The sequence below is a fragment of the Pseudomonas syringae group sp. 247E2 genome (assembly GCF_032587795.1).
Lineage (GTDB): Bacteria > Pseudomonadota > Gammaproteobacteria > Pseudomonadales > Pseudomonadaceae > Aquipseudomonas > Aquipseudomonas amygdali.
This window is the reverse complement of the sequence record NZ_JAWHPK010000010.1, coordinates 226,259-276,497: the sequence shown is the minus strand read 5'-3', so window position 1 is coordinate 276,497 and position 50,239 is coordinate 226,259. Positions and strand designations below refer to the sequence as shown.

Below are 50,239 nucleotides of genomic sequence, written 5' to 3'. Positions count from 1 at the left end.
TGGTAGTGTGGGGTTTCCCCATGTGAGAGTAGGTCATCGTCAAGATTAAATTCCAGAAACCCTCATCGCTTACGCGTTGAGGGTTTTTGTTTGTCTGGGGTTCCACAAACCTCTGCATTCTGCTGAACTCATAACCATACCTTTCAGTATTGAAGTCAGAGACTCACCCTACAGCAGTTGAACGCCCCCATGCCTGCCAATCTGCTACCGGGGCGCAGATGGAAGCTGCTCAGCACTGGCAGGCTTCCGTCCGGCTGACGCTTCGCATCCCAACCAATATCCGAGACATCTTCAAAGTCAGCGTCGGTTACAGGCGTTTGCAGCGCCCACGAGTTGTGGGCCATATCCAGTCCTTCGCTGTTTACGGTCAACCGTCCCTTGTAGGCAATATTGTTGAGCAGGTGGCCGAGAGGGATCAGCGAGCCGTCTGGCGCGATACCCGCCATGTTGTAGTTTGCGCCATTGGAAAAAGCCGTGTTGTTGATGAAGTCCAGCGCCAAGGTATGGTGATTGGCGTAGAAACCGGCGGATTTGTTGTCGAAGGCAACTGAATTACGGACGATATGTTTCACGCCGTTGGGCACATACTTGCCACCGTATCCGCCCGCTTTGATCCCATTACCGTTGCCCGCTTCGAGTTTGGTGTGCGTGCCAGGCAGGTAACCTTGCTGCCATGCCCACGAATTTTCGATGGTTACCGGCGAGAAGGCATTGATCAGGTCAAAGCCGTCGTCGGAATTGGCCCAGGCTCTGCAACCGCGAAATACGTTACCTGGATGCCCCGCCTTGATGTGTGCGCCGAAGCCGTCAGCGCTCTGACCTGCGCCGTTTGAGGTGTAAGGATCGTAGTTGTGGTGCGAGTCGGTATTGAGTACCAGGTTATAACCGCCGTTCTGAATGAACAGGCCTGGCCCCATGTTGTGATGCAAGTTGAGTAGCTCGAAAGTGTTGTGGCTGCCGCTGTTCCAGATGCCCCAGGACTCGTGATTGAGATGGTTATCCGGCTGCTGCGGCACGCCCGTTACCTCCAGCCCCTTCAGGTGCAACCAGCTACCGGTAACGTTGAAGCCTTTGACGCGACAATCGTCTTTCATGGCCGAGAAATCAAACACCGGTGTTTCGCCCGGATAGGCCCAGTAACGTATAGGTTTGTTTTCGCTGCCGCTGTTGTTCAGGGTGATGGCATTGACGGTGTCTGTACGGGTAGCGCAGCTGTTGATGCCTGCTGTGTAGGTGTAGATTCCGCCGCGAAAATACACCGTGTCGCCGGCTTTTGCGGTTTTCTGTGCACGCATGATGGATTGCAATGGTGCGGCTTTTGTACCGGCAGCGTGATCATTGCCATTTGGGGCAACGTAATAGTCGGTTGCATGCGCTGTTGCAGCAACGGTCAGCAAGACCGTCAATAGTATGGTTTTCATGAGGTCACTCCAGGCCAGCCTCTCGCAATCCTATGCGTGTTTGCTGCACCCCATTGTGAATTCAATGAATAAAGAGTCTGTTTGTGCAAGGCCTGCACTATGGCCTCACTCAATTCAAAGACAATAAAAAAGGCCGCATTCTCATGCGGCCTTCTGACTACAGCTAACGACCCTTACGAAGCCAGTTCCGGAACCTCTGGTTTCACTTCATCGCGACGCTGAATGTATTTCCAGTCAGCCTCATCGATGTATATCCCGTTAGGCCCGCTGCCGCCTTCCAGGTCGATGGCAACGTGAGCCGAGACCTGTGGCTTCACACTTGCCAGAATCGGAACGAAGCCCAGTTGCAGGCTCGTTTCCAGCAGCGCAGCCTGGTTCTTCTCATCGATGTCTGCTGCTTCGTCCAGGTAATAAGGCAAGCGCACCCGACCAGCCTGATCCCGATCCATCAAGTGCAGCAACAGGTACATGTTGGTCAATGCCTTGATGGTCATCGTCGTGCCGTTGGACGCTGCGCCGTCGATATCGGTGTGGATAACCGGCTGACCATTGACCTTGGTGATCTCGAATGCCAGTTCGAACAAGTCCTTCAAGCCCAACTGGTTATGGTTGGCAGCCACAAGTCGCGCCAGATACTCCTTGGCCTCTTCGTTCTTGTTGTCCTGCTCGGCGCTCTGGCTCAGGTCGAAGACTGACAGTGTCTCGCCTTCTTCATATTGCCCGGCGCTGTGGATAATCTGATCGATGTGCTTGAGTGCTTCCTTGTTCGGCGCGAGCACGATACGGAAGCTTGCCAGGTTAGAGACTTGACGCTTGTTGATCTCGCGGTTGAACAGCGCCAGTTGATGCTCAAGGCTATCGTAGTCGCTACGAATATTGCGCAGGGTGCGGGCGATGTCAGTAACCGCAGCGCGACGAGCCTTGCCCAGCGTAAGTGCCTCATCGGTACGGTGTGCGTAGGCATTGATCAGCAGTTGCAGGCGACGCTCCATGTCGTCCTCGCTGTCGAATTTGGCCACGCCCTTGAGGCGAACCTGGGCATACAGCGCTTCGATCTGCCCATCGCTGCGCAACAGACCTTGCCAGCTGTCCTGATAGTCGTTGAGCAGCGGCAACAGGTTATCCATGGAGTCGTCGATCGGGTCCATGAACGGTGTGCCGAAAGGCAGGTCTGCTGGCAGTAACTGACGGCGACGTAGCGCGTCGTCCAGCGTGCGTTGCTTGGATTCCATATCGCCGATCTGACGTGCGATCAATTGCAGCTTGGCTGACAGTTGCTGCACGCGCTCGGTGAACGCGTCGCTGGAGCGTTTCAGTTCATCCTGAGCGGCTTCCATCTGCGCAAGTTCTTCCAGCTTGGTGGATTCCTCCGCGCTCAAGGTCTGGCAACGGCGGAAGTCTTCAAGTGCCTTTTGCGCATCCAGCACCTGCTGGTACAGCGCTTCGGTCTGGGTCTTGCTCGCCGAACGGTCGGCGGCCACAGCCTGCTGGGTTTTCAGTTGCTTGAGCTCTTTTTCCAGACGCTCTTTCTGATCGCGCAGCGCAGCACGATCGGCCAGCGCCTGCAGGGCAGGAGGCTCGATACTCGACAGGTTGATTGTCAGCCCGGGTACGGCGAATTGATCGCCCTTGAAGCCATCCAGAATGGTCTCCAGCGATTTGACCCACGCGTCGCCGTCGTCCAGCGCAATACCTTGCTCACCCAGTGGCAGGCTGAACAGCGCGCTGTTGAACAGGCGCATCAGGCGTTCTACGTCCGGCTGGGAGAACTCTTCACGCAGACGGGCGTAACTGTTGTTGTCCGCGTGGTCGAGCTGTTGCTTGACCGACTTGAGGCGTTTCTCCAGGTCGCGCAAACGCTCGTCCAGGTCTTCGGCGCTGAACTGCCGGGACTGGGCCAGCGCACCGGCCAGTTCATCGTGAGCATCCTTGGCTGCGAGCAGTTGCTGCTCCAGCACCTTGACGTCATCGACCAGCGCAAAACGATTCTTCAGCACCGACAGCTCGCCGACCCAGCGCTGGATACTGCTGATCTCGCGCTCCAGACGCATCAGTTCCTGAGTGCTGCTGCGCTGATCGTTCTGCATCTCATCCTGCTGAGCACGGTAATGCTCGGCCTGAGCGACCAGTTCTTCCTTGCGCGCGCCAGAGTAGTCCGACCAAGTGCCAAGCAGTGAATCAAGGATCGGCGACAGACGATGCAGTTTGCCGCGCAACAGATCACGCTGTTTGACCCCGGCAGCCAGTGCCTCGACCAGCGGGCCAGCCAGTACCAGCGAGTTGTAATCCTGTTCCATGCGCCGCACGTCGCGGAAAGCTTCTTCACAGGCGGCGATGTAGTCGACGCTGCCCGAACGCAGGCTGTGCTCGAACGCATCGAGAAACAGCTGCTTGAGTTTGGCTGCCGTGATTTCACGCATGTGCAGCAGGTTGATGAACAGCGCGCGGAAAGTCTTCAGGCTCTGCTCGCTGGTGGAGCGTAGCGGGATCAGGGTCAGGTCCAGCGGGATCGAGGTATGACCGCCGACCAGCAGGCGGCGCAACTCGTCCGGCTTGAGTTCGTAGGCTTTCAGGCCCTGGCTTTCCAGGTTGCTGAACAGCTCTTTCTGACGCAGGCAGGTGTCGTTCTTCTGGTAATGACCCAGGTCCAGCTCGCCGGCATAGGCAAAGAACTGGTGGCCGAAACCGCCACCCGGGCCGCGGCCTACCACGCCAATCACATGCGGGCCGTGGGGCAGGGAGACTTCCACCAGAATGTAACTGGTGTCGGTGGCAAAGTAGAAGCGCCGGGACTGCTCAAGGCTGTACTTGCCGAAGCTCATGTCCGACATGCGTGCCAGAATCGGGAATTGCAGGGCGTTGATCGAGGCGCTCTTGCCGAGGTTATTCGCGCCGTACACCGACAGCGGGTTTTCCAGCGGGAACAGGCCGAGGCTGTAACCGGCGGTGTTCAACAGGGCAAAGCGGCGGATGCCATAACGTTCCTGGCTCATGTGTCCATCTCCTGTTGTTGCTCATCGGCGATTGCCCGGGCAAGTGCCTCTTCCTCGGTTTCTTCACCGAATTCAGCCAGGTCCAGCGGGTCATCGGTTTCCAGCAGCTTCTCGTCGCTGTCGTCATCGATGAGCACAGGCGTTGGCAGTGGCAGGGCGCTATGCAGGCTGGCCGCCAGATCGCGGTCCTGTTGCACCGACAGGCATACATCGAGAAAACGGTGCATCGGCGGCAGGAAGCGGTAGATACCGACCTCTTCACTGGCAAAACCCAGTTGCGTCATGCGGCGCATGATCTTCTCTTCAAGCTCTTCCTGGGTCTGCACTTCCGCCTGAAGAAACAGGTCCCGGTACTTTTCCAGCATCGAAGGCAGTTCGTCACGGCCCAGACTGCCGCCATCCAGCACGGCCATCGGGTCACGGCCCTGATCGGCCAGATGCTCGACGAGGATGAAGGTGAACAGCGCCAGACGCTGAGCGGTCTTGTTGACCTGCGCGGCGGCCAGTTCAGGCACGAAATAGTAGAAACCGCGGGTGTCGCAGATCAGTTCGTAGCCCAATGCCTTGAACAGCGCGCGGTACTGGTCCTGGCAGTTGGAGAGTTGGGCATACAGCTCCGGGTCGCGGCGGCTGATGTGATAGCCCTTGAACAGCTCGCGAAAGATCGGCGCGAGCTGGGACATTTCGGATAGATCAAGATGCATGAACAGGGCTCTCGGAATGCTCTGGCTGCTCGTCTTTTGCGGCGAGCAGGGCAAAGGAGCGCAGGCTGACGCGGTGCTCCCGGGTGAAATATTCGCGACGCTCGAGGCGTTCACGGGCGAAGCGCTTGTCCCGCGACAGCCGCGAGAACCAGTACAACAGCTCGTCGGTTTCGCCGGTTGGTTCCTGCTCCAGCAACCAGACCATCAGGTCAGGCATCGGCAGGGCGCTTTCGCAGCGCTCGAGCATTTCCTTGACCGTACGTGGCGCGCGGGGTGGTTCGCCCTTGCGTGTACCACTGGCCTTGGGGAATTTCGCAGGCTTGGGTTCAAAGCGCGCCAAGGCATAGACGTAAGCCTCGACCTGGCTCGCGCTGCCCAGAAAGGTACTTTGCGGGCGGGTAAACAATGGCATGGCAGCCTGTGGCACTGCGTCCAGGCCCTTGCGCCGAATCGCCGACAAGGCCAGCGCCGCGCCACGAGTCACCGCATTATGGCGACGTGCCTCCTCGCGCAGCGGCAACAGCAGCTCGCGTGCATGGCGCAAGGTCAACTGAGCGCTGGTCTGCATCTCCAGAATGCGCGCATGGGTGCGCAGCAGCATGTCGTCGTCGACCAGATGACCTAGGCGTTGTTGCTCGGTCAACAGGCGCAGCAGCACATTCTCGACCTTGCGCACACCCTGTTCGAAAGCACCGTCGGCATTGACCAGTTGAATCATCGGCTCGACGTATTCGTCCCAGGTGGCCAGAACTTCTGCATACCGCTGGCGCAAAGGGATCTGCCGGTCGCTGGTCTTGGCCCGGTCGGCGACCGCGACCAGTGCCTGTTCGTCGTTGGCAAGCTTCTTGAGAACGTCGCGCACCCGCATGTCCAGCAGCCGCAGCTGCCTGGCCAGATCATTGGCATCGCGAATATCGAACGCGTCCTGAATGTAACCGGCCAGGCGCTCCAGATGGCGCAGATAAGCCTCGATTTCCAGGCACAGGCCCAGCCGGTGCTCGCGGCGCAGGTAGGACAGGAAGTCATGGATCTGTGCGTTGAGCTCAAAGCGGTTCGGACTTTTCGCGACGGGCACCAGAATGTCCAGACGAATCCACACGTCCAGCAGGTTGGTGATGTCTTGCGGGGTGCTGTCCTGCTGCTGAGCGCCCAATTGCAGGCGCAGCTCGCTCAGGCTCAACGTACCCTGGTCGAAGTGTTCGCATAAGGGCTCGAGTAGCGCCCAGTGCTCGGCAAGGGCGCGCAGGACGCGCTTGGGTTCGATCATCGTTAGGCCGACTGTTGACAAGTGAAAAGCGGCAATTGTACTGCATCAGTCGCCTGATATTTCACCTGCGGGCGATATGCTGCAGCGCAAAAAGGCGAACAACGCTAGAATTGCGCGCTTAACTTATCCACAGGTGGCTGACCCTTGCTCAACGAGTCCCGTCGCCGCGCTTATTTGACCGCCATGCAGGTGGTCAACTGGCTGCCGCGCACAGAACTGCCATTCGCCGCGCCCTCGCGTCCGGAGCTGCTTGCGCCGTTACCGCCGCCGGTCGAGGTGCAGAACATTGCGCCTGCTGCCGCGCCATCTGCGCACGCTGCGCCGGTCGAAGCTGCGAACGTTGTGCCGATCACCCGGCAGCCCGAGCGCCCGAAGGTCGAGGTGCCGCGTCCGTCACTGGCCAGCACGCGCACAGTTGCCCCGGTCGAAGAGGCCGCGCCTGCGCCGCCCAAGGCCGCGGTTGTGCCGCCACCGCGTTTTGCCCTGCAATTGCTGCGTGCCGGCCGTTGCATGCTGCTGGTAGAACTGACCACCGGCCAGCCGTTTCAGAGCCGCGATCCGTCCTACCTGCTGCTCAAGGACATGCTGCGCGCTGCCGGTCTGCCCGACAGCCCGCAGATTATCGGCGAACCGGTGCGCTGGCCGTTGCTGGTGCGCGGCCAGATGGATCAGGGCCCGGAAGCGGCGCGCGACTTCGTGCAAGGCTTTGTCGGTGCCCGGCTTGAGGACGAACCCTGTGCGTGCCTGTGGCTGATCGGTTTGCCGTCGATGAAGTTCGCCGGTGAAGCCGACGCCGAATCCTATAACCGCGAATTGCAGATCGAAGGTCTGGGTACTGCCTGGGCGTTGCCGGGTCTTGAATTAATGATGGACGAGCCTGAGCGCAAGGCCGATGTCTGGAAAGCCATGCGTCGGCTGATGACGCGCTGGAAATCGATCGATGAGTGATGCCGTAACCTTCCGCCCCATGACCGAAGCCGATATGGATGCGGTGCTGAAAATCGAATACGCAGCATTCAGCCATCCCTGGACACGCGGCATCTTTCTCGATGGCCTCAAGTCCTACGAGATCTGGCTGATGTTCGAAGGGGCGCAGCAGGTCGGGCACGGTGTGATTCAGGTCATCATCGATGAAGCGCATCTGCTCAATATCACCGTCAAACCTGAAAATCAGGGCCGTGGTCTTGGCTTGCTGCTGCTGGATCATCTGATGAAGCGTGCTTATCAGCTAAACGCTCGGGAATGCTTTCTGGAGCTGCGTGACAGTAATCGTCCAGCCTATCGTCTGTATGAAAACTACGGTTTCAACGAGATAGGCCGGCGTCGCGATTACTACCCGGCAGTCGGCGGCCGCGAAGACGCTGTGGTCATGGCCTGTACGCTTTTCGAATAGTGCTGGCTGTCAGCGCTGGGTATTGCCATCCAGCGGGTCGATGATTGCCAGTTCCTCCTCGTCCAGACCGTTGCCACCACCGATGTCATCTTCATCGACTATAGTCCGCTCCAGGTCGGCAGGATCGTCTTCGCCCTGCTCATTCGGTGAACGGGCACCGTCTTCGCGGATCAGGGTTTCCGGAGACAAATCGTCATCGGTCGAATGGTGATCGTCAGTCGAGGCACCGGTCAGGCCTGCCTCACGCACACGCTGATCCGGAATTTCATGTTGCAGTTCGTCTTCAGGAATAAGATCACCGATACGGGCACGATCTTCTTCGTCGAAGTCGAGTGTTTCCATGGAGCCCATACGGTCTTCGTTATCGTCGATGGGTTCCGGTTCGGCAGCACCGAACGGACGGCGTGAATCGTTCATGGGAAATCCTCATTTCAGGTGGTCGTAAAAAATGGACCGGCCATGACTTTGAAGATTCCTTTTTGTTGACCGACGAGCTTTGGTGAATTTTGTCAGTAGTGGCAAATAGGCGTGACTTGAAGGATTCGACTCCAGTCCAAGGCTGGGCATCATTATCGAGGCGTCAAAGCATGAACGAGCTACAAGACCTGATTGATAACAATGCACGCTGGGCCGATGCGATAAAGCAGGAAGACCCAGAGTTTTTCGCCAAGCTGGCCCGCCAGCAAACACCTGAGTTCCTGTGGATCGGTTGTTCGGATGCACGTGTCCCGGCCAACGAGATCGTCGGCATGCTGCCCGGCGATCTGTTCGTCCATCGCAACGTGGCCAACGTTGTGTTGCACACCGACCTCAACTGCCTGTCGGTGATCCAGTACGCAGTGGACGTGTTGAAGGTCAAACACATTCTGGTGACGGGCCACTATGGTTGCGGCGGTGTACGCGCGTCCATGCAGGACCGCCAGTTTGGCCTGATCGACGGCTGGCTGCGCACGATTCGTGATTTGTATTACGAAAACCGTGAAGTGCTGGCCAAGCTGCCCACCGAGGAAGAACGTGTCGACCGTCTGTGCGAGCTGAACGTGATTCAGCAAGTGGCCAACGTCGGTCACACCAGCATTGTGCAGAACGCCTGGCACCGTGGGCAGAGCCTGTCTGTGCATGGCTGCATCTACGGCATCAAGGACGGTCGCTGGAAGAGCCTCGACGTAACCATCAGCGGCTTCGAGCAGTTGCCGCCGCAGTACCGTCTGCGTCCGCAGGACTGACAGCCGCCCTCAGGCTGCAGCATCGCCAGCCAGTCCGTTTTTGCGACGGCTGGTTGGCGACAGGCAGGTCATCACAGCACGAAGCGCTGCACCATCAGATTCAGATCAGCCGCCAGCATCGACAGCGAATTGCTCGCCACGGTGGTCTGCTGCGCGCCTGACGCTGTCTGGCTCGACAGGTCGCGGATACTGCTCAGGTTGCGGTCTACTTCAGTCGCGACCTGGGCTTGCTGTTCTGCTGCACTGGCAATCAGCAGGTTGCGGTCGTTAATGGTGGCCGTTGAATGGATGATCACGGTCAATGCTTCGCCAGTCGATGCAGCTTGCTCAAGCGTCAGGCTGGCTTGCGTTGCCGTGTGGCGCAACGAGCTGGCCGTTTGCTGAGTGCTTTGCTGCACACCGCTGATCAGCCCTTCGATTTCTGAGGTGGAGGCGCTGGTGCGTTGCGCCAGTGAACGAACCTCGTCAGCTACCACGGCAAATCCGCGCCCGGCTTCGCCCGCCCTGGCTGCCTCAATGGCGGCGTTCAAAGCCAGCAGGTTGGTCTGGTTGGCGATCGCGCGAATCACATCGAGGATGCTGCTGATGCTCTGCGTGCGCTCGGCCAGTCCTTCAGCCTGATGCGAGGAGTCCAGTACGTTTTCAGTCAGTTGCTTGATCGAAAGAATCGTCGCCGACAGTTTTTCCTGTCCTTGCGCTGCCGCCTGGGTCGACGCCTGTGATTCGGTCACGGTGCTGCTGGCGTTGCCTGCTACTTCGATGGCCGCCTGACTCATCTGGTTGACGGCGACTGCGGCCTGCTCTATTTCGTTGTTCTGCAATTGCAGATTGAGCGCACTGGCTTCGGCAATGGTGCCCATTTCCTGAACCGACTGCGACAGCTGCGTCGCCGCTGCGTAGATCTGATCAATCGTGCCGTGCAGGTTGGTGCGCATGCGCCCCAGGGTGATCAGCAACTGCGCGGTCTCGTCCTTGCCATCCGGTATCCGGTGCTCTGTCAGATCACCATCGGCGATGGTGCTGGCAATGTGCAAAGCCTGGCGGACCGGGTGAATGATGCTGACGCTCAGACGCCAGGCCAGCAGCAGGGTCAGAGCCAACACGACGGCGATGACGCTCAGCGCAATGATTCGTGCCTGCTCGTAGCGGGTGCCTGCTGACTCTACGGCGGCGGCAGCGCTCTGTTTGTTCAGCTCGCGCAGCAACTGCACCTGCATGTCCATCAGGTCGCCTTGCAGCGCGAGCATGGTATTGGCCAGCATTCGGGCCTCATCCAGCTTGTTCTGCTCGATCAGCGTGATCTGATTCTGCAAGCCGGGCATGAACGCCTTATAGGCATCCTGCAACGCGACGATAGAGTCATGCTCAGTGCCCGATTGAACACGCGCAAGGTATTCCGAGAAACCTTTCTCGACTTCGTTCTTGAGCTGTTCGACATTGATCTTGCTGTTGATGACCGCACCCGGATCGTCGGCATTGGCGATCAGCCGGGTGGTCTCGCTGCGCAGTTTGACCAGGCCGATGGCGATGGCATCGGCCATGGCGATACTGGGCAGCGCGCCGCTCTCGACAGCTTCGCCCTGATTGCGGATCTCCTGCATCTGCAGCAGGCAGAAAGCCCCCAGCGCGACCATCAGCAGGGAAGTGATGCCGAAACAGATCACCAGGCGCAGGGTAATCCTGAAGCGGCGCAATAGTGTTGGCGTTGTGGATTGCCGACGCAGGAAACGAGGCATAAATCTTTTCACGGCACACAACCCCTATAAACACGCAGACCTTCTCGGAGAGCCGTTTATAGGGCAGTTGTGTGATGTCTTTATGACATCTGATGTTTATATCGGAAACAGGTAACCCATCATGGTTGAGGCGCGCCGATTTCCTCCATCAGTTCATTCAGAAAACGCTTCAGCCGGTCGTGCCTGATCTTCGCCATCTGTGTCCCGGTGTCGGTTTGAAAGCTGTCGGCGAGGTGCAGCAGCTTGGTATGAAAATGGTCGGCGGCGAAGTTCCTGTCGTCATACGGGCGCTGGCTGGCATGCGGGTCGTTCGGTTCGTAAAGCTGTCTGCCCATCCGCCCTGATACGTAAAAGGTTCGAGCCACGCCGATCATGCCCAGAGAATCCAGACGGTCGGCGTCCTGCAGAATTCGGGCTTCCAGTGTCAGCGGGGTTATCGCCGCCGAGAAACTGTGCGCTTCGATAGCATGGGCAACCGCAGCGATACTTTCTTCGTCCCAGCCCATCTCGGTAAGCAATTCGCGGGCCCGTGCTGCCGCCAGTCGCGAAGCACTGGAGCGAAACGGTGAGTCTTTCTCGACCGAAACACAGTCGTGTAACAGCGTGGCGGCGATCAGTACGCGGGCATCGCCGCCTTCCCGGTCACGGATGGCGCAGACGTTTTTCCAGACGCGCAGCAAGTGCGAGACGTCGTGCGCGCCATCGATTTTCTCTGCATGAGTATGCGGGATCAGCAGGCTGGCCAGATCCTGAAACGGGGCGAAGCTGGCGGCGGTCATGCGATGGTCCTCAAGCGTCTGTGCGGGTATCAGCATTACAGACAATGCCGCCTGATAAAACCCTGTCACTGGTCAAGAATATGGCTGATCTGGCCTGCAAGCAGCCCCGCACCCCGGGCGTTGAGGTGGTTGAAATCCTTGTAGTACGAGTTCATATCGCCAATCAGGCATTGCTTGTCCTTACAAAAGGCTTCATCCAGGGTGATCAACCTGATCTGCTTCGCCTGGCTGGCGTGCAGGAACAGTTCGCGAGTGAAGCGTTGCAACAGAGCATGTTTTTCGACTGGCACCGACAATTCACTGACCCGCTGCAGTTTCTGCGCATCACTGTCCCAGGCATCACGGGCCAGGCGGTAGTAGAGGCTCTCGGGATTGATCAATTGCTGCGGCACCTGCGCGACGATGAATACCTCGGTGCCGATATCGCGGTAGGCCTTTATCGTGGTTTCAAATGCCTGCCTGAACACTGCTCGCGAGGTTTCCCGGTTTTTTTCCGGGTGGGTGCGGGAGGTCAGGAAATACTTGCTCATCTTCCGCTCGCCGTAATTGCCGTCGGTGTACAGCGTCCAGCGTGCCACCAGCACGACCTTTTTGATCTGCCGCTGCTTCACGTATTCAAACTCGCGATTGGCCAGCGCCTCGCATACCCCGGCAGGGTAGTTACCCTTGGCGATGTCCACGCCGAGCAAGGGCAGGCAACCGCCCAGACCTATGTGCGCGACGGTTCTGCCCAGATCCCGCGCGGCGGCGTCAAACGTCGATAACAGGGCCTCTGAGTGGCTGTCACCAAACAGAGCCATCTCCGGTACGACGTTGCTGTCGGCAAGACCAAACAGGCAAAAATCGACATTCCAGCCTTGGCTATCAAGGTTCCGGTCGCATTTTTCGCGTATCTGCGGGTCGACAAATGCCTGATGCATCGCCGGATCGACAGCGAAGCGCTGGCTAAAGCCGTTATTGAGATAGCCGACCAGCCCCAGCACGACAAATAGCGTGGAAGCAACGCCTGCCGAGGCGAAGAGCTGACGGCGGTTGAATGCACCGGCCTTGCGAAAGGGCTGCTCGACGAAGCGCCAGCTCAGCCAGGCCAGCAGCAGCGAGAGCAGGGTCAACGCCAGCATCAGCGGCAGGCCTGGCTCAATCAGGCTGCGCTGACGAGCGAAGGCAAAGACGGGCTGATGCCACAAATAGGCGCTGTAACTGATCATGCCGATCAGGACCGTTACCCGTGAACTCAGCGCGTTGCCGACCCAGGTCTGGCCATTGGCGAAGACAATGATCAATGCCGCACCCAGCACAGGCAGCAGCGCGTTGAGGCCAGGGAAGGGTGTACTGCTGTCGAAACAAACCACGGCATAACCAATCAGCAAAATCCCCAGCAGCGTCGCCGCCTGATCGAGATGGCTGGCGCTATCAACGCTACGCGGGCGCCAGACAAAGTAGAAGGCGATGAACGAGCCCGTCAGCAATTCCCAGGCGCGTGCAGGCAGCAGATAAAAAGCGTTACTGGCGTTATGACGCGCCCCCAGCTCCGCCAGCGCCAGGCTTGCCAGGGCAGCTGCGATCAGCAGCACAATCAGCCACTTGCGACCCATGCTCCAGGCCAGCATCAGTAGCGGTGGGAAAAACAGGTAGTACTGCTCCTCTACCGCGAGCGTCCAGGTGTGCAGCAAGGGTTTGAGTTCAGCGGTTGCGTCGAAATAGCCGCTTTCCAGCCAGAACAGTAGGTTGGAAGAGAAGGTCGGCACCGCCACCAGGCTTTTGGCGAAGTATTTCAGGTCAGACGGATCGAGCGTTAACCACGCGACAGGCAGGCAGACCAGCATCATCACGAACAGCGCCGGCAGAATGCGTCGGGCGCGCCGTTCGTAGAAATCGATCAGCGAGAATCTGCCGTTGAGCATCTGCGCAAGAATGATCGAGGTGATCAGATAGCCAGAGATCACAAAAAAGATGTCGACCCCCACGAATCCACCGCTGAATAACGGCAAACCCGCGTGATACAGGATGACCGGGATCACCGCGAGCGCGCGCAGGCCATCGATTTCGGGTCGATAGCCGAGCGCCGGGTTATGAGGAATGCCCATGAAGTGTGCTCGATACAGGAAGTGGTGAAAGGCGGCAAATGCGCGCTGCAATAGCTACCGCCAACGCAGGGCGCAGGCGTTGGGGATGAAGGATCAGAAGGGAATCGCAGGAGAGAGTGGTGTATTTTTTAGCTCAGGTATTCGCTCCTGTCCAATGGCTGAAGCCGGTTTATATCGACAGGTTTGCACCAGCGGATCAGCGTCTTCCAACCTGAAAGTGTAAAAGCCCTTTATAATTCATGGTTTTTACCCCTCGATGCGAGAACCATTGTGAGCTTACCGTCCTGCCCGAAATGCAATTCCGAATACACCTACGAAGACGGCAGCCTGCTGATCTGCCCGGAATGCGCCCATGAATGGTCTGCAGACGCTGCTGGCGTCGATGCAGCCGACGACGTGAAAGTCATCAAGGACTCCACGGGAAATGTGCTGCAGGACGGCGATACCATTACCGTGATCAAGGACCTGAAGGTCAAAGGCTCTTCGCTGGTGGTCAAGGTCGGTACCAAGGTCAAGAACATCCGTCTGGTCGATGGCGACCACGATATCGATTGCAAGATCGACGGCATCGGCGCGATGAAGCTGAAGTCCGAGTTCGTCCGCAAGGTTTGATTCTGTCGGGCAATGGCTTTAGCCTGAACGCCTCGCCGGTCCTTCGACTGGCGGGGCGTTCATGTTTCCGGGCGCGCCAGGGCTGTTTTTCCTGAACAGGTGAATACCGTGCCGACGACTACCCCCGCCCCGTATCTGAAACCCGATGAATGTGTCGTGCTGTTCGATGGCGTCTGCAAACTGTGCAATGGTGTGGTGAAGTTTCTGATTCGCCATGATCCGCACCAGCGTCTGCGCTTGGCCGCCGTACAGTCGGAGCAAGGGCAGGCATTGCTGAAGTGGGCCGGGCTGCCGCTCGACGATTTTCATACCATCGCAGTCATCGTTAACAATCGGGTGTTCGTACGCTCGGATGCATTTCTGCACATCATGGGGCTGCTGCCTGCGCCGTGGCCGCTGCTGAAAGTGCTGGGTATTTTTCCACGCTTTCTAAGGGACTGGGCCTACAACCGTATCGCGCTCAACCGATATCGCCTGTTCGGGCGCTATGATCACTGTCTGTTGCCGTCGCCCGAGAACCGCCAGCGCTTCCTTGACGGCTGACGACCGGCGGTCATTTGTAAAGTCTGTCATGACTGTACGGGTTGTGATCCACTCTGGCGGTCCGTAGAATTCGTGTCATCTGGCTTCACTCCCCATATCCACAATAATCCACTTTGCACACTGCGCCCGATTCAGAAGGTCGAGCGGAGCGTTTTTGCGTTGGTTTTTCAGTGGGGGCGAGCCGCGGTTCCATACAGGTGTCAGGCGTGCGTGTTCATGCGTGGCGATCGGCCTTCGGGTCGGAACATTTTCAGGGCGTTGCGATTCTTGATAACTTCACCTCCAAACGAGCAAGCAGGTAGCTGGCTTGGCGTATTCGCGCTGGCCTTGGCGGCCTTCATTTTCAATACCACCGAGTTCGTGCCGATCGGTCTGCTGAGTAACATCGGCCAGAGCTTCGAGATGACCCCGGCCCAGGTCGGGCTGATGCTTACGATCTATGCCTGGGTCGTGTCGCTGATGTCGTTGCCGATGATGCTGGCGACGCGCAACATCGAGCGCCGCAAGTTGCTGATGTTCGTGTTCGGCCTGTTTGTGGTCAGCCATGTACTCTCCGCAATCTCCCCCAGCTTCGCAATCCTGCTGGTGAGTCGGGTCGGTATCGCCTTTGCACATGCGGTGTTCTGGTCGGTCACGGCGTCGCTGGCCGTGCGCATCGCACCGCCCGGCAAGCAGGTTCAGGCGCTTGGCCTGCTGGCGACCGGTACGTCGCTGGCGATGGTGCTGGGTATTCCGCTGGGCCGCGTGCTGGGTGAGGCTCTGGGCTGGCGGACTACCTTTCTGGGCATCGCCGGCATCGCTGCGCTGGTAGTCTTCCTGTTGGCTCGCGCGCTGCCTTTGCTGCCCAGCCAGAACTCCGGCTCGTTGCGCAGCCTGCCGATCCTGTTCAAACGCCCACGGTTAATGGCGATCTACCTGCTGACCGCGATTGTGGTGACCGCTCATTTCACCGCCTACAGCTATATCGAGCCGTTCACCCAGACTGTGTCCCGACTCAGCGGCGAAATGACCACGATTCTGCTGCTGGTCTTTGGCGGTGCAGGAATCATGGGCTCGATCATCTTCAGCCTGTTCAGCGACCGCTTCCCTAACGGGCTATTGATCACCGCCATTGGCACGCTGACCGTTTGCCTGCTCATGCTATTGCCACTCTCCGGCGATGCGACAGCGCTCGGCACGCTGACCATTATCTGGGGCATGGCGATCATGTGCTTCGGGCTGACCTTGCAAGCGCGTGTACTCTCGCTGGCACCGGATGCGACCGATGTGGCAATGGCGCTGTTCTCGGGCATCTTCAATATCGGTATTGGTGGCGGTGCGCTGCTCGGCAGCGTGGTCAGCAGCCATCTCGGGGTTGCCAATGTCGGTATTGTCGGCGGCCTGCTGGCCTTGGGCGGGTTGGGGTTGTGCTGCTTTACGACGCATTACTTCGGCAAAATCCCGCCTGCTGCCGAGGTGCAGGCCGAGAGCAAATAGGGCGCGCATAAAAAAGCTCGCTGACCGCGCAATGCGATCAGCGAGCTTTTTGTTCAGGCCTCGGCGTCAGGCTTTAAGCCGTCCCAGCCACTCCAGCGACGTTCTCCAGACACAAATTCCGAGAAAATACGCCGACATCGCCAGCCACAGCCCCATGACCACAGGACCGTTGTGTGGGTGGTTGATGATCAGCAGCGCGCTGGACAACAACCACACGGTGGTGACTGCGATGTTGATCGGCATGAAACGACGCACACGAAACGGGTGCAGAAACTTCATGCGCGTCAGGGTCAGCAATGCCAAGGCGATGATGGTGATGAACGTCAGCCACGGCGCGGGCGACAGAATGTAAAGGCACAGGGCAACTACGTTCCATGCCGCGGGAAAGCCCTGAAAGTAGTTGTCCTTGCTTTTCATGTCGACGTTGCAGAAGCAGAACAGCGACGACACCAGAATCACCGATACGCTGAGCAGCAACGTGTAATCCGGCACTGGTATGTAGCGATAGATGAACAGTGCCGGAATGAACACGTAGGTCAGGTAGTCGATGACCAGGTCCAGCACCGAGCCATCGAAGTGCGGCAGTACCGAGGTGGTATTGACCTTGCGAGCCAGTGAGCCGTCTACGCCATCCACGATCAGGGCGGCGCCCAGCCACAGCAGGCATGCTTTGGGTTCGTTGTTGAACAAGGCAATGGTAGCCAGGAACGCAAGGACGACGCCGGTGGCGGTGAAGCCATGCGCGCCCCAGGCGTTGAGTCTGGCTATGCGTTGATTGGTTATCACGGGGGCGCTCTCCAGGAAATAATGCTTGCCAGGGTGTGCCGCAAACCTGACCGGTAGCAACTATCGACCCGGCAATTGCCGATAAGTTTAGCGGTGACTATCCCTTGTTTCCCGGTTACTTTCCAGAAAACCACGATCTGTGTCAGACCGCTCGTCTCTGGAATCTTGCGGTTCGACGAAACAGGTAGGCGCGTCACCGTTGGCATTGAGTTGGTTGATCAGGGTCGGCTGGCCCTGTTCATTGAACATTACCTGACCGACACCTGCCGAGTTCCATAAGCGTTCACCGGCCTTGCTGTGCTCGGGCGTGCGCGGAACAACCTTCATCAGGCGGCGCTTGGTGAACCAGTTAAGAGGTGAGCGGGGAGAGTATAACCAGCGATTCAGCCGATCAAAAGTGTCCAGCAGACGACGGGGGAATTCATTCTTGATGCCACTGCTGGTGATTTGCCAGATGTGAGGCCCGCCACTGCGCTGCCGGATCAGGATTTCGTAGACGAACGAGTAATGCACATCACCCGACAGGATCACGTAATTGCCCGGGGTTCTGGAATGGCGAAAGATGTTCAGAATGACGTTGGCTGCGCCACGATGCGCCATCCAGTTTTCCGCATCGACCAGCAACGGGTAGCCGCACCAACTGAAGACACGCTGTATCGCCTCAATCAACTTGACGCCGAACACGGGGGCAGGTGACACGATAATCGCCGATTTATGGTCGATCAGTTCCTGTTGCAGTTCACTGAGTGCTTCCCAGTCCAGCAGGCCGGACGGGTGATTGAAATTCGATTCGCTGCGCCAGCGCCGGGTGCGCGTATCCAGTACCACCAGCGCCGGGCTGGTCGGCAGAACGTAATGCCACTGTTGAAACTTCAGCAACTGATCGATCAGCGCGTCCTGGGCCGTGCTGTCCAGCCAGTTATCCTTGCGCACAGCCGCTGCACTCAATTCATGTACCTGCCGGACCAGGTCGTTGAGTGCGTCGGGATTGTTACCCCAGCCCTGGCAGAGCAGATAGGCGAGCAGGGCATTGCCGATGATGCGTTTCGAGAAGGGATGGCCGTACGCGGTTTCTTCCCAGTTTGCCGACAGGTTCCAGTCATCGGTGATGTCATGGTCGTCAAAAATCATCATGCACGGCAGGTGAGCCATCGCACGCGCCACGCCCTCAAGCCCCGCAGTGAAATCCTCGACCAGTTGCTGCTCTCTGGCATAACGCTCGACTTCGTCGGCTTCCAGATGCGGCTTGCCTGGCTCGATCAGGGTCCAGGGCGTGGGTGACCAGACCAGCAGGTACATCGCCACCACTTCCGCCAGAGTGACCAAATGGTTATCCGCAGTGCTGCTGGTAAATACCGGCTTGCTGGTGCCACCAAAGAACCGCTCACGCAGCGTGTCGTTGCTTTTCAGGGCGGGTAGCAGGTCGGCACGCTGGTAATAGCTGGCCGGGTGCGCATAAAGGCTGGTGCTGTCGTCGACAACAGCACCGTCGAGTTGCTCATCGAACAACCCCAGCCGTTCGATCAGCACATGAATGGCGCGCAGCATCGGCCCGGCGACATCGTCGGCGTAGATCTGATCGCCGCTCATCATCAACAGCGCAGGGCGTTGCAACGGGTCCTGGTTGTCGGCCAACAGGCGATCCACGCAGAGCAGACCCTCGGCCGCGCTGTGATGTGGCTTGCGACACGAGCCATGCAAGAGCTGATCAATGCTGCTGCGCACCACGAAATTCGGATAACGGGCACCGTCGTACAGCAGGTGCGGCGCCCACTCGGCGATACCGCCAGGTTGGCCATCTACCAAAAGGTCGTAATCGATCCTGGTGTCCAGGGGCAGTTCTGCCTCCAGTTGCAGGTCGATCAGGTGAATGAATGCGTGGCGACCTACCGCGACGATCTGGCATTGCTGATCGGTCAGTGAATGGTCGTTGAAGTCATCTGCTGCATTCTCAACGCCATGACGCAGACGCAGTATCAGCTTGAGCGGGCGCGAGCCCACCAGCCACAGTACCAGGCGGCCGGCTTCCTGGCGGCGTAACAGCGGGCCGACAAGAATGGATGGTAACGGACGTTTTTCGGCGGGCGAAGACGGCATCCTGATTCATGGCTCTGACTGATCGTAGGCGGGAAATACTAACGCAGTCAGTGCGGAAAGTTCTTGTTACACCGCTGGGCTGCGACCTTCAGCCTGTTTCAAAGCATTGCGCCGTTAGCCCTGAGCCCTTGGCGGTCAATCGGATGAATGTCACTTCAGTGGCGCTCGATGCTGCCGATAGACGCTTTATACAGAGCCTGAAACTGCCGGTCCTCGAGCACCGCAGCCCAGCCTCAGTCAGCTGTTAAAACTAGAGATTTCTCCATGAACTGGTTCTACAACGCCAAGCTTTCCACCAAGCTGTTTATCTCATTTGCACTCTGCGCGGTTATCACCCTCGCGGTGGGCATGGTTGCCAGCCGGGGGATCGGTGAGCTCGCCAGCAACCTGAAACTTGCGTTCTCCAACAACCTGGTGTCGGTGTCGAAAACCAACGAGGCCACCATCAATGTTGTCGAGCAGAATCGTGATTTGTATCGCTTGCTTTCGGTCACTGCCAGCAACGCGCCACAAAGCGTGAAGGATGAAGTTCTCGCCAGTATGAAAAACAATCGCGCAGAAGCAGAAAAAGCTTATGCGACCTATCGTGCAACACCGCTTGAAGATGACGAGCGCGCTGCAGGCGATAAGATGGACAAGGACTGGCCCGTCTATCAGACGCTGGTTGATCGTGCTGTGGCTGTTGTCCTTTCCGGAGACGTTGCAGCCGCGAGGGCGCTGATCGAAGGCGACGTTCGCAAGGCCTATCTGACCGTGGTGGACGAGTTGTACATCATGGTCGGCTCCAACAACCGTCAGATAGGTGAAGGTGCAATCGCCGCTGAAAAAACAGAATCAGCGGCCAATCTCAATCTGTATATGGGGATCGGCATTGCCTTCGTGGCCGCCTTCCTTTTGGCACTGTTTATCAGTCGTGTGATCAGTTCGCCCATTTCCTCTGCCCTTGTCAGTGCGCAGCGCATTGCCGGTGGCGATCTGACCCAGCCGATCGTCAGCACTCACCGGGATGAAGCAGGCCTGATGCTTACGGCGCTCAGTGATATGCAGAACAGCCTGAAGAGCACCATCGGACAGATCTCCAGCGCTGCCGACCAGCTTGCTTCGGCTGCTGAAGAACTCAATGCCGTTACCGAAGAAGGCAGCCGTGGCCTGACGCGACAGAACGACGAGATTCAATTGGCTGCCACGGCGGTCACCGAAATGACCGCTGCGGTCGAAGAAGTGGCGCGTAACGCCATGTCTACCTCTGACGCCTCAAAGCGGACCAGTACCGAAGCGGCTACCGGGCGTGATCAGGCGCGTGATGCGGTCAGTGCGATCAACAACGTCAGCGCCGAGATCAGCAGCTCCACCTCAATGGTTGAAGAGCTTGCCGGGCGGGTTCGTGAGATTGGTCAGGTGCTGGACGTGATCCGTGGTATCGCCGAACAGACCAACCTGCTGGCCCTCAACGCCGCCATCGAGGCTGCGCGCGCCGGTGAGCAGGGCCGCGGCTTTGCCGTGGTGGCCGACGAAGTACGTGCGCTTGCCGCTCGTACTCAGGCGTCCACAGGTGAAATCGAAACCATGATAGGCAGCGTGCAGGCCAGTGCCGATCAGGCTGTGCGGGCCATGGGTAACAGCCGTACCCTCGCCAGCAATACTCAATCCCTGGCTCAGGCCACCGGCCAGTCGCTGGAGCGCATTGCGCAGAGCATTGCCGAAATCAACGATCGCAACATGCTGATTGCTACCGCGTCCGAAGAGCAGTCCCACGTTGCGCGCGAGGTGGATCGCAATCTGATCAACATTCAGGACCTATCCACCCAGACCGCTGCTGGCGCTCACCAGACCAGCGCTTCAAGTCAGGAGCTGTCTCGTCTGGCGATTTCCTTCAACAATCTGGTAGGCAAGTTCAAGGTCTGACACAAGCGTCAGGACGCAGTTACCGGCAGGCGCTTCTGGAAAAAGAAGCGCTTGCTGCCGGGCGGATAGTCGTCAATCTGCCCGAACTCGGAGTAACCGTGGCGGCGATAGAAATCCGGAGCCTGGAAGTCGAAGGTATCCAGCCAAATCCCGACACAGCCCTTCTCGACGGCCAGATCCTCGGCCATCTGCATCAGGCGTGAGCCCATGCCCTGGCCCCGGGTTTGTTCCGGCACGACCAGCAACTCGATAAACAACCACTGATAAAAAATGCGCGCGTGCAGGCCGCCGAGAACTTCCCGGGTCTGATCATCGCGAATAAACATTGCCACCTTCTCGGCCTTACCGTCACCCGCCTGCTCGGCGTTAAAGCGCTTCAGGGGTTCCAGAATCGCCAGGCGATCTTCTTCTGTAGGGTTACTGTTGACGTCAATGTGAACGCTCATGCGCTGGCTCCTGGCCTTGGTTTGCGCGACGAGCTTAAAGCGGCCTGGATGTGGGGTAAAGCCAGGCCCTGCAAAGCGTCATTTCACGCAAAGCAAACACAGTTACGTCCGGCGCGCTTGGCGGCGTAGAGGGCATTGTCAGCAGCGCTGATCAGATGGTCGGCAGTGGTCTGCGGCGCGGTTGCACACGCGACCCCCAGGCTTACAGTAACGAACGCGCTTTCGCCCAGCACCGGGTGCGGCAACTTGAGCGCCGCGACAGCGGCCTGCAGGACGTCGGCCATTTCTCTGGCCTGTCCGGCATCGCCATTCATTAAAACCAGAACCTCTTCACCGCCAAAACGAAACGCCACGGCACCGTTTTCATGTGCGCTTTGCTGGATTTTCTGACAGAGCAACTTGAGGCAGGTATCACCTTGTGGATGCCCATAGTTGTCGTTGTAGGATTTGAAGTGATCGATGTCCAGAAGGATGATGGCCACGTCCGCCGGTGTTTTACGCGCGCGTTCCCAAACCGAGGTCATCACTTCGTCCTGATAGCGTCGATTGAACAGGCGGGTCAAACCATCGGTGCGTGCGAACTCCATCAACTGCACTTGCAGCAGGCGTCCGCGAAGCGCGAACAGATAGCTCATGCGGCTGGCGCGTTCCAGAAAATACGAAGCCATTAACAGCAGCGCTACCGTGGAGACGAACAGCACTGCATTGGCCTGCCAGATCACAAAGTCTGCGAAATTGGCAATGTAGGTTGTCACCAGCTGGATGATCAGCATGCATGACATCGCGACGGCTGCATGGCGCAGGGGCAATTGCTGGATCATGGTGCAATAGACCATGATCAACAGCATGCCCAGTTGATAAAAGATTTGATACGGGCTCTGACTGTGAATCATCACCAGCATGGGCATGAGCGAGCACAGTACCGTCGCGGTCGCAGCGGTCGTTTCCATTGCCCAGCGAGTGGAAAAGCGCTGCGCCAGCACTAACAGCACAATAAACATCGGCGTTATCAGGCACAGACGCCCCAGCGCCACGTAGACAAACACATCCCGCAGAATCAACCAGTCACTGATCAGAAACAGGTTGTAGATCAGGCTGCCACCAATCCCCACCGCCGTCAGGAATTCGCGCCGCTGTGGTCTGGTTTCCGCCTGGTAGCGTTGCTCAAGCACACGGCTGAAGCGCAACGCACCCACACCTGAAGTAATCGTCTGCTCTACCTCCGCAAGGAGTTGTGCATCTTCAGGATTGGGGCGTTCAAGGGCAGAAACGAGCATGTGACACCGGTACATTAACATCGAGAGAGATTAGGACATCACGAATGATGTCTTAGTGCTATCAGCGTGTAGTGTGTGTGTCCTGAAGGCGACCGGCGGTTCCTGTAGGCACTGGCTGAGCGACTGCAAGGGGGGCAGGAGGCGGGTATATGCCGCTGGGCAACACGCATCAATTCAATCTGCCATCATCAGACGAAACGCCTTAATCCCGTCTACGCTTAGGCCGATACATACGTACAACCCACTACTGGTGCCGTCATGTTCAACACTCGCTTGAAAAAGGAATTACAGGCACAACACGCCGAGTTATCTATGTATCGGCAAATGCAGAAAGGGATGGACGCGCGGATGGTGTCGCTGAGTCTGGACGCCAACAACCATATCGTCCATGCCAATGACAATTTCCTGAGGGCGCTTGGTTATTCTGCCGACCAGTTGCTGGGCAAGGATCTGGACCAGATGGTGCCGTCCTACGTCAAACAACTCGATTGCTACCGTAACCTCAAGTTGGCGGTGCAGAAAGGCGAGTCGGTGATCGACAACTACCGTTTTCTGCATGCCAACGGCAGTCTGGTGTGGATTCGTGCAATGTGGCAGCCGGTTCTGGATGACCAGGGCAAACTGGTGACCTTGCAATGCTACGGGTCGGACATCACCCAGACCGTCGAGACCGCTGCCGAGAACTCTGCGTTCATTCAGGCATTGCTGCGCTCTACCGCCGTGATCGAGTTCGATCTTGGCGGCCACGTGCTCACGGCCAATGACCAGTTTCTGCGTGGCATGGGTTACAACCTGGCGCAGATCAAGGGCAAGCACCACAGCATGTTCTGTGATCCGGCTGAAACTTCACTGGCACCGTACCGGGAGTTCTGGGCGATGCTCAACCGCGGCGAGTTCGTCGCAGGGCGCTTCAAGCGTATCGACAGCAGCGGGCGTGAGGTCTGGCTGGAGGCTACTTACAACCCGGTTCATGATGCTCAGGGCAAACTCTACAAGGTCGTCAAGTTCGCCACGCTGGTGACCGATCAGGTCGCCCGCGAAGATGAAGTCAGCCAGGCGGCCAGCGTGGCGTTTGAAATCTCCCAGCAGACCGACGTCAGCGCCCAGCGCGGCGCGGATGTGGTGCAGAACACTGTGCAGACCATGCGCAAGATATCCGAAGAGATGCAGTCGGCTTCCTCAGGCATCGAAGCACTGGGCAAGCAGTCCCTGTTGATCAGCTCCATCGTGCAGACCATCGGCGGCATTGCCCAGCAGACCAATCTGCTGGCGCTCAATGCCGCCATCGAGGCCGCGCGCGCCGGTGAGCAGGGCAGGGGCTTTGCCGTGGTCGCCGATGAAGTCCGCCAACTGGCCGGCCGCACCAGCGCCGCGACCGAAGAGATCGTCAGCGTCGTGCAGCAAAACCAGTCGCTGGCCGATGAGGCGGTACGCGGCATGGCCAACAGCCGCACTCAGGCGGAACAGGGTCTTTTGCTGGCCAACGAGGCCGGCGCGGTGATCGTCGAGATTCAGGAAGGGGCCAAACAGGTGGTAGGCGCAGTGGGTCGGTTTGCCAATCAGTTGAAGTAGCGGCTGACTTCACTGTCGGTATTTCAGGTGTTGCAGGGCATGGACGACCGGCAACACCTGATAGCTCTGGCATCATTTTTGGACGGCAGGCAGAATGCGCCGCAGTTGGTCAGTGATCACCTTCGTACTCTAGTGTTGTGAATCACTGGTTCCACTCTGACAAGGATTGGTTGGATGCTGCTTGCTGTACTTACCGTTCTCAATGCCCTTTGCCTGATCGGTGGCTTGCTGTTCAACGCAGAGTTGTTGAACAAGGCAGGCGCCGATATTCCCCTCAAAAACCTGCAGGCGCTGGAAATATACGGGCAGAGCCTTGCCGCAGTGAGCGTGTGCCTGGCGGCCTGGCGCCTGTGTATCTGGGCTCATGGGAAATGGGGACATCAGCAGCATCTCATGCGCTCCATCCTGCTCAGTACCGTGGTACTGGCCCCGCTGACCTGGTGGGTTCAGGGTGTGGTCCCGGACGCGATTGCTGAAGCGTTTCCTGCCGATCTGCGGGTTTACAGCCTTTACGCCTACGTGACGAAAAAAGGCCTGCTCTACGATTCGGTGCAGATACCCGGCATTCCCTATCAGGAATATCGCGACAAGGGCGAGGGCAAGGCCTTCATCGCCAATCTTGGCGTACTCATGAGTGTTCAGGGCTCGTACGTCGAGCAGATTGGCCACAATTTTCAGGGCTTCGCCCAAACCGTCTTCAAGGGCTATACCCGACGCAACGCCGATCGGCTCTACAGCCGGCTGCAAGCGGAAGTCCTCCCGGTCTTTGACGATATCGCCCGTGAATACGCAAAGGTAGAAGCCTTGCGGCGCTCTGGCGTAGCGGGCAATAAACGCAAACCGCTTGCGCTCCCGAACGCAGCCCTGCAACAGGACCCGCCGAGCGCCGAAGACTACGCGTTGGCGATGCCTTCAGGCCTGCGTACCCGTCAGGCGATGGCCAATACTGCGCAGGTGCGCGGCATGGCGCGTCAGGTCCTGGGCCCGCTCTACGTAGAGGGAATGGACCTGCTTGCCACGCCCAGTCAGTTCAACACGTACCTCAATGGCATCGCCAGCAACATGGCCAGCGACGTCGCGCGCACTGATGTGCATGGCGCTCAGAGCCTGAGCGTCCTCAAAAACATGTGGTTCGTACCCTGGTCGTTGCTGAGCGGTCTTTTCATGGGAGCGCTCAATATCGTCGGGCTGCTGTTGTCGACCGTCGAGCAGCGCGCCTTCATGCAGAAGAGGCTTGTCGCCGTCAGAGCAGCATCGGTGGTCCTGATCGTGGTGGTTCCACTGCTCGCCGGCAACGCAATCATTCAATCGCCAGGCTATCGCACTGCGTTCAAGGACATCGAGGCCGGCCCGACCCTCATGGCCGGTGTCTTTCATTGGGCAATGTCTGCAGAAGCCATGTTGTACAACTTGACCAGACCTCTGCTCAACGCCGAGTGAAACGTTTCAAAAGGGAGTAAGCCCCGTGCGCAAGAAGCTCGTTGCATCAATTCTGGCGGTAAGCATCGCCACCTCAGTCACCGGATGCGCGCAGATGGGCATCAGCAAGGAACAGGCGGGCACTGTGATCGGCGGTATTGCCGGTCTGGCGGTCGGTGCAACGATGGGCAAGGGCAACGGCCAGATCGCAGCCGCGCTGATCGTTGCAGGCATCGGCGGCTATATCGGTAACCGCATCGGTCAGTTACTCGACGACAGAGATAAACAGGCACTGGCGCTGCGCACTCAGGAAGTTCTGAGTCAGCCCGCAACCCCTGTGGCACAGCCCACTGCCATCTGGCGTTCCGATCACTCCAATGCCAGCGCCCGGATCACGCCAGGCCCGGAGTTCAAGGCGGTCCGGACCATTGATGTCAAACGTACGCCCAACATTCAGGGCGTGCCGTCGATGAAGCTGATCAATCAACCCTATGTCACCCGGTCTACCCTCAATGTGCGTTCTGCACCGAACATGAGTGCTGACAAGGTGGGCAGCCTGCCGGGCAATACGCAATTCACTGCCGTAGGCTCTACCGGTGACTGGATTCTGGTAGGGCGCAAAGGTGTGACCGTGGGCTACGTGCACAAGGACTACGTGATGACGCAGTCCGATGCCGACACCAGAAAGAGGCTTGCTGCAGTCAGGTTCGATGATATGAACGTAGCGGCCAGCAAAGAGACTGAAGCATTCGATCTGGGCTCAATCTCTTCCTTGCCCTCCGGCAAAACATCGGCCGAGACTACTTGTCGACCGCTTTCTGTAAGCCTGGAAGCCAACGGTGGCACCACTGAAAAGCAGGACAACACATTCTGCAGGCAGGCCAATGATACGTGGGAGTTGATTTGAAGCAGGGCCTCTACCGGGCAGTCAGCGCCGAATAGCTGTTCATCAGGTTACGGTAGTTCGGGATCCGCTCGGACAGCAGGTTGCCCAGCCCTTCGATATCGTTGCGCCAGTCACCTTGGAGCTCACAGGCCACCGAGAACCAGTTCATCAACTGCGCACCTGCCTGGGTCATACGCGACCAGGCGGCTTGCTGGACAGTAGCGTTGAAGGTGCCGGATGCATCGGTGACCACGAACACTTCAAAGCCTTCAGCCAGTGCCGACAGGGTCGGAAAGGTCACGCACACATCAGTCACGACCCCGGCGATGATCAACTGCTTGCGGCCGGTCGCCTTGATTGCCTTTACAAAATCTTCGTTGTCCCAGGCGTTGATCTGGCCTGGACGGGCGATGTATGGCGCATCGGGGAACATGGCCTTGAGTTCCGGCACCAGCGGGCCGTTGGGGCCTTGTTCGAAACTGGTGGTGAGGATGGTCGGCAGTTCGAAGAAGCGGGCCAGGTCAGCCAGGGCCAGGACGTTATTCTTGAACTCGTTCGGCGTGAAGTCCTGTACCAGCGAGATCAGGCCTGTCTGATGATCGATCAGCAGCACGATGGCGTCATCTTTGTTCAGGCGGCTGTAAGGGGCGTTTTTCATGGTCAAGTCCTTTCGTTTGGGTAGGTGAGGTGTGGCGTTCAACGTGGGTTCAGATTAGTAGCTCACCGGAAAGGGAAAAAGCGCCTGACGCGCGTTTTACTGTCTCTTCACAGTGGACAATACTGTCCCAAGTGCTGCCCTCCCTACGAATCGCCTACCCAGAAACCGCCCCGGCCTTGCCAGCCTCCACCGCAAAGCGTTTGAGCGTCGACACACTGGCAGCGGGGTCGAGCACATCCGACACCACCTGGAAGCGGGTCAGCATCTGCTGCTCACTGAGGTCCACCGCCACATAGCCACGCTGGCGGCTGTCAAAGAATTTCACCTGGGGGTTGAGCCCCAGAATGCTGTTGAAGGCGTCGAATGGCGGTCCGCCGGATGTCACCGAGGTGCCGACGAATTCAGTGGCGACGACGGCGGAATCCGGATTGCCCGCATCGGCATGCAGGTCGGTGGTCCAGAACGAATGGATATCGCCACCCCAGAACACCGGGTTGCGGGTCTGCTGGCGTTGCAGGGATGCCAGCATGCGCTCGCGGGTCGCCGCGTAGCCGTCCCAGCCGTCGGTCCAGTGGCCCAGCGCCTGCGTTTTGAGATTGCGCTGTTCCAGTGGAGCGACCAGCAAGTCCTGGGCAATGATATTCCATTGTCCAGGTGATTCAGCGAAGCTGCGGTCCAGCCAGGCTTCCTGTTCCCAGCCGAGCATGGTGCGTTTCGGATCACTCAGATCCGGACAGTCTCTGGGCGCTACGTAGCCTCGGCGGCTGCCGTTGGCCTGGATGCACGCCTGTTCGGAACGATACTGCCGACCGTCGAGTACATGGAAGCGCGCCAGGCGGCCATAGTCCAGGTTCCGGTAAATACGCATGTCCGGTCCTTTGGGCAAGCTGCTCGCGCGCAAGGGCATGTGCTCGTAAAACGCTTGATAAGCGGCGGCTCTGCGACGCAGAAAACTGTCCACCGGAACGTTCGGGTCCTGGGACCACTGCGCGGCGTAGTCATTCTGTACTTCGTGATCGTCCCAGGTGGCCACGCTCGGCGCGCAGGCATGCAGCGCTTGCAGGTCCGGGTCAGTCTTGTACTGGGCGTATCGGTTGCGATAGCCCGCCAGGTCCATTGGTTCAGGCGTAGCGTGGTAGCGTGGAGCCCGGTTCCTTTCAGATGCGTCTGACTCGTAGATGTAATCACCCAGAAAGAACACCATGTCAGGTCGCTCTGCAGCCAGGTGCCTGTAGGCGCTGAAATATCCCGCCTCCCAATGCGAACATGACACGAAGCCGAACCGTGCCGAGACCATGGCGGTTGCCAGCGGCGCAGTGCAGGCCTGACCCACGGCGCTTTGCGCGCCCAGACTTTCGAACTGATACCAGTAGGGACGTCCAGGCTGCAAACCGCCCACTTCAACATGTACCGAATGGGCAAAGCGCGGTTGGGCGGTCGCTTGTCCTGTACGTACTACACGAGTCATCGCTGCATCGCTGGCGATTTTCCAGCGCACTTCGACGGGTTTTTTCAGGCCGCCATCGCCCGTGGCTGTCATCACCTGTGGCGCCAGGCGTGTCCAGATCACGAAGCCGTCAGGCAGCGGGTCGCCGGATGCCACGCCCAGCGTGAACGGATAATCGACACCCGCGCTGCGGGCAAACGGGCTGAGGATCGATAGCAGCGTGGCACCGGCCACGCCGGTAATGATGCGTCGGCGATCCTGATTGAAGTCAGTCATTGCGCGGCCTCTGCTGGTTCGTACTGCGAGCGCAACAGCCCGAACAGCAACATGTCTTTGAAAACACCGTTCTTCAAAAATGCTTCTTTCATACAGCCTTCATACGACAGTCCGCACTTCTCCAGCACCCTGGCGCTGGCCATGTTGTCAGCAAAGCACTGACCGGCGATGCGGTTGAGGTTCATGACGGTGAAGCCATGCATCAGCAAACCCTGCACCGCCTCGCTGGTGTAGCCCTGATTTCGGTAATCGGCACCGATCCAGTAACCCAGGTTGCCGCTGCGATGCGAGGTTGACAGGCGCAGTGAGACGACCCCGGTCAGTTCCCCGGTTTCCTGGGCATGAACCCCCAGGCTCAATGTTCGTCCAGCGGCGAATTGTTCCGGTGCATCGGCAATGAAAGCCTGTGCATGCTCCAGGGTATGGGGCGAGGGGACTGTGGCCGTCATGTTCGCAATCACGGGGTCGTCAGCCAGTCGCGACAAGGCGCTGGCCTGCTCGGCTCGCAACGGGCAGAGCAATAGTCGTGAGGTGCGGATACTGGGCATATCGAGACGCATCCCGGGTTTTCCGTTGAGTTGAATACTTAAGAATTGCCGCGTTTCCATGGCGTTTTTATGACGGCTGCGAGAAACATTTTAGTGCCATCAAAAGAGCTTACAAAGGCCATGTAACAGTCATGTAAACCTAACTGATCGGTCATATTCGGTTGCTAGATTCTCGGCCTCTGACAAGAAGGGCGGATGGTATGAGAACGTGGGACGAACCTAAAAAACGCAAGGCGCACATCGAACTGATCCCGATGATCGACGTGATGATGTTTCTGCTGGTTTTTTTCGTACTGGTCAGCCTGAACGTGATTCCGGCTCTGGGGATGAAAACCCAGCTGCCGAGCGCCAGCAGTTCACAGCAGCTCAAGCCGCAGAACAAATCGATCCTGACCCTGGGCCTCAACGGCGAATTACAGCTTGATGGCAAGGCGACCACAGTTGAGTCTCTGGTGCCTACCTTGAAGGCGCTGGAAAAGCCCGATACTAAAACCACCATTATCGTCAACAGCGACAAGGGCGTTGAGGTCGCACGTCTGGTCGAGATCATGGACACCTTGCGTCTGGGTGGCTTTACCTCGGTTTCCATTGCCACGCGTAAATCCTGACCATGTATGTCCTGTTTCGTGTACGTCAGTGGCTCGCAGGCCTGCCAGCGCTGGTGGCGCTCATCGTGATTGTGATGGGCGTGCAAACGCGGGCCCTTAAGGTAGAGCCGGTTTATGACCAGTCAGCCGTGGAGCTGGCGTTGATCGAGCCCGAGCCTCCAGCGCCAGAGCCCGTGGTGCCGCCCGAGCCGCTTCTGGTTCAGCCTGAAGAGCCGCCACCACCGCCGCCCGTGGTGGAAAGCGAAGACGCCGAGCCTGCTCCGCCACCGCCCAAGCCCATGCCTAAACCTGTCCCCAAGCCCGTGCCCAAGCCCAAGCCGCGCCCAGAACCTGTACCCAAGCCAGCCCCGGCGGTAGTAAAGCCCGCCGAGCCGGTCCAGGCCCCCAGTAAGCCTGTGGCCAGCGCTGCCGTCGCGCCGCCTCAGCCACCGGCGCAGCCGAAAGTAGACACGCAGGGCCTCGAAGGCGGCTACCTCAAAGGGCTGCGTAACGATCTGGATGGCTACAAACAGTACCCGACCGGACGCCAGGCCTCGCTGGAGCGCCCGAGCGGCGAGGTCGTGGTGTGGTTATTGGTTGATCGCCAGGGGCGAGTGCTGGACTCCGGCATTCAGACCCAGGCGTCCAGCATGCTGCTCAACCGCGCGGCAGCCAACAGTCTGCGACGCATCAAGCAAGTCAAACCGTTTCCCGAACAAGCCTTCGGCGGGCGTAGCGAACAGCGCTTCACCGCCACCTTCAACTACAGCGTGCAATAGCACTGACAAGGAACAGAGTGATGAAGTTTTCCAGAATTCACCTTGCGTTGGTCGCCGCTGGCATGAGCCAAGGCATGGCCATGGCTGATTCGAGTGCCAGTGACGTTGGCACCATTGGCGTACAAGGGAAGGCGACGGTGGGCGGTGGCTATATGGTTCAGGAGGAGAGCATCAAGGCGCGCTCCACAGTAACCAAGGAGGCGCTCGACAAGCAGACCGCAACAGGTAACGCGATCGATAAACTCAAGTACACGCCGGGCCTGAATATCTCCAGTGAAGATGCCACCGGCCTGTCGGGCTTTCGCTTTACCATGCGCGGCCTCAACTCCGATCAGGTCGGCATGTCGGTAGATGGCATGCCGATCAACGACTCCGGCAACTATGCACTGTATTCCAACCTGCTGGGCGACCCGGAAAACATCGATCAGATCTTCGTCACCCAGGGCTCTGCCGAGAGTGACGGCCCGCACATCGGTTCCAGCGGCGGCAACATCGGCATTGTGACCATTCGGCCCACCAAGGAAACCGGCGCGTTCGTCAAGCAGGTGGCGGGCAGCAATGGCACTTACAAGACCTTTGCGCGGCTCAATACCGGCGAAATCAACGGGCTGAGCAACTGGCTGTCGATGTCTCATACCGAAGGTCAGAAATGGCGCGGTGACGGTGCCGTGCGCGCTGACAAGGTGGAGTGGAACAGCTTCTTCGACATGGGCTCGGGCAATACGGCCAACCTGATCCTCAAGTACCACGAGCAGGATAACAACAGCTACAGCCAGCTCACCAAGAGCCAGTTCCAGCAGAACGGGCGCAAGTTTGACCCCTATCCTTCGACTCCCGCGCTGGGCAGCAACGGCAAGCTGTCCAGTTATTACGAACTGGCGCAAAACCCGTTCCAGACGTTCACCGCCGTGCTTAATACCCAATTCAAACTGGCCGACAATCTGGCGCTTTCAGTCATCCCCTATTACTTCTGGGGTAACGGCAGCGGAGTAAACAGTTCCTCCTATGCGCTCAATCGCGGCTCGAATCAGAACGGTGTATTCGACCTGAGCAACTTGCCGACGGCTGCCGCTTATAACGCTGATGGCTCATCGACCACCGGCGTGTATTACCGACCTTCGCGCACCCAGACCTGGCGTCCGGGGATCACCACCAAGCTCAATTGGGATGTCAACGACGAGCACAGCGTGCAAGTCGGCTACTGGTATGAGCGCGCGCGTCAGTTGCAGACTCAGCCTTTCATTCGCCTGAAGAGCAACGGCAAGCCAGAAAGCATCTGGCCAGACTCGGATTACATGGTCGATGCCAACGGCAATGAGATCCAGGGCCGTGATCGCTATACCGTGACGCCTGCACAAAAAGTATGGGCTCAGGACACCTGGTATTTCGCCCCGGACTGGACGCTGATCGGCGGCCTGGCCTACATGAATGTCGAGCGTGAAGGCAATAACCACGGCAGCCTTACCGAGCGGCCGGAAAAACGTGACCAGACCTACAACAAGCTGCTGCCGAACGTAGGCCTCAAGTATCAGCTGGATGAGCGTGACCAGTTGTTCTACAGCCTGTCGCGCAACATGCGCATACCGCAGAACTACGTCCTTTATGACCCAGGCACCGGTTCCATCAACAGCAAGCCGGAGACCAGCTGGAACCACGAACTGGGCTGGCGCTTTACCGAACAGGACATGACGCTGGCCGCCACCCTGTTCTACATGCAGTTCAAGGACCGTCAGGTGTCATCGAGAGACATCAATGGTGACTTTGCCGACATCAATGCCGGTGCAGTCGATAACAGCGGGCTTGAACTGGAGTGGAGCGGCCTGCTGCCGCACCATTTCAATTACTACACCTCGTACACCTACACCCGCGCCAAACAGAAGGATGACCTGACCGTTTTCAATAACGGCGCCGCCATCGAGCTGCCTACCAGCGGCAAGCAGTTTGCCAACGTGCCGAAGAACATGCTGGCCGCCAACATCGGCTACGACGACGGCAGTTATTACGGCACCTTCGGAGCCAAGTTCACCAGCAAGCTGTATGGCGACCTGACCAATGACGAAAGCATTCCGGGGCGCACCATCTTCAATCTGGGCGCGGGCATCTATCTGCCGGTGGACAAGAAAATCGTCAAGGATGCCACCTTGCGTCTGAACGTCGACAACCTGTTCGACAAGGAGTACCTGGACGGCGTGTACACCACCAAGACCAACGCAGGTACATACAGCGGCTTCCGCGATGGCGACCCGGCGTACATCGTCGGCGTCGAGCGTACCGTTACCGTTTCTCTTGAAGCCAATTTCTAATCTTCATTGACCAGAGGTCTGTGCCATGGACATGAATCAGCTTCACGACATCACCTTCTATGTGATGTACGCCGCCATCGCGGTAGCGATCTTTGTCGCGATCGAACGGGGTATCTACTTTGCTTACGTACGCCGTCAGGCACGGGCGCTGCAAACGGCACTCAGTGCTTCGGTGCACAGTGAAAAGGACCTGCCGGAGGCGCTGATACGCCGGGCCGGTTTGCCGCTGAGCATGGTCCTGCCGGTGCTTGCGCAAAAAAATGCTCAGGGCTCGCGCAGGGATCTGGATGATGTCATCGAAACCCAGTATCTGAGCACTCGCGCGCCGCTGGCCCGCAGCCTCTGGCTGATCGAGACCATCACTACCGCTGCACCTCTGTTGGGGTTGCTGGGCACCATTCTGGGCATCATCGACACGTTCAAGGCGCTGGCCAGTGCCGGGGTGTCCGATCCCGGGCAGATTTCTGCCGGTATCGGCACGGCGCTGTTCGCGACCGGGCTGGGTATTGCCATCGCCTTGTTCTGCGTGGTCTTCCACAACTACTTTCAGGACAGCCTGGAACGCATCAACGATCAACTCAAGATCCTGTTGATCCGCGCTTCCAGCGGCGCACAGGTGCAGGATGAAACCGAGCATTCGGCTGCCCCGGTCCAACCGAAATACCGCACTGCCTGATCAACCTGCGGCGTGTGCCCTTGGCATGCGCCATCCTGCCTGTGTCCGGCGATGAGGCCCGCATGTTCTTTAATCTTCCAGGTCGTAGGGTACTTGCACGCTCCCGCGCCGTGATCGCAGCGTTACTGCTGACGAGTTCGTTTGCTCAGGCCGACTTCGCTATTCCAGGTTTCGAGCTGGTACACACCGTTCCGCTCGGAACCGACCTGCAGACGCCTGACCTGCGAGCGCCCGGCGAGGTCTGGCGCGAGCTGTTCGATGGTGCCCGCAAGGGTATCGATATCGAGCAGTTCTATGCCGCAGACCAGGCTGGCTCGGTGATGGACAAGGTGCTTGAAAGCCTGACGGCAGCGGGGCAGCGCGGGGTGAAAATCCGTTTTCTGCTGGAAGAAAAAGGCTTGAAAATGTCCGATCCGCAGACCCTTGAACGGTTGCGGGCGATACCCAATCTCACCTTGCGCGTACTGCCCTACGCAAAGCTCACGGGCAGCGGCATCATTCACGCCAAATTCATCGTCGTGGATGGCCGGCAGGCGTTCATAGGCAGTCAGAATTTCGATTGGCGCTCTCTGGAGCACATCCATGAAACCGGCCTGCGCATCGACGAGCCGAATGTCGTGCGCCAGACGCAGGCCGTGTTCGATCAGGACTGGCTAGCCCAGGCCGCCATCGCCGAAGGCAAACCGATTCCGGTGCCACACTCGAACAAGAACGCTTTGCCCGCTGGCAACTATCTGGTCGCCAGTCCGCAGCGCTATAACCCGCCCGGCGTACTCGACTCCCAGGCCGAGCTGCCGCGTTTACTGGCGCAAGCCAGCCGCGAGGTTCGCGTCCAGTTACTGGATTACGCGCCCTTGTCCTACGGGCCTGACAAAACCCGGCCTTACTATGCGGTCATCGATAACGCCATCCGCAGCGCCGCCGCTCGTGGCGTTTCGATCAAGCTCATGGTGTCGGACTGGAACACAGGCATGCCCGAAGTTGCCTATTTGAAGAGTCTGGCCCTGGTGCCCAACGTGCAGGTGCGCATCGTCACGCTGCCCATAGCCGCCGAGGGGTTCATCCCGTATGCCCGCGTGATCCACAGCAAGACCATGGACATTGATGATCAGGTCGCATGGGTCGGCACCAGCAACTGGCTCGGCGGCTACCTCGACAACTCGCGCAACCTGGAAGTGGTGATGCACGACAGCACAATGGCCAAGCGCATCGGCGCTCTGCATGAGCAGCTATGGGACGGGCCGTACGCCAAACCAATCGACATCAACCGCGACTACCCGGAACCGCATCCGGGCCGGCCTTGAAAGTAAGCAGGCCAGCAGCCGGAAGGGCGACGCCGGGCGTTAAGCATGGCGGGTTGTATCGACAATCAGAATGCGTCTGGGTCTGGACGGAACAGGTCTGGCGAGGAGCGCTATGCCCGACTCTGGTGATGAATGAAGCTTCCCACTAGGCCCCTCTGTCCGCTTCAGCCACAATGACGCCTTTTACCCTCCAGCCTGCTGTGGGCTGTAAAAGGATTGCTGCTGATGATGCTCTCTTTCAAGCCATGGTTCCGTGGGCTGGCGCTGGCTTTGCCGCTGGCTGCCCTGCTGACCGCGTGTGACAAGTCCGATAAGCCGGTGACGCCGCCTGCACCGCCGCATACCACTTATAGCCAGGCTGGTTGGGACGCGCTGCCAGCCGTGTCGGACGCCGACTTGCAAGCCGGGTTTGCCTCATGGCGCAGTGCGTGTGTTCGCCTGAAGGCTGATGCCGTGTGGGGACCGACCTGTGCGGCGGCGGGCAGCCTTGTGGCGGCTCCGGATGCGGCGCAGATCCGTACGTTTTTGCAGAGCCAGTTGCAGGTCTACAGCCTGCGCGCTGATGGCGGCAGTGCCGATGGCCTGATCACCGGTTATTACGAGCCTGTCTACCCTGGCAGCCTGACTCAGACCGCCACGGCTAACGTGCCGGTTTACGGCATTCCGGACGATCTGATCGTGGTCAATCTGGACAGCATTTATCCCGAACTCAAGGGCAAGCGCTTGCGCGGTCGGCTTGAGGGGCGGGTGCTCAAGCCTTACGACGATGCCGCGACGATCAACGCGCAGGGGTTGAATGCGCCGGTGATTGCCTGGCTGACCGACCCGATGGATGTGCAGTTCCTGCAGATTCAGGGCTCCGGGCGGGTGAGTCTGGAGGATGGCTCGCAGCTGCGTCTGGGCTATGCCGATCAGAACGGCCGCCCTTATCGCGCGATTGGTCGCTGGCTGGTGGAGCAGGGCCAGTTGAAGAAGGAAGACGTGACCATGGGCAGCATCGCAGCCTGGGCCAAAGCGCATCCGGAGCGGGTCAGCGAGTTGCTGGCCAGCAACCCCAGCTATGTGTTTTTTGCCCGTAACCCCGACAGCAATGAAGGCCCGCGCGGCTCGCTCAACGTGCCGCTGACACCGGGCTACAGCGTAGCCATCGATCGCAAGGTGATTCCTCTGGGTAGTCTGCTCTGGCTCTCCACCACACGGCCGGATGGAAGCAGCGTGGTGCGCCCGGTTGCGGCGCAGGACACGGGCGGTGCGATTGCCGGTGAAGTGCGCGCTGATCTGTTCTGGGGCACTGGCGATGAGGCCGGGAAGCTGGCAGGTGACATGAAACAGAAAGGCAATATCTGGTTGCTGTGGCCCAAGGGTATGGCGTTGCCGCAGACTGTCGATGCAGTATCTGCGCCCGCTGGCCACTGATTTAATTCGACCCTTCCCATTAGCGGCTATATATCCGATCCACTGAATATATAGCTGCTGGTGCGAAAAACCCTCGATTCAGCCCCGTTTGCCGCCGATTGTGTCCAGATCAACAATTTTTTAACGCCAATAAAATGTCGAAAAAACGAGTAATTTACCGCTTATCGGTAAATTGTGGACGTCATATATCGGTTTCTTGACACTGTCACAATGACATTACACATTGGTATTAACGCTTTTTCACAGGGGGTGTGCTTGGCGGCCCCATTTGAGGTCGTACAGAATGAGTCGTGCTGACGATGTGGCCAATCTGTTTCAACGTTTCGGCGCGAGCTCTGACGGTTATCTGGAGATAGACAACAGCCTGGATTATCAGGAATCGTCTGTCTCCAGAACCCCGTCTGCTGCACTGCAACGCGCGACCTCTCAGCCGTCTCTTGAGCAACCTTGTTCAACGCTGCTGGCGCAAAACAACTCGACTGCACCTGATTTGATAGCGCCCGATAGAACCAGGCGCATAGCCGCTGACACATTGGCGAAACTGCTCGCCGAGGCTGCTCAGGCGCGGCAGGCCGAGGCGCAGGCGCGTAACAACGAGGCACTGGCTCAGTCGATGGGCAAAGGCCAACTTTCCAGAACCCCGGCACACGTCATCGCGGTGGTGTCAGCCAAAGGCGGGGTGGGTAAAAGCACCTTGAGCGCGGCGCTGACCAGCCTGGTCAAAGTGCCAGGCGGGCAGACGCTGGCCATCGACCTCGACCCGCAAAACGCCTTGCAGCACCATCTCAACGCCAGCCCGGATGTGGCAGGCCTCGGTGGTGCCAGCCTGAGCGGCGAGAACTGGCGGGCCCTGTTACTGAGCGGGTCTGCTGACACGCAGTTGCTGGCGTATGGCGCGCTGCAGCTTGACGAGCGTCGTTCTCTGGAGCGTTTTCAGGAAAGTGACGCGCACTGGCTGGTTCGCCAGATTGCGCGCATGCAATTGAGTGCGCGCGACGTGGTGGTTCTCGACGTGCCGTGTGGTGATTTGCTCATGCTGGAACAGGCACTGAATGCCGCCAGCCAAGTGCTGGTCGTGCTCACCGCCGATGCGGCGTGCTACCTGACGCTGGACCAGATGCAGGGCTGGCTTGAGCCTGTGCTGGCCGGTCCGCAGCCGCCGGTCTGTCATTACGTCATCAATCAGTTCGATGCATCGCGCACGTTCAGTCGCGACATGCGCGATGTCATGGCAAAGCGTCTTGGCGGGCGTTTGCTGGGCATCGTGCACAAGGATAACGCGCTCGCAGAAGCGCTGGCTTACGGACACAACGCGGTACAGGTTCCGAGCGCCTCCCCAGGCACTCATGACCTGCGCGTGCTGAGTCACTTGCTGATCACCAAACTGCTGACTCAGGACGTAGAAGAGACCCGATTGTCATGACTAACCTGTCGCTCGACGTGTCCCCACCCCGGACGCGCTCATCGCTGTGGCTGAATGCTTTGTCGGCAAGGTTCGGCCAGCAGTCCAGAACCCTGCGCCGCGCACTGAAAACCGTGGCCATTGTTGTCGGCCTGCTGCTGATGGCGCTGGTCGTCACCGTGCCTCTGGACCTCTACGCGCAGTGCTTTTTTGCCTTGGCCTGTTTTGCCGCGATGCTGGTGATTCGCAAGATGCCGGGGCGCATTTCGGTGCTGGCGCTGGTGACGCTGTCGTTGCTGGCGTCGTTTCGGTACATGTACTGGCGGCTGACCTCGACTCTTGATTTCGATAACTGGCTGGACAGCCTGCTGGGCTACGGGCTGATCGTCGCCGAGTTCTACACGCTGATCGTCATCGTGCTGGGTTATGTGCAGACCGCCTGGCCGCTGCACCGCAAGCCTGTGATCATGCCGAGCGATTCCAGTCAGTGGCCGACTGTGGATGTGTTTATCCCTTCGTACAACGAAGCGCTGAGCATCGTCAAACTGACCATTTTTGCGGCGCAGTCCATTGATTGGCCGCGAGACAAACTGCGTGTCTACGTACTTGATGACGGCCGCCGAGAAGACTTTCGCGAGTTCTGCGAGCAGATCGGTGTTGGCTACCTGACCCGTGAAAACAATTACCACGCCAAGGCCGGTAACCTGAACGAAGCGCTCAAGTCCACCGATGGCGAATACATCGCCATGTTTGATGCCGACCACGTGCCGACCCGCTCTTTTTTGCAGGTCGCCATGGGCTGGTTCCTCAAGGACCCGAAACTGGCGATGCTGCAGACGCCGCACTTTTTCTTCTCGCCCGACCCGTTTGAAAAGAACCTCGATACATTCCGCAGTGTGCCCAACGAAGGCGAGCTGTTTTACGGCCTGTTGCAGGACGGCAACGACCTGTGGAACGCGACCTTCTTCTGTGGTTCCTGTGCAGTGCTACGGCGTTCGTCGCTGCTGGAAATCGGCGGCGTGGCCACCGAAACCGTGACCGAAGATGCGCATACCGCGCTGAAGCTCAACCGCGCCGGTTACAACACCGCTTACCTGGCAATCCCGCAAGCGGCGGGGCTGGCGACCGAAAGCCTGTCGCGCCATGTGGCCCAGCGCATTCGCTGGGCGCGTGGCATGGCGCAGATCTTTCGCACTGACAATCCGTTGCTGGGCAAGGGCCTGTCGATAGGCCAGCGGCTGTGCTACGCCAACTCCATGCTGCACTTCTTCTATGGCTTGCCGCGTCTGGTATTTCTCACTGCGCCACTGGCCTACCTGCTGTTCGGTGCCGAGGTCATGCACGCCTCGGCGCTGATGATCACCGCTTACGTATTACCACACCTGGCGCACGCCAGCCTGACCAACTCCAGGATTCAGGGGCGTTTCCGCCATTCGTTCTGGAACGAGGTCTACGAGGCCGTGCTGGCCTGGTACATCATGGGCCCGGTATTGATGGCGCTGATCAACCCGAAGTTCGGTGGTTTCAACGTTACCGACAAGGGCGGCGTGGTCGAGGAGAAGTTCTTTGACTGGACGCTGGCGCGGCCCTACATCGTGCTGCTGACGCTCAACGCCGTGGTTTTCGCGCTCGGTATCTACAGCCTGTATCAACTGGGCTGGAACAACGATGCGATCACCCTGACCATCATCATCAACATGGCCTGGACGATCTACAACATCATCATCACCAGCGCCGCGATTGCGGTGGCCAGCGAGATCCGCCAGGTGCGCACTGAACCGCGGGTGCAGGCCAAACTGCCGATTCGTGTCACGCGCGCCGATGGCGTGGTGTTCAACGCTGTGACGCAGGACTTTTCGCAGACCGGCCTGGGGCTTGTCCTGCCTGCCGATGCCGGTATCGACAGTGGCGACAGCATTACGGTGTCGCTGTATCGCGGTGCGCAGACCAGCCATTTCCCCGCCACGGTCATGTTCTGCCGCGATGGCTATCTGGGCACCCGTTTCGATGATCTGTCACTGCGCCAGCAGAGCGAACTGGTACGCCTGACGTTCGGGCGGGCCGATACCTGGGCATCGACCTGGGGGCGTGGCAAACCGGATACGCCGCTGGCCGCGCTGCGCGAAGTCAGCCATATCGGCGTTCGTGGCGTCGTCGAGCTGCTCAAGGCCACCCGCAAGGATTTCGGCCGACTGTTACCCACACGTAAAAAAACCTCCCCACCTACTGCAAACTGATGGATTGAGTAGTCATGACTAAACGGTATTTTATCGGTGCCGAACGGTTCGCCGTTCGCCGCTCATGGGCTTTGTTGGCCTGTGCGTTGTCCGTGCTCTCCACGGGGGGTGTCGCAAAAGCAGCCGAAACAACCGCTGCAAACAATGCTCTTGGTTACAGCGTGACGCTGAAACAGCTGGGGCGTAATTACCCCATGAGCCTGCGCGGCGTGGACGCCACTGACAGCGTCAACTTCAACGTGCGTGCCGATCAGGTGGTAACTGGCGCAAGCCTGACCCTGAGTTACAGCTACTCACCGGCATTACTGGCCGATCTGTCGCAGATCAACGTCATGATCAACGACGAAATCGCAGCCACCCTGCCGTTGCCCAAAGAGGGCGCAGGCAAGCCGCAGACTCAGGTGATCGAGATTCCACCGCAGATGATCACCGAGTTCAACCGCCTGAACCTGCAGTTCATCGGCCACTACACAATGAGCTGCGAAGACCCCAAGCATTCCAGCCTGTGGGCGCGGATCAACAACGACACGCGTCTGGATATCCGCGTGACGCCGTTCGCGTTGCCCAACGATCTGGCCATTTTGCCGCTGCCGTTCTTCGACCGTCGCGATGACCGTGACGTAAACCTGCCGGTGGTGATGGGCGCGGCACCCGACAACGCCACGCTGGAAGCCGCCGGTGCGCTGGCTTCGTGGATCGGTGCGGCCAAGACCCGCTCGCGCATGGCCAGCTTCCCGGCGCACTTCAACGAACTGCCGGCCAAGGGCAATGCGCTGGTATTGCTCAAAGGCGACGGTCCGCTGCAACTGGGCGCTTTGACCATGCCTGCGGCAAAAGGCCCGACTCTGACGATGGTGACGCACCCCAACGATCCGAACGGCAAGTTGCTGGTGATCACCGGGCGTAATTCCGCCGAGCTGAAAAAAGCGGTCAACGCGCTGGTGGTCGGCGGGCAGAGCCTGGTCGGCAGCAGTGCGTTGATCGAACGGGTTGACATGCTCGCGCCGCGTAAGCCTTATGACGCGCCGAACTGGCTGCCGAGTGATCGGCCGATCAAGCTTGGCGAGCTGATGCCTGCCAACAAACTGAATGTGTCCGGTTACGATCCGGGTGACATCACTGTGCCGCTGAACCTGCCGCCGGACCTGTTCAGCTGGCGCGAAGACGGTGTGCCGCTGAACCTCAAATACCGCTACACACCTCAGGAGCGCTCCAACAATTCGTCGATCATGGTCAGCCTCAACGACACCCTGATCAAGGCCGAGCCGCTGCCGTCGATCGATAATCTGAGCAATTCGATCCTGGCCCGGCTGACCGGTGGCAACGACACGGTCAGCCGTGAAGCGCACGTGTACCTGCCGCTCAATTCGGTGGCGCTGCAATCGCGTCTGCAACTGCGTTACATGTTCGATTACCTCAAGCAGGGCGAATGTGGCGACATCATCATTGACAACATGCGCGGCAGCATCGACCCGGAATCAACGCTGGATTTCAGCGGCTACGAGCACTTCATGGCGATGCCCAACCTGGGTGTGTTCAAGGACTCGGGTTTCCCGTTCACGCGTCTGGCTGACCTGTCGCAAACGGCGGTGGTGCTGGCTGACCAGCCGAGTACCGAAGACATCAGCGCGTACCTGAACGTGCTGGGTCGTTTTGGTGAGTCCACCGGTTACCCGGCGACCGGCGTCACAGTGATGCAGGCCGCACAGATCGCCAGCGCCGCCGACAAAGACATTCTGGTCATGTCTTCCGGGCCCGATCAGCCGTTGCTCAACCTGTGGGCCAACCGCCTGCCGACCTCCGGCAACGGTCAGCAGCAGAGCTTCGAACTTTCCGATCTGGCGTTCCGCCTGCGTGACTGGATGAGCCCGGACCCGGATGAAAACCTGCGTCGGGCGCGGGTGGCGATGGCGTTCTCCAGCGATGCGCGCAGCACCTTCCTGACCGGCTTCGAATCGCCGCTGCAAAAAGGCCGCAGCGTGGTGCTGATCTCCAGTGGCCAACCCGGCGGCATGAGCGACGTGGCCCGTGCGCTGAGCAACAGCGACAAGGTTCAGGGCAGTCTGGTGGTGGTGCGCGGCGATTCCGTCGAAGCACTGGTTGCCGAACAGAATTACTACGTCGGTGATCTTGGGCCGATCAAATACGTGCAGTGGCTGATGTCGCGCAACGTGCTGTGGTTGTTGTTGGTAGTCGCCGTGGGTGTGGTGCTGGTCACCGGGGTGGCTTACCTGACCCTGCGTTCGCTTGCCAAACGCCGACTGGAGCATGAATAAATCATGCCGGCCCTGGTAATCAATTTGCGCCGCGCTGTTGGCTGGATGACCGGTGTGCTGGCGTCGGCGACGCTGACGCCGGTTCTTGCGGCCAGCACCTGCGACAGCCCGGCCTGGCCGTTCTGGCAGGACTACGCCACGCGCTACGTGCAGGCCGACGGGCGTATGCTCGAATCCAGCCTGAAAGCCAACCACAGCACCTCCGAAGGCCAGTCCTACGGCATGCTCTTCGCCTTGGTGGCCAATGATCGCGAGCGCTTCGACACGCTGTGGACGTGGACTGCGGAAAACATGACCGGCGCCGACCCCAGGACACGCCTGCCCGGCTGGTTGTGGGGGCAGGGCGAAGATGGCAGCTGGAAACTGCAGGACGCCAACTCTGCGTCCGACGCCGACCTGTGGATCATCTATGCGCTGCTGGAAGCCGCCCGCATCTGGCAGCACCCGGCGTATCGAAACGATGCGCTGGCGCTGCTCAAGACCGTTGAATCACGGCTGGTGGTCAACCTGCCGGGGCTGGGCAAGATGCTCCTGCCCGGCCCGGAAGGTTTCGTGCAGCCTGACCACTTATGGCGTTTGAACGCCAGTTACCTGCCGGTGCCGCTGTTACGGCGTCTGGCCAAGGAAGAACCGGCTGGCCCGTGGAAGGAAATCGCCGACAACACGGCAAAACTGATCGACGCATCCAGCCCGAAAGGCTTTATCGCCGACTGGGTGGGTTATCGCGGCACATCACCGAAAACCGGGCTGTTCGTGGTCGATCCGGTCACCGGCGAGCTGGGCAGCTATGACGCGATTCGCGTCTACCTCTGGGCGGGCATGACGCCTGCGTCCGACCCGTTGGCCGCGCGCTTGCTGGCGCGTCTCGACGGCATGGCGGTCAGCACGGCCTCCAGCGGCACGCCCCCGGAAAAAGTCCAGGTGATGAGTGGCATGAGCCAGGGCCAGGCTCCGTTTGGTTACTCGGCAGCGTTGCTGCCGTACTTCCAGGCCAAGGGCCAGACGTGGCTGGCGGAACAGCAGCAGCGCAGGGTCGAAGCAGGCGTCAGCACGGCGCTGGCCCGCGACCCGACAGATCGCACCGAACCTGCCTATTACAACCTCATGCTCAGCCTGTTTGCCTTGGGCTGGGTCGAAAAACGCTATCAGTTCCGTGAAGACGGGACCCTCAAATTGTCATGGGAGACGTCATGCCCGCGCGCCGCCACACGTTAGTCATCGGGTTGGTTGCCGCAATTGCAGCCAGCGTTTCTCATGCCCAGGGCACCACAGTTGAGGCGCAACTGATCGAGCAGGGCCAGTACTGGCAGGCGCGCTCAAACGCAGTGCGCGCCGCCGAAATCTGGCAGAAAGTCCTGTTGATCGACGCCAATCAAGTGCAAGCGCTGTATGGCATGGGCCTGATCGGCGTCAAACAGAACAAACCGCAACAGGCGCAAACTTACCTGACGCGCCTGCAAGCGCTGTCGCCAGTGCCTTGGCAGGCGGTGCAACTGGAGCAGGACATCGCCCTCGCTCAGCCGCAGAATCAGGCCTTGCTGGATGAGGCCCGACGCCTCGCCGATGCCGGTGAGCGCGACAAGGCGACCGGGGTCTTTCGCCAACTGTTCAACGGCCGTTTGCCCGAGGGCACGATCGGGCGCGAGTACTACACCAACCTGGGGTTCAACAGCGCGGACTGGCCCGAAACGCGCAAGGGCTTTGAACGCCTGATGCGGCAGAACCCGGACGACTCGATTCTGGCGCTGTTCTTCGCCAAGCACCTGGCCCGCCGCGAAGACAGCCGCGCCGAAGGCATCGCCGCCCTGGCGCGCCTGAGCACTCACCCGGACATCGCCGGTGATGCGGATCAGAGCTGGCGCATGGCGCTGGTCTGGATCGGCCCGCCTGCGGCTGCGCAAGTGCCACTGTTCGACGCGTTTCTCAAGGTTCATCCCGACGATCAGGAAATCCGCGACCAGTTGAACAAGGGCCGCCAGCAGAACACTAGCGGCGCTGCCTCAGGCTGGCAGCAGGACCCGTTGGTGGCGCGTGGCTTGAAGGCGCTGGAAAGAAATGATCACGCGGCGGCCGAAGAAGCCTTTGCCGCCCGCTTGAAAATCAAGGCGGACGATGTCGACGCGCTGGGCGGCCTGGGCGTGGTGCGTCAGCAGCAGAACCGGCTGCCTGAAGCCGAACAATTGCTGACCCGCGCCACGCGCCAGCCGGGCGGTGCGCGCTGGAAAAACGCGCTGGAAAACGCACAGCTCTGGACCTCGCTGCAACAAGCCCGTGATCTACAGGCCAAAGGGCAGACCGGCAAGGCTCAAGCGTTGCTGGCGCAGGCGCAGCGGGAAAACCCTGACAACATCGACGTGCGTTTGACCCTGGCCGACGTGCAGGTGCAGGCCGGGCAACTGGACGCCGCGCAGGCAGGCTATCGTCAGGTGCTCGCGAGCCAGCGCGGCAATCCGCAAGCAATACGCGGGCTGATCAACGTGCTGGGCCAGCGTGGTCAGGCCGATGAAGCGCTACGCCTGCTCGACACATTGTCGCCGGGCGAACAGGCCAAACTGGGCGACAGCGGTCGCTTCAAGGCGCTGCGCTCCACACAAGTGGCGCGTCTGGCCGAGCAGCGTGGCGATGTTCGCGCTGCTCAGACGGCCTTGAAAGACGCGGTGAAGAGCGACCCGGACAATGTCTGGACGCGTTTTGACCTGGCGCGCCTGTACCTCAAGACCGACGAAGCGCCCAAGGCGCGCGTGCTGATCGACGAGCTGCTCAAGGCCCAGCCCAATAACATCGATGCGCTCTACACCAGCGCACTGCTGTCGGTGGAAATGGGCCAGTGGCAGGACGCGCAAACCACGTTTGCGCGCATCCCGGTGGATCAGCGCACGCCGGACATGAAAGCGCTCGCTGACGAAATCACCATGACCGTGCAGATCAATCTGGCCATCGGCATCGCCCGGCGCGGTCAGCGCCAGGAAGCGTTGGCGCTGCTCGATCGCCTGCAACCGGTCGCCAGCGGCAGCCCGGAGCGTCAACTCACGCTGGCCAACGCTTACATTGATGCGGGCGAGCCCGCGCGCGGTCAGGAAATGGCCCTTGCCGCCATCGCTCAGGCCCCGGCGCCGTCGGCCGATCTGATGCTGCAATACGCCGGTCTGCTGCTCGCAGCGGGTGATGATGTGCAGGTCAATGCGATCCTGCGCAACGTGCAGGGTCAGCCGATGAGCGCGCAGACCCGCAAACGCTTCGATGACCTTTTGTACCGCTACCGCATTCGCCAGGCCGATCTGCTGCGTGAGGGTGGTGATCTGGCGGGCGCGTACGACACGCTGGCACCGGCTTTGGCGCAGCGCCCGAACGACATTCAGGCGGTGTCGGCCTTCGCCCGGATGTACACCGCCAATGGCGACAGCGCTCGCGCGTTCGAGCTGTACAAACCGTTGTTGCAGCGTCAGCCCAATGACCCGCAAGTGCTGCTGGGCGCAGCTGATGCGGCGGTCAAAGCGCATGATTATGGCTTTGCCGAAAAAGCCCTGAGCCAGTTCCGAAAACTGGAGCGCAACGACCCGCAGACCCTGACCGAAGCCGCACGTATCTACCAGAGCATGGGGCAGACTGGCGCGGCCACCGAGTTGCTGCGCAAGGCCGTGGCCATCGAACAGAGTGAAAAGCAGCGCGCGATGGCTGCGCAGGCTGTGCCGACCAGCATAACGTCGTCCAACCCGTTTGCGGCGGGCGGTTCACGTAGCCTGGCGGCGGCTTCGGCGATTCCCGCCCCGGCTCAGGTATCGTTGAGCGGTGGGAGGGCACTTGAAACAAGCAATGCGCTTGAAACATCTGCACCGCGTGACACGGCTTACCCCGGCCAGATCGCCGCACAACAGCCGCTGTCTGCCGCACGTGCGCAAAGCGTGCGCGGCAATCCGTTCATGGCAGCCACCGACCGCGATCAGGCCAGCAGCGCGCAGCAGGCGCTCAATCGTATTCTTGAGCAGCGCAGTGGCTTCGTCAGTCAGGGCCTGAGCGTACGCAGCAATAACAGCGAGTCGGGTCTGAGCAAACTGACCGTGGTCGAGACTCCGCTTGAGATCAACGTGCCTGCCGGTGATAACCGGGTGGCCGTGCGCGTCACGCCGGTGTCGCTGAATGCTGGCAGCGTGAAATCCGATGCAAGTGCCCGTTTTGGCGGTGGCACCAGCGGTGCTGCAGGTTCGCAGAGCGACAAGGGTGTCGGTCTGGCGGTAGCGTTCGAGCGCCCCGAAGAAGGCCTCAAGGCCGATATCGGCACCACGCCGATGGGCTTCAAATACACCACGGTCGCGGGTGGCGCGAGTGTCGACCGGCCGTTGGGTGACAACCCGGACCTGCGCTACGGCCTCAACGTGTCACGGCGTCCGGTGACGGACAGCGTGACCTCGTTTGCCGGTTCCACCGACGAGCGCAGCGGCCTGTCCTGGGGCGGCGTCACGGCCAACGGCGGGCGTGGCCAGATCAGCTATGACGACCAGACCATCGGCGGTTATGGCTACGGCTCGTGGCACAAACTGGTCGGCAACAACGTGAAATCCAACACCCGAGGCGAAGTGGGTGGCGGCGTTTACTGGTACCTGCGCAATGCCGAGGACAGCAAGCTGACCGCAGGCCTGAGCCTGATGGGCATGAGCTATGACAATGACCAGAGCTACTTCACTTACGGCCATGGTGGCTATTTCAGCCCGCAGAGCTTCTATGCCATCGGCGTGCCGGTCATGTGGGCACAGCGCACCGAGCGTTTCAGCTATCAGGTCAAGAGTTCGGTCGGGGTCCAGCACTTCAAGCAGGACGGTGCCGAATTCTTCCCCGACGACAGCACGCTGCAGGCCGCGTCCGGCCAGCGCTACACAGGCCAGAGCAAAACCGGAATTGGCTACAACCTGAGCGCGGCAGGCGAGTACAAGCTCGATTCCAGCCTGTTCATGGGGGCCAATCTGGGCCTGGACAATGCCCGCGACTATCGCCAGTTCAGCGGCGCGCTTTACCTGCGTTACATGTTTGAGGACATGACCGGCCCGATGGCACTGCCGGTCAGCTCTTACCGTTCACCTTATTCCAACTGATTTCTGGAGAATTCGATGCCTTCCGTTCTTGCCGGTATGACCCTTCTGGTCCTGGGAGAAAGCCACATGAGTCTGGCCGATCATCTGATGGAACCGCTGCACGACAACTTGACCAGGCAGGGCGCTATCGTGCATTCGATCGGTGCCTGTGGCGCGAGTGCCGGTGACTGGTTGATCACCAAAAAGGTCGATTGCGGGGCCGAGCAAAAAGGCAACGGCAAGATCGTCATCAAGGGACGTGACGCCACGACCACGCCCATCGGCGAGCTGATCGCGGCCGACAAGCCTGATCTGGTGGTGATCGTGATCGGCGACACAATGGCTTCCTATGACAAGCCTTCGTTTCCAAAGGCCTGGGCATGGCAAAGTGTCACCGGCCTGACCAAGGCGATTGCGGCCACCGGCACCAAGTGCGCCTGGGTCGGCCCTGCGTGGGGCAAGGTGGGCGGCATGTACCAGAAGAATGATGCGCGTACCCAGTTGATGTCGCAGTTTCTGGCCAGCAACGTGGCGCCCTGCACGTACATCGACTCGCTGAGTTTCTCCAAACCGGGACAATGGATCACCACCGACGGTCAGCACTTTACCGTCGCCGGTTATAAATCCTGGGGCACCGCGATTGGCGATGCCTTGGGCAAACTCCCGGTCACCAGCGTCAGCGCAGCCGGAGCGAAGCAATGATCGCCCTGCGCCTGATGGCCGCTAGCGTCGCGGCCCTGTTGATCGGTGCTCAAGCGCAGGCGGCCGACATCGCCCTGTACCCGACAGGCCCGGCGCAGGATTCGGCGTTCATTCGCTTCGTCAATGCCACTGCCGCGCCGCTGCAAGTGGTTGCCCGGGAAGGCCAGGCACCGTTGCAACTGGACGCGGCAAAACCGGTGTCGCTGTTCTTTGCGGTGCAGGCCAGCAGCTCGATAAAAGGCACATTGATCAGCAGTGAGAAAAAGCTGCCGATGGACGTCAGCGTCGAGCCGGGCGAGTTCGCCACCGTCGTTCTCACCGTGCAGGCTGATGGCAGCCTTGCGCCGGTGACAGTGCGTGAGCAGCCTGATGATTTCAACGGTTTGAAGGCTTCGCTGGCGTTTTTCAGTCTGGATGCCGGTTGTGTGGAGGCAAGCCTGCGTCCTGCCGGTCGCACGGCTGATTTGTTCAAGGCGATCCCGACCGGTACGTTGCAGCGCCGCTCGATCAATCCGGTGAGCCTGTCGGTACAGCTGGTTTGCGCCAACGCCACTGTCGGCGCACCGCTGGATCTGGGGGAACTCAAGGCCGGTGAACGCTACAGCGTTTTGCTGGTGCCGTCCGCCACCGGACCGCGCCTGTTGTCGGCCACGGACACGCTGTCCAACTGATCGGGTTCTGTGGTCGTTATGGTATTCGCCTCGCTCGAGTTTCTGATGGTGTTCCTGCCGGCTTTTTTGCTGGCCTATGCCGCAAGCCCTGCGGCGTGGCGCAACGTCGTTCTGTTGATCGGCAGCTGGCTGTTCTACGGCTGGCTGAGCCCGCTGTTTCTGAGCCTGCACATCGTGTTGACGATCGTGGCCTGGGTCGGCGGTTTGCTGGTCGATCGGGCGCGGCAAGGCTCAACAGGGCGGGTGCGTCTGCTGGTGGCACTGATCGTGTTCAACACCGCCGTGCTGTGCTGGTACAAATACGCCAACATCGTCGCCGGCAGCTGGAATCAGCTGATCACGTATTACGGAGCTATGCCGCTGCAATGGCAGCGCGTGGCGTTACCGGCCGGGCTGTCGTTCATCGTGTTGCAGGCGATTTCCTATCTAGTGGATGTACATAGGCACACCGTGCCGGTCGAGCGCAGTTTCATCAATTACGCGACCTACATCTCGATGTTCGGCCACTCGATTGCCGGGCCGATCATCCGCTATGACTGGGTGCGCCGCGAGTTGGTGCAGCGCCGTTTCAACCGCCTGAATTTCGCCCTAGGCGCACGCCGTTTCATGATCGGGATGAGCATGAAAGTGCTGGTGGCCGACACCTTGTCACCGTTGGTCGATGTGGCGTTTCACTTGCCCGAGCCGTCGCTGGCCGATGCCTGGATCGGCTGTCTGGCGTACTCGCTGCAACTGTTCTTCGACTTTGCCGGTTACAGCGCCATGGCCATCGGTCTTGGGCTGATGCTGGGGTTTCACTTTCCCGAAAACTTCAACCGGCCGTACCTGGCCAGCAGCATTCAGGACTTCTGGCGGCGCTGGCACCTGTCGCTGTCCAGCTGGTTGCGCGACTACCTGTACATTGCCTTGGGCGGCAACCGGCATGGCGTCTGGAACACCTATCGCAACCTGTTTCTGACCATGGCCATCGCAGGTCTGTGGCATGGCGGCGACAGCTGGAACTACCTGTTGTGGGGCGCGGCACATGGCGTGGCGCTGTGCGTGGATCGCGCCTGGTCGCGCTCCAGCCTGCCCACTGTTCCCAAACCATTGGCGCACGTGTTGACGCTGCTGTTTGTGTGCCTCGCCTGGACGCTGTTCCGCGCCCCGGACTTTGCCACTGCGCTGACCATGTATGCCGGACAGTTCGGCCTGCATGGCCTGGAGCTGGGCGATGCACTGGCCGTAACCCTGCGCCCGGCGCACGGCATGGCGGCGCTGCTGGGC

Annotated in this window: 39 protein-coding genes and 3 pseudogenes (1 of these 42 only partly in view); 26 read left to right on the top strand and 16 right to left on the bottom strand. The window is 59.5% G+C overall.

Annotated features, from left to right (window positions below):
- Window positions 1-155: 155 nt before the first annotated feature.
- From RYC18_RS13050 to mksB, 4 genes are all read right to left on the bottom strand, one after another.
- Complete coding sequence (locus RYC18_RS13050) at window positions 156-1,421, bottom strand: right-handed parallel beta-helix repeat-containing protein (protein WP_316886210.1); 1,266 nt, start codon at window positions 1,419-1,421, stop codon at window positions 156-158.
- Window positions 1,422-1,594: 173 nt separating this feature from the next.
- Window positions 1,595-4,414 carry an Mks condensin complex protein MksF gene (gene mksF / locus RYC18_RS13045; protein WP_316886209.1) on the bottom strand — a complete coding sequence of 940 codons (2,820 nt, stop codon included), beginning with the start codon at window positions 4,412-4,414 and terminating at the stop codon, window positions 1,595-1,597.
- Complete coding sequence (gene mksE / locus RYC18_RS13040) at window positions 4,411-5,118, bottom strand: Mks condensin complex protein MksE (protein ID WP_005746468.1); 708 nt, start codon at window positions 5,116-5,118, stop codon at window positions 4,411-4,413. Before mksE ends, mksF begins: the two co-directional genes overlap by 4 nt.
- A complete protein-coding gene (mksB, locus tag RYC18_RS13035) occupies window positions 5,108-6,385 on the bottom strand; it encodes an Mks condensin complex protein MksB (RefSeq protein WP_002552082.1) in 1,278 nt (425 codons plus the stop codon). The genes mksE and mksB overlap by 11 nt, the downstream gene beginning before the upstream one ends.
- Before the next feature lie 144 nt (window positions 6,386-6,529).
- On the opposite strand from mksB, the gene RYC18_RS13030 reads away from it, so the two are divergent.
- Entirely contained in the window at window positions 6,530-7,333 is an 804-nt protein-coding gene (locus tag RYC18_RS13030; protein WP_005777854.1) for a hypothetical protein, read from the top strand.
- The gene (gene rimI, locus RYC18_RS13025; RefSeq protein ID WP_002552084.1) at window positions 7,326-7,778 is read left to right on the top strand and encodes a ribosomal protein S18-alanine N-acetyltransferase; all 453 of its coding nucleotides are present in this window, start codon (window positions 7,326-7,328) and stop codon (window positions 7,776-7,778) included. The genes RYC18_RS13030 and rimI overlap by 8 nt, the downstream gene beginning before the upstream one ends.
- A 9-nt stretch (window positions 7,779-7,787) precedes the next feature.
- Here rimI and RYC18_RS13020 read toward each other — a convergent pair whose 3' ends face one another.
- Window positions 7,788-8,195: a hypothetical protein gene (locus RYC18_RS13020; protein ID WP_005777856.1), complete on the bottom strand. Its 408-nt coding sequence runs from the start codon at window positions 8,193-8,195 to the stop codon at window positions 7,788-7,790.
- Between the two features lie 170 nt (window positions 8,196-8,365).
- On the opposite strand from RYC18_RS13020, the gene can reads away from it, so the two are divergent.
- Window positions 8,366-9,004: a carbonate dehydratase gene (gene can, locus RYC18_RS13015; RefSeq protein WP_002552086.1), complete on the top strand. Its 639-nt coding sequence runs from the start codon at window positions 8,366-8,368 to the stop codon at window positions 9,002-9,004.
- A 71-nt stretch (window positions 9,005-9,075) separates the two neighbouring features.
- Here can and RYC18_RS26535 read toward each other — a convergent pair whose 3' ends face one another.
- From RYC18_RS26535 to RYC18_RS13000, 4 genes and pseudogenes are all read right to left on the bottom strand, one after another.
- Window positions 9,076-9,864, bottom strand: a complete 789-nt coding sequence (locus tag RYC18_RS26535) for a methyl-accepting chemotaxis protein (RefSeq protein ID WP_410478367.1) — start codon at window positions 9,862-9,864, stop codon at window positions 9,076-9,078.
- Window positions 9,865-9,933: 69 nt separating this feature from the next.
- Window positions 9,934-10,740, bottom strand: a pseudogene (locus tag RYC18_RS26530) (MCP four helix bundle domain-containing protein); the annotation flags it as partial.
- A gap of 119 nt (window positions 10,741-10,859) precedes the next feature.
- Window positions 10,860-11,519: an HD domain-containing protein gene (locus RYC18_RS13005; RefSeq protein WP_029240861.1), complete on the bottom strand. Its 660-nt coding sequence runs from the start codon at window positions 11,517-11,519 to the stop codon at window positions 10,860-10,862.
- 65 nt (window positions 11,520-11,584) lie between these two features.
- A complete protein-coding gene (locus RYC18_RS13000) occupies window positions 11,585-13,606 on the bottom strand; it encodes an acyltransferase family protein (RefSeq protein WP_316886207.1) in 2,022 nt (673 codons plus the stop codon).
- A 267-nt stretch (window positions 13,607-13,873) separates the two neighbouring features.
- Here RYC18_RS13000 and RYC18_RS12995 point away from each other — a divergent pair, with 267 nt between their 5' ends.
- The 3 genes from RYC18_RS12995 (at window position 13,874) to RYC18_RS12985 (ending at window position 16,237) form a co-directional block, all read left to right on the top strand.
- Window positions 13,874-14,218: a zinc ribbon domain-containing protein YjdM gene (locus RYC18_RS12995; RefSeq protein WP_316886214.1), complete on the top strand. Its 345-nt coding sequence runs from the start codon at window positions 13,874-13,876 to the stop codon at window positions 14,216-14,218.
- A gap of 108 nt (window positions 14,219-14,326) precedes the next feature.
- A complete protein-coding gene (locus tag RYC18_RS12990; protein ID WP_002552091.1) occupies window positions 14,327-14,761 on the top strand; it encodes a thiol-disulfide oxidoreductase DCC family protein in 435 nt (144 codons plus the stop codon).
- Window positions 14,762-15,028: 267 nt separating this feature from the next.
- Window positions 15,029-16,237, top strand: a complete 1,209-nt coding sequence (locus tag RYC18_RS12985) for a sugar transporter (RefSeq protein ID WP_029240860.1) — start codon at window positions 15,029-15,031, stop codon at window positions 16,235-16,237.
- A gap of 66 nt (window positions 16,238-16,303) precedes the next feature.
- Here RYC18_RS12985 and pcsA read toward each other — a convergent pair whose 3' ends face one another.
- Window positions 16,304-17,023, bottom strand: coding sequence for a phosphatidylcholine synthase (pcsA, locus tag RYC18_RS12980; RefSeq protein WP_002552093.1), 720 nt, complete (start codon window positions 17,021-17,023; stop codon window positions 16,304-16,306).
- 87 nt (window positions 17,024-17,110) lie between these two features.
- Window positions 17,111-19,120 (bottom strand): alkaline phosphatase D family protein, encoded by a 2,010-nt coding sequence (locus RYC18_RS12975; RefSeq protein WP_005758755.1) that lies wholly within the window; start codon window positions 19,118-19,120, stop codon window positions 17,111-17,113.
- A 264-nt stretch (window positions 19,121-19,384) separates the two neighbouring features.
- Here RYC18_RS12975 and RYC18_RS26525 point away from each other — a divergent pair.
- Together RYC18_RS26525 and RYC18_RS26520 are read left to right on the top strand one after the other, a co-directional pair.
- Window positions 19,385-20,167: pseudogene (locus tag RYC18_RS26525) on the top strand (MCP four helix bundle domain-containing protein); the annotation flags it as partial.
- Window positions 20,141-21,025 carry a methyl-accepting chemotaxis protein gene (locus RYC18_RS26520; protein WP_404944462.1) on the top strand — a complete coding sequence of 295 codons (885 nt, stop codon included), beginning with the start codon at window positions 20,141-20,143 and terminating at the stop codon, window positions 21,023-21,025. The pseudogene RYC18_RS26525 and the gene RYC18_RS26520, both read left to right, overlap by 27 nt.
- A gap of 8 nt (window positions 21,026-21,033) precedes the next feature.
- Here RYC18_RS26520 and RYC18_RS12965 read toward each other — a convergent pair whose 3' ends face one another.
- Window positions 21,034-21,471, bottom strand: coding sequence for a GNAT family N-acetyltransferase (locus RYC18_RS12965; protein WP_005746480.1), 438 nt, complete (start codon window positions 21,469-21,471; stop codon window positions 21,034-21,036).
- Window positions 21,472-21,554: 83 nt separating this feature from the next.
- Window positions 21,555-22,748 (bottom strand): diguanylate cyclase, encoded by a 1,194-nt coding sequence (locus RYC18_RS12960; protein ID WP_057404058.1) that lies wholly within the window; start codon window positions 22,746-22,748, stop codon window positions 21,555-21,557.
- Between the two features lie 258 nt (window positions 22,749-23,006).
- Here RYC18_RS12960 and RYC18_RS26515 point away from each other — a divergent pair.
- The 4 genes and pseudogenes from RYC18_RS26515 to RYC18_RS12945 all read left to right on the top strand — a co-directional run.
- Window positions 23,007-23,723: pseudogene (locus tag RYC18_RS26515) on the top strand (PAS domain-containing protein); the annotation flags it as partial.
- 42 nt (window positions 23,724-23,765) lie between these two features.
- The gene (locus RYC18_RS26510; RefSeq protein WP_369812071.1) at window positions 23,766-24,320 is read left to right on the top strand and encodes a methyl-accepting chemotaxis protein; all 555 of its coding nucleotides are present in this window, start codon (window positions 23,766-23,768) and stop codon (window positions 24,318-24,320) included.
- Between the two features lie 174 nt (window positions 24,321-24,494).
- Window positions 24,495-25,760: a hypothetical protein gene (locus RYC18_RS12950; RefSeq protein ID WP_316886206.1), complete on the top strand. Its 1,266-nt coding sequence runs from the start codon at window positions 24,495-24,497 to the stop codon at window positions 25,758-25,760.
- A gap of 25 nt (window positions 25,761-25,785) precedes the next feature.
- Window positions 25,786-26,646, top strand: a complete 861-nt coding sequence (locus RYC18_RS12945) for an SH3 domain-containing protein (protein ID WP_057404060.1) — start codon at window positions 25,786-25,788, stop codon at window positions 26,644-26,646.
- A gap of 10 nt (window positions 26,647-26,656) precedes the next feature.
- Here RYC18_RS12945 and ycaC read toward each other — a convergent pair whose 3' ends face one another.
- From ycaC to RYC18_RS12930, 3 genes are all read right to left on the bottom strand, one after another.
- Window positions 26,657-27,283, bottom strand: a complete 627-nt coding sequence (ycaC, locus tag RYC18_RS12940) for an isochorismate family cysteine hydrolase YcaC (protein WP_057404061.1) — start codon at window positions 27,281-27,283, stop codon at window positions 26,657-26,659.
- A gap of 154 nt (window positions 27,284-27,437) precedes the next feature.
- Complete coding sequence (locus RYC18_RS12935; protein WP_316886205.1) at window positions 27,438-29,006, bottom strand: alkaline phosphatase D family protein; 1,569 nt, start codon at window positions 29,004-29,006, stop codon at window positions 27,438-27,440.
- Entirely contained in the window at window positions 29,003-29,566 is a 564-nt protein-coding gene (locus RYC18_RS12930; RefSeq protein WP_005746488.1) for a GNAT family N-acetyltransferase, read from the bottom strand. The genes RYC18_RS12935 and RYC18_RS12930 overlap by 4 nt, the downstream gene beginning before the upstream one ends.
- Window positions 29,567-29,754: 188 nt before the next feature.
- On the opposite strand from RYC18_RS12930, the gene RYC18_RS12925 reads away from it, so the two are divergent.
- The 14 genes from RYC18_RS12925 to RYC18_RS12860 all read left to right on the top strand — a co-directional run.
- Window positions 29,755-30,162, top strand: a complete 408-nt coding sequence (locus RYC18_RS12925) for a biopolymer transporter ExbD (RefSeq protein WP_316886204.1) — start codon at window positions 29,755-29,757, stop codon at window positions 30,160-30,162.
- Window positions 30,163-30,164: 2 nt separating this feature from the next.
- Entirely contained in the window at window positions 30,165-30,920 is a 756-nt protein-coding gene (locus RYC18_RS12920) for an energy transducer TonB (protein WP_316886203.1), read from the top strand.
- Between the two features lie 20 nt (window positions 30,921-30,940).
- Window positions 30,941-33,223 (top strand): TonB-dependent receptor, encoded by a 2,283-nt coding sequence (locus RYC18_RS12915; protein ID WP_057404065.1) that lies wholly within the window; start codon window positions 30,941-30,943, stop codon window positions 33,221-33,223.
- Window positions 33,224-33,248: 25 nt separating this feature from the next.
- On the top strand, window positions 33,249-33,899 hold the full coding sequence (locus tag RYC18_RS12910) for a MotA/TolQ/ExbB proton channel family protein (RefSeq protein ID WP_057404066.1): 651 nt from the start codon (window positions 33,249-33,251) through the stop codon (window positions 33,897-33,899).
- A gap of 62 nt (window positions 33,900-33,961) precedes the next feature.
- On the top strand, window positions 33,962-35,203 hold the full coding sequence (locus RYC18_RS12905) for a phospholipase D-like domain-containing protein (RefSeq protein WP_057404067.1): 1,242 nt from the start codon (window positions 33,962-33,964) through the stop codon (window positions 35,201-35,203).
- 225 nt (window positions 35,204-35,428) lie between these two features.
- Complete coding sequence (locus RYC18_RS12900; RefSeq protein WP_005733959.1) at window positions 35,429-36,619, top strand: murein transglycosylase A; 1,191 nt, start codon at window positions 35,429-35,431, stop codon at window positions 36,617-36,619.
- A 283-nt stretch (window positions 36,620-36,902) separates the two neighbouring features.
- Window positions 36,903-38,042, top strand: coding sequence for a cellulose biosynthesis protein BcsQ (gene bcsQ / locus RYC18_RS12895; RefSeq protein ID WP_057404068.1), 1,140 nt, complete (start codon window positions 36,903-36,905; stop codon window positions 38,040-38,042).
- On the top strand, window positions 38,039-40,258 hold the full coding sequence (bcsA, locus tag RYC18_RS12890) for a UDP-forming cellulose synthase catalytic subunit (protein ID WP_316886202.1): 2,220 nt from the start codon (window positions 38,039-38,041) through the stop codon (window positions 40,256-40,258). The genes bcsQ and bcsA overlap by 4 nt, the downstream gene beginning before the upstream one ends.
- 14 nt (window positions 40,259-40,272) lie before the next feature.
- Entirely contained in the window at window positions 40,273-42,534 is a 2,262-nt protein-coding gene (gene bcsB, locus RYC18_RS12885; RefSeq protein WP_316886201.1) for a cellulose biosynthesis cyclic di-GMP-binding regulatory protein BcsB, read from the top strand.
- Between the two features lie 3 nt (window positions 42,535-42,537).
- Window positions 42,538-43,749, top strand: coding sequence for a cellulose synthase complex periplasmic endoglucanase BcsZ (bcsZ, locus tag RYC18_RS12880; protein WP_057401301.1), 1,212 nt, complete (start codon window positions 42,538-42,540; stop codon window positions 43,747-43,749).
- Window positions 43,725-47,621, top strand: a complete 3,897-nt coding sequence (locus RYC18_RS12875) for a cellulose biosynthesis protein BcsC (protein WP_316886200.1) — start codon at window positions 43,725-43,727, stop codon at window positions 47,619-47,621. Before bcsZ ends, RYC18_RS12875 begins: the two co-directional genes overlap by 25 nt.
- Window positions 47,622-47,636: 15 nt before the next feature.
- A complete protein-coding gene (locus tag RYC18_RS12870; RefSeq protein WP_002556137.1) occupies window positions 47,637-48,302 on the top strand; it encodes an SGNH/GDSL hydrolase family protein in 666 nt (221 codons plus the stop codon).
- Window positions 48,299-48,973 carry an alginate O-acetyltransferase AlgF gene (locus tag RYC18_RS12865; protein WP_002556138.1) on the top strand — a complete coding sequence of 225 codons (675 nt, stop codon included), beginning with the start codon at window positions 48,299-48,301 and terminating at the stop codon, window positions 48,971-48,973. The genes RYC18_RS12870 and RYC18_RS12865 overlap by 4 nt, the downstream gene beginning before the upstream one ends.
- Window positions 48,974-48,991: 18 nt before the next feature.
- Window positions 48,992-50,239, top strand: partial view of an MBOAT family protein gene (locus tag RYC18_RS12860; protein ID WP_316886213.1) — the 5' portion only. Its footprint extends 168 nt past the window's final position; 1,248 of the gene's 1,416 nt are visible here — the first part of the coding sequence; it begins with the start codon at window positions 48,992-48,994; its stop codon lies off the right edge, out of view.

Bases quoted from the DNA above. Each gene is read 5' to 3' on its own strand.
- RYC18_RS13000 (WP_316886207.1), bottom strand. From the start codon at position 13,606: ATGGGCATTCCTCATAACCCGGCGCTCGGCTATCGACCCGAAATCGAT.
- RYC18_RS12910 (WP_057404066.1), top strand. From the start codon at position 33,249: ATGGACATGAATCAGCTTCACGACATCACCTTCTATGTGATGTACGCC.
- RYC18_RS12925 (WP_316886204.1), top strand. From the start codon at position 29,755: ATGAGAACGTGGGACGAACCTAAAAAACGCAAGGCGCACATCGAACTG.
- RYC18_RS12935 (WP_316886205.1), bottom strand. From the start codon at position 29,006: ATGACTGACTTCAATCAGGATCGCCGACGCATCATTACCGGCGTGGCC.
- RYC18_RS12875 (WP_316886200.1), top strand. From the start codon at position 43,725: ATGCCCGCGCGCCGCCACACGTTAGTCATCGGGTTGGTTGCCGCAATT.
- RYC18_RS12930 (WP_005746488.1), bottom strand. From the start codon at position 29,566: ATGCGTCTCGATATGCCCAGTATCCGCACCTCACGACTATTGCTCTGC.
- bcsA (WP_316886202.1), top strand. From the start codon at position 38,039: ATGACTAACCTGTCGCTCGACGTGTCCCCACCCCGGACGCGCTCATCG.
- RYC18_RS13050 (WP_316886210.1), bottom strand. From the start codon at position 1,421: ATGAAAACCATACTATTGACGGTCTTGCTGACCGTTGCTGCAACAGCG.
- RYC18_RS12900 (WP_005733959.1), top strand. From the start codon at position 35,429: ATGATGCTCTCTTTCAAGCCATGGTTCCGTGGGCTGGCGCTGGCTTTG.
- mksB (WP_002552082.1), bottom strand. From the start codon at position 6,385: ATGATCGAACCCAAGCGCGTCCTGCGCGCCCTTGCCGAGCACTGGGCG.
- bcsQ (WP_057404068.1), top strand. From the start codon at position 36,903: ATGAGTCGTGCTGACGATGTGGCCAATCTGTTTCAACGTTTCGGCGCG.
- ycaC (WP_057404061.1), bottom strand. From the start codon at position 27,283: ATGAAAAACGCCCCTTACAGCCGCCTGAACAAAGATGACGCCATCGTG.
- RYC18_RS12960 (WP_057404058.1), bottom strand. From the start codon at position 22,748: ATGCTCGTTTCTGCCCTTGAACGCCCCAATCCTGAAGATGCACAACTC.
- RYC18_RS12870 (WP_002556137.1), top strand. From the start codon at position 47,637: ATGCCTTCCGTTCTTGCCGGTATGACCCTTCTGGTCCTGGGAGAAAGC.
- RYC18_RS13020 (WP_005777856.1), bottom strand. From the start codon at position 8,195: ATGAACGATTCACGCCGTCCGTTCGGTGCTGCCGAACCGGAACCCATC.
- RYC18_RS12905 (WP_057404067.1), top strand. From the start codon at position 33,962: ATGTTCTTTAATCTTCCAGGTCGTAGGGTACTTGCACGCTCCCGCGCC.
- RYC18_RS12950 (WP_316886206.1), top strand. From the start codon at position 24,495: ATGCTGCTTGCTGTACTTACCGTTCTCAATGCCCTTTGCCTGATCGGT.
- bcsB (WP_316886201.1), top strand. From the start codon at position 40,273: ATGACTAAACGGTATTTTATCGGTGCCGAACGGTTCGCCGTTCGCCGC.
- bcsZ (WP_057401301.1), top strand. From the start codon at position 42,538: ATGCCGGCCCTGGTAATCAATTTGCGCCGCGCTGTTGGCTGGATGACC.
- rimI (WP_002552084.1), top strand. From the start codon at position 7,326: ATGAGTGATGCCGTAACCTTCCGCCCCATGACCGAAGCCGATATGGAT.
- RYC18_RS12865 (WP_002556138.1), top strand. From the start codon at position 48,299: ATGATCGCCCTGCGCCTGATGGCCGCTAGCGTCGCGGCCCTGTTGATC.
- RYC18_RS12975 (WP_005758755.1), bottom strand. From the start codon at position 19,120: ATGCCGTCTTCGCCCGCCGAAAAACGTCCGTTACCATCCATTCTTGTC.
- RYC18_RS26535 (WP_410478367.1), bottom strand. From the start codon at position 9,864: ATGGGCACCATTGCCGAAGCCAGTGCGCTCAATCTGCAATTGCAGAAC.
- RYC18_RS12965 (WP_005746480.1), bottom strand. From the start codon at position 21,471: ATGAGCGTTCACATTGACGTCAACAGTAACCCTACAGAAGAAGATCGC.
- RYC18_RS12915 (WP_057404065.1), top strand. From the start codon at position 30,941: ATGAAGTTTTCCAGAATTCACCTTGCGTTGGTCGCCGCTGGCATGAGC.
- mksE (WP_005746468.1), bottom strand. From the start codon at position 5,118: ATGCATCTTGATCTATCCGAAATGTCCCAGCTCGCGCCGATCTTTCGC.
- RYC18_RS12920 (WP_316886203.1), top strand. From the start codon at position 30,165: ATGTATGTCCTGTTTCGTGTACGTCAGTGGCTCGCAGGCCTGCCAGCG.
- RYC18_RS13005 (WP_029240861.1), bottom strand. From the start codon at position 11,519: ATGACCGCCGCCAGCTTCGCCCCGTTTCAGGATCTGGCCAGCCTGCTG.
- mksF (WP_316886209.1), bottom strand. From the start codon at position 4,414: ATGAGCCAGGAACGTTATGGCATCCGCCGCTTTGCCCTGTTGAACACC.
- RYC18_RS26520 (WP_404944462.1), top strand. From the start codon at position 20,141: ATGCTTACGGCGCTCAGTGATATGCAGAACAGCCTGAAGAGCACCATC.
- can (WP_002552086.1), top strand. From the start codon at position 8,366: ATGAACGAGCTACAAGACCTGATTGATAACAATGCACGCTGGGCCGAT.